Source organism: Rhizobium sp. CCGE531 (genome assembly GCF_003627795.1).
GTDB lineage: Bacteria > Pseudomonadota > Alphaproteobacteria > Rhizobiales > Rhizobiaceae > Rhizobium.
Map to the genome: position 1 here is coordinate 3,390,466 of NZ_CP032684.1, position 56,515 is coordinate 3,446,980.

Below are 56,515 nucleotides of genomic sequence, written 5' to 3' on the forward strand. Positions count from 1 at the left end.
TCAAGCTTATGACGACATGAATTAACAGAATTCCAGACATTCGCCCCTCCTTTTAAGCGCCGCATTTTAGTGAAAATGACAGCGCAATGCCCGAATGCGAACTGTATATCAAACGCGCCGCGCCAGCCAGCGCGACGCGAGAGCTGAAATTGTCGTTTACGCGGCGTGAACTTCCAGAGTGATCGGAACGGAAGCAAGCGCCTTGGAAACCGGGCAACCCGCCTTCGCCTTGTTGGCAAGCTCGGTGAAAGTTGCCTCGTCGGCGCCGGGAACCTTGCCCGTCAGCGTCAGATGGATCGCGGTGATGGCAAAGCCGCCTTCGACGCTTTCAAGCGTGACCTTGGCCGTCGTCTCCATGCTTTCGGCGGTGAAGCCTGCCTCATTCAGGATCAGCGACAGGGCCATGGTGAAGCAGCCGGCATGCGCAGCGCCGATCAACTCTTCCGGATTGGTGCCCGCGACGCCTTCGAAACGGCTGGCAAAGCCGTAAGGGTAATGATCGAGCGCGCCGCTTTGCGTCGAGATCTGACCCTTGCCATCCTTCAAGCCGCCGGACCATTGAGCCGAAGCTGTACGATTGATCTGCATGTCGTCCTCCTTGTCGTTGAATGAATTTGGGGAGCGGAGCCCGCCTTCCCCGCGATGATCGACGGCAAGCGGCTTGGCCACCTGCACCGACACCATAATCCTTCTATCCGCCGAAGACGACGCCGCCGTAACAGAAGCGGCGTCGAACCTGAAAAGGCAATTGCGCAAGCCTTTTAAATCATCATACAAGAGTATTGCCAATGTATGATGATTACCGTATCATGATTTCAACACGGTCACGAAACACGGCCGAGCATCGCCTGCATGAAAGACCCGCCTGCCTCTGGTCGAGGGCGATGTTCGGGAGAGCATGCGAAACGGTGTGGAGGAGATAGGGTGGAATCGCTCGAAAAACAGGGGCATGGCTCCTCGACTCAGCCGGCGCGCCGTCCGCGCGTGCGCAAAAACGTGACCGCCGCGATCGCCGAAGACATCTGCGCCGAACGCTATCCCTCCGGCTCGACCCTGCCGCGCGAAAACGATCTCTGCGAAATGTATGGCGTCAGCCGCACGGTTATTCGCGAATCCCTCAAGGTGCTGGAATCGAAGGGACTCGTGCGCGGCAAGCCGCGCATCGGCACGTCAGTCTGCAACAAGGACGACTGGAACATTCTCGACCAGGATGTCCTGCAATGGATGGGTCCCTTTATCGCCGATTTCGATATTCTCGGCTCCATTCTGGAGGCGCGCCGCACCATCGAACCCGCCGCCGCCGAATATGCGGCCGAGCGCGCCACCGCCCGCGAGATTGCCGATCTGGAGAATGCATGGCAGCAGATGCGCGACAGCGGCGATGATCCGGAAGGCTTTACCGAGGCCGACGTGATCTTCCACAACGTACTTCTGAGCGCCAGCCACAATCAGGTATTCCGGCGCCTGTCCAGCGCCATGCATGCCGGCCTCAAATATGCGCTCCACGCCTCCAACGTCGCCGCCCATAGCCGCGACGAAGCGATCGCGGTTCATGGCGAACTGGTGGAGGCGCTTCGCCTGCGCGACCGCGCCGCCGCGCGCGACTGCGCCCATCGCATGCTAGATCTTGCTGCCCGCGATCTTGCCGTCGAACGGCGGCTGGACGAAGGCCGGAAAACAAATCCCGTAACCCAGAGATCCGCGGCATCGCGCCGCTGACGCAACCCAAAGCCAAACGGAATCATTCCCATGAAAATCACCAAGCTGACGACCTACATCGTTCCCCCGCGCTGGCTGTTCCTGAAGATCGAGACCGACGAAGGCGTTATCGGCTGGGGCGAGCCGGTGGTCGAGGGTCGCGCGCTCACCGTTCAGGCGGCTGTGCACGAGCTGGAAGACTATCTGATCGGCAAGGATCCGTTCCTGATCGAGGATCACTGGAACGTCATGTATCGCGCCGGCTTCTATCGCGGCGGCGCCGTCCACATGTCGGCGCTTGCCGGCATCGACCAGGCGCTGTGGGACATCAAGGGCAAGGCGCTCGGCCAGCCGATCCATTCGCTGCTCGGCGGCCAGGTGCGCGACAAGATCAAGGTCTATTCCTGGATTGGCGGCGACCGCCCCTCCGACGTCGCCAACAATGCCAAGGATGTCGTCGCCCGCGGCTTTAAGGCGATCAAGCTCAACGGCTGCGAGGAAATGCAGATCGTCGATACCTACGACAAGGTGGAGAAGGCTGTCGAAACCATCGCCACCATCCGCGAGGCGATCGGCCCCTATATCGGCATCGGCGTCGATTTCCATGGCCGCGTCCACCGGCCGATGGCCAAGGTGCTCGCCAAGGAGCTGGAACCCTACAAGCTGCTGTTCATCGAGGAGCCGGTGCTGTCGGAAAACCGCGAGGCGCTGAAGGAAATCGCCAACCATTGCTCGACGCCGATCGCACTCGGCGAGCGCCTCTACTCGCGCTGGGACTTCAAGCAGGTCTTGTCGGACGGCTATGTCGACATTCTGCAGCCCGACCTTTCGCATGCCGGCGGCATCACCGAATGCCGCAAGATCGCGGCCATGGCGGAGGCCTATGACGTGGCGCTCGCCCCGCATTGCCCGCTCGGCCCCATCGCGCTTGCCGCCTGCCTGCAGGTCGATGCCGTCAGCTACAATGCCTTCATCCAGGAACAGAGCCTCGGCATCCACTACAACAAGGGCAACGACATCCTCGACTACATCTCCAACAAGGAAGTGTTCCAATATGCCGACGGCTTCGTCTCGATCCCGCAGGGACCCGGCCTCGGCATCGAAGTCGACGAGGCCTATGTCATCGAGCGTGCCAAGGAAGGCCATCGCTGGCGCAACCCCGTATGGCGTCACGAGGACGGCAGCGTCGCCGAGTGGTAAAACCACGGTCCGGTCCTGATGGACGAAGAACCGCATGTCCCTAAAGATCGAGGGCCCGATAGCAGCTGATCCGCGCTATCGGGCCCTTTCTTTAAACCGGTGCTCTCTGAGTTCGGCACCTTCCCCCTTGCCGCGCTGCGGCGAAGATGGCTCTTCCATCGTAAGCCCAGCTTCCCTTCTCCAAAAAAGTTGCGCCTGCAGTATCGGCGCAGATACTGCAGGCGCGTCATGCGTCTCAACAAGCCCCCAGGGAGACGCATTCCCGGAGCATGATCACCGAAGGCGTGGAGTGCCCTTCAGCTCAGACCATGCTCAAGCAGGCAATTTCAGACTATTCCCGCTCGCCGGTGAAGTTCAGCAGCAGCTGGAAGATGTTGACGAAGTTCAGGTAGAGCGACAGGGCGCCGAAGACGGCGAGCTTCTGCTGCGATTCCTGATCGTGGTTCTCGGCATACTGTTCCTTGATGTTCTGCGTATCCCAGGCGGTCAGGCCGACGAAAACGACGATACCGATGACCGAGATGGCGAACTGCAGCACGCTCGAACCCAGGAAGATATTGACGATGCTGGCGATGATCACGCCGAACAGGCCCATCATCAGGAAGGAGCCGATGTTGGAGAGATCACGCTTGGTCGTGTAGCCGTAGAGGCTGGTCGCGCCGAACATGGTGGCGGCAATGAAGAAGGTGCGGGCGATGCTCGTGCCGGTGAAGACCAGGAAGACCGAGGCCAGCGACAGGCCCATGACCGCGCAGAACGCCCAGAACATCATCTGCGCCGTGCTTGCCGACATCGACTGGATGCGGAACGAGAAGAAGAACACGAAGGCGAGCGGCGCCAGCATGACGACCCACTTCAGCGGCGTCTGGAAGATCGGCACGTAGAGCGCCGGTGTCGTGCCGACGACCATCGCGACGATACCGGTCAGCACAAGGCCGATACCCATGTAGTTGTAGACGCGCAGCATATGTTTGCGCAGTCCCTCGTCGAAGAGCGCCTGCGAGCCGGCGGCGGCTCCGTAGCCGTATCGCGGATTGGTCGGGTTCATGGTCGTTCTCCTTTAATCCAAACTAGTAGAGACTGCGGGCGAGCTTCTTGGCATCGCCATCGATTTCATCAGCCTTGCCATTGCCGATCAGCGCATAGGCCACTTCGCCGATCTGCCAATAGGCAGCCTGGACATCGTCACGCTTGATGTGACTGACTTCCTTGACGGCAAAATTGCCCGGACGAACGGCAAACAGCGACAAATGCCCATCCTGACCGGCATCGACCATCATCTCGACGCTCGGACCGAACTCGGACGGATAGATCTGGGCATCGGTGACGCGCCAGCCGCCCGGCAGCTCCGGCAATATGATTGCCGTCGATGCGCGGATTTCTTCCGGATTGTAATTCTCGGTCGCCGATTGCGGCTTGATCTCTTCCCGCACGGCCGTCGTTTTGTAGGCGCGCACGGCATCGTCGACGAAAGACGGCGGCCGCGTGGAGGCGCTGACCTCGCTCGCCGTGAAGGCGCCGAAGGATGTATGCGCGATCCAGCCGGTCGCCACCAGCACGGCAACGGCCGCGACCCGCTGGAACGAGCCCAGCATGCGTCCATAGACCAGCCCGCGCTCCAGCCGCCGGGCGGCTTCGCGCGTTTCGGCCCGGACCACATGGCCTTCTCCAGCCAGCGCCATGCGCAGCTCGCCGCGGATGCTCATGTCGGCCATCACCTTGGCCGCGATCTCGGGATGCTCCGAGAGATAGGATTCCACCTCGACACGGCGCGCGAGCGTCAGCTCGCCATCGACATAGGCATCGAGATCGGTATCGATGATCGGATCAACGATTTTCATTGCCGCCTCCGTCGATAACACGCAGATGGGAAACCTTGGAGGTAGCCTCCTCGAAATGACGCAGCGTCGCGCGAGCCCGCGCGATGCGGGACATCAGCGTGCCGACTGGAATGCCAAGCGCGGATGCCGCCTCCTGATAGGAGAGATCCTCGATCGCCACGAGATGCAGCGCCTCGCGCTGCTCCTCGGGCAGGCTGAAGAAGGCTTCGCGGACCTGGCTCAAACGCACGGTATGATCCTGCGATGCCGGCAATACCGGTTCGAGCTCGGCCGCCGCCTCCTCGTGGCGACGGTTCTGCGATTTCGTCTGGCGGAGGCGGTCGATATGCACATTGTGCAGGATCGACAACAGCCAGGTGCGCAGATTGCCGTCGCGCCGGAAGGACGCCTTGCGCTCGTATGCCTTCACCAGCGCGTCATGCACCAGATCCTCGGCCTCGTCCGCATTGCGCACGAGCGAGCGGGCATAACGTCTCAGCGAACCGAGCTGCCCCAAAACATCGAATGTGCGTCCTTTGCGTTCCATACCCCAATATACGGAAGCACGCCGGATTCTATTCCATGGCGCGACGAATATTTTTGCCGATATTTATATCAGCACGAAATTCTTGAGCTGCGGCAGGATGCGCCGAATGATCGAGCTGCGAACGATGAAGGGAAGCTGGAGGAGATTCGGCTGGTCGCGGACGATCATGACGAAACGCACTCTCGATGAATGTATGGTGAGGCAGCAATACACCAGACGAGGCGGGAGTAACGAGCATTTCTTGCAATGCAGCAATGCAGGCAATCGCATATGAAATGAAGTCGTTGCCGCAAACTCCTTCTCCCCTCGGGGAGAAGGAACTTGCTGCGCCGACGTGCCTCACATGAGATTGCCCTAGGCGGCCGTGAACGGCGGGCATCGCTCGCCGGTCACACATCTCAATCAGTTCGCGCCGGCGCTTGCCGTCACCAGGACCGGCTCGGCGCGATAATCACTCGGGAAAAGATGCTGCAGGTTCTTGATCTTCGGCAGATCGTTGATGACGATGTAGGGATAGGTGGGGTGCGTCGTCAGGAAATCCTGATGATAGTTTTCTGCAGCATAGAATTGCCGCGCCGGCTCGATCTTGGTGACAATGGCCGCGTCGAAGGCCTTGGCGTGGTTGAGCTGATCGATATAGGCCTTGGCAATGTCGGCCTGCGACTGGCTGGTCGGGAAGATCGCCGAGCGATATTGCGTACCGCTGTCCGGCCCCTGATAGTTCAGCTCCGTCGGATCATGGGCGACCGAGAAATAGATCTGCAGCAGGTGCCCGTAGCTGATCTTACGCGGATCGAAGACGATGCGCACGGATTCGGCATGGCCGGTATCGCCCCCACTCACCATTTCATAGTGAGCCGCATCCTTGCTGCCGCCGGTATAGCCAGACGTCGCGCTGATCACGCCGTTGACATGCTGGAAGACGCCTTGGACGCCCCAGAAGCAGCCGCCGGCGAGCACCGCCGTCTCCGTGGCTGATGAACCCGCTTTCTCGTCCATGCCCGGCGCGGGAATTGCGCGCGCATCCTCGGCCGAAGAGAGGCCGGTAAATTGCAGCGCAACGCCGCCAAGCAAGACCGCCACCGCCGTCAGGCCGGCAAAACGAGCAACGCGCGCTGAAAAGCTTCGGATCATGTCCGTCGATAGAGTCTTCATGGTGATTTCCTCTCGACCGCGATTGTAAATGCTCCGGTCACAAGGGAATACGGGAAGACAGGCGCTTTTGTTACACACGCACGCGTGTAACACCGAAACGTGAACGAGGTGGCCGAACGGCCCTCAGTAATGCGGCGGCTTGGTGATGGCCGGCGCGTCGAGCGATTGCTCCTCCAGCGTCAGAAAGCGCTCGGTCAGCCGGTCAAGCTTCTGCCGCGTCTGCTCCACCACCTTCCATTGCTCGGCAATCTGGTCGGACAGCTCCTCGATCGTCTTCGCCTGGTGGGCGACCGTCTCCTCGAGTTTGGTGATGCGGCTCTGTTCGTCTGACATGTCTGATCCCTTTCGTAACGATCTATAACATCGGGGCGGCTGCGTACAGTCCCGGAACCCGGCGTGAAGCGGAAGCCGGCGCCGTTTGACGGCGATATGACAAAACTGAAAAACAGCTGAAAAGAGCCGTTACCTAACTGACATGGGGGCCTTCTAAAGAGAGCGCAGAGACGCGCCGGTTTGAAGGCAATTCCTTCCTCAGGCGCACCCTTTCTAAAAGACTGCGGAGAAGCGCCTTGAAGATCATCCAGATCACCGACACCCATTTGAGCCCCAACAAGCCGCATTTCAACGGCAATTGGGAGCCGCTGGCGAAATGGATCGAGGCAAGCGGCGCTGATCTCGTCGTTCACACCGGCGATCTCAGCGTCGATGGCGCCGACAAGGACGAGGATCTCACCTTCTCCATGGATCTGATGCGGCAGGTCTCCGTGCCGATGCTGATCGTGCCCGGCAACCACGATGTCGGCCACCTGCCCGGCTCCTATCAGCCCGTCAATCCCGAGCGGCTGGAGCGCTGGCGCCGCCTCGTCGGCCCCGATTATTGGGCAAAGGATGTCGACAACTGGCGCCTGATCGGCCTCAACAGCCTACTGATGGGCTTCGAGGATGCCGAAGAGCAGAAGCAGTTCGACTGGCTGAAGGATATGCTCGAAAGCCGCGGCGACCGCCGCATTGCTCTTTTCGCCCACAAGCCGCTCTTCGTCGATGCGCCGGATGAGGGCGATACCGGCTATTGGAGCGTGCGCCCGGCCCAGCGCCGCCGGCTCTATGATCTGATATCAGCCCATGACGTCGCTCTCTTCGGCAGCGGCCACCTGCACTGGACCTGGGAAGGCCGCTTCAACGACACGAACCTCGTCTGGGCACCGCCCGGCGCCTTCATCCTCGACAAGATGGAACGCGAAATGCCGGGCGAACGCCTGATCGGCGCCGCGATCCACGAGCTTGGGGAGACGGTATCGACCGAGCTCGTCGCCGTGCCCGGCATGACCGCCTACTTCCTCGATGATGTCGTCATGGAAGTCTATCCGCAGGCAGCACCCAAGGCACAGAAGGAGCCGACCGAATGAGCGCGCTCTCGCTTCGCGGCATCGCCAAATCCTTCGGCGGCAACGCCATCCTCAAGGGCGTCGATCTCGATGTCCAGCCCGGCGAGTTCATCGCCCTCGTCGGCCCGTCCGGCTGCGGCAAGAGCACGCTGCTGCGCATTCTCGCCGGTCTCGACCATGCCGACAGCGGCGAAATCATCCTGGGCGGCAGTGATGTTTCCGGCGTTGCGGCAGCGGACCGCAACATCGCCATGGTCTTCCAGTCTTATGCGCTCTATCCGCATCTGACGGCCTCGGAAAACATTGCCGTGCCGCTCGCCATGCGCCGCCTGTCGCGCATCCAGCGCCTGCCCTTCATCGGTTCGCTGATCCCCGGCCAGCGCGCAGCCCGCACCGGCATCATCCGCGACGTCCGCGAAATGGCTGTTTCCCTGAAGATCGACCACCTGCTCGACCGCAAGCCCGGCCAGATGTCCGGCGGCCAGCGCCAGCGCGTGGCGCTCGCCCGCGCCATGGTGCGCCGCCCCGCCGTCTTCCTCATGGATGAGCCGCTTTCCAATCTCGACGCCAATCTGCGCGTCCATGCCCGCGGCGAGATCGTCGATCTGCATCGCCGCGCCGGCGTGCCAACAGTCTATGTCACGCATGACCAGGCCGAGGCGCTGTCGATGGCCGATCGCGTCGCCGTCATGATCGGCGGCCAGCTGCTGCAGCTCGCCTCGCCGCAGACGATCTATGACGATCCGGCTCATGTCGAAGTCGCCCGCTTTGTCGGCCAGCCGCGCATCAACCTTTTGCCGGCGCGGGCTGAAAACGGCATCGTCGCCTTCGGCGGCATCCGTATTGCGCTGGAAGACGGCAGCGTTGCCGGCAACAATGTCACACTCGGCATTCGCCCGGAATTCGTGCGCCTCGCCCAAAATCGGCAGGATGCGCTGGCCGCCCATGTCGAGCGCATGGAATTCCTCGGCTCTGAAGTCATCCTCTATGCCAAGCTCGACGCCATCGGCGAAACCATGGTCGTCAAGCTCGCCCCGGCCGAAGCCGCCGGCCTTTCAGCCGGTGCGCCGGTTGCGCTGACACTCACGGCCGAACAGGCGATGGTCTTCGCCGAAGACGGCCGCCGTTTGCGGGCGGCGGCGACGGTCGATGCGACGCGGGAGAAGGCGCATGGCTAGCATTGCCGCCACCTCCCTGCCGATGCGGACGACGGCGGCGCGCGAACGCAGCGAGGCCCGCACGGCATTACTCTTTGCCCTGCCCGCCATCATCCTGATCGTGCTCTTCATCCTCGTGCCGATCGTCGCGGTCGTCGTGCTTGGCTTCACCGACTTCCAGCTCGGCGACAAGAGCCTGCGCTTCGTCGCTTTCGAAAACTACGCGCATCTGCTGCGCGACCGCGCCTTCATGAAATCGCTCTGGAACACGACGGTCTACACGGCGATCGTCGCACCCATCTCGATCGCGCTCGGCCTCGGCGTCGCCCTGTTGATCGAGAGCGAAGGCATCGGCCGCAGCTTCTTCCGCACGGCCTACTTCCTGCCCGTCGCCTCGCTGATCGTCGCGATGGCGACCGTCTGGCAATATCTCTTCCATCCGACGATCGGCCCGATCAACGCCATGCTCGCGCAAATCGGCCTGCCCGGCCCCAACTGGCTCGGCTCGTCGGCGACTGCGCTCTACAGCCTGTCGATCATCGGCGTCTGGCAGTCGGTCGGCTTCAACATGGTGCTGTTCCTGGCCGGCCTCACCGCCATCCCGCGCGAGCTTTATGCCGCAGCGGAAGTGGACGGCGCGAAATCGGCATGGGACCGCTTCTGGCTCGTCACCTGGCCGATGCTCGGGCCGACGACGCTCTTCATCACCACCATCAGCATCATCAACGCTGTGAAGGTGTTCGACACCGTGAAAGCACTGACCGACGGCGGCCCGAACCATGCTTCGGAAGTCCTGCTCTTCAGCATCTACCAGGAAGGCTTCGTCTATCTCCGGGTCGGCTATGCCTCGGCGATGACCACGGTCTTTCTCGCCATCCTCGTGGTGCTGACCTTCCTGCAATATCGTGTCCAAGACCGCCAGGTGCATTACACATGACCTCGACAGGCTTTACTCCCGGCCGCATCCTGCGCCTCTCGGTGCTGATATCAGGCGCACTCGTCTTCCTGGCGCCCTACATCTTCATGATCTCGACGGCCGGCAAGGCGCAGGACGATATCTTCACCTCGGCCTTGAAGCTGATCCCGACGCATTTCTTCTATGTCGAGAATATCGCCAAGGCGCTGAGCAAAGTGTCGATGGGTACGCTGCTCTTCAACGGCGTCCTCGTCTGCGGCCTGATCTTCTTCTTTCAGGTGTTGATCGCCATCCCCTGCGCCTACGCCATGGCGAAGCTGAAATTCCCGGCCGCGCGCATGATGATGGTGCTGGTCATGCTTGGCCTGCTGATCCCGATCCATGCGACGGCGCTGCCGCTCTATGTCGGTTTCAACAGCCTGTCGCTGCTGAACAGCTATACCGCCTTGGTCGCGCCCTTCTCGATCTCGGTCTTCGCGATCTTCATGTTCCTGCAGTTCTTCCGCGCCATGCCGGATGATCTGATCCACGCCGCGCGTCTCGACGGCATGTCGGAACTCGGCATCGTCGCCCGCGTCATCGTGCCGAATGCCTGGCCGGCGGTCACGGCCTTCGCGATCTTCTCGGTCGTTGCGCACTGGAACGACCTCTACTGGCCGCTGATCGTCATTAGCAAGCAGGACTACGCCACGCCGCCGCTGGGCCTCATGTATTTCCGCGCCGCAGAAGCCGGCGACGACTACGGCGCCCTCATGGCGGCAACCCTGATCATCACCCTTCCCCTCGTCGCGGCATTCCTTCTCGCACAGAAGCGTTTCGTCGAGGGCATTACCATGACCGGTCTCAAAGGCTGACTGGTTCGAAATTCGAAAACGGAGAACGAGCGATGAAGCATATCACCCAGATTCTCGCCGCTGCGGCCATTTCTATGGTCGTGACGGTCCCGGCCTATGCCGAAACCACCCTGACGGTTCATTATCCCATGCCGGGTTTCTTCAAGAACGTGATGGACACGATCTCGAAGAAGTTCATGGAAGAAAACCCTGATATCAAGATCCAGTTTGCCGCTCCTTCGGCCACCTATGAGGAAGGCATTCAGACCATCCTGCGCCAGGCCGGCACCAGCGAGATGCCCGATGTCACCTTCATCGGCCTCAACCGCCTGCGCATGATGGACGAGCGCAACGTCGCCGTCGACCTCGGCCCCCTCGTCAAGAAAGAGGGCAACATGGCTGAAAAGGGCTTCTCGGACACCATCCTGAAGCTCGCCCAGGTCAAGGGCAAGCAGGTCGGCCTCGCCTTCGCGACGTCCAACCCGATCATGTACTACAACGCCGATCTGGTGAAGGCTGCCGGCGGCAATCCGGACAATCCGCCGAAGACGTGGGATGAAGTCATCGCGCTTGCCGGCAAGATCAAGGCGCTCGGCAACGGCGTCGACGGCATGGACTTCCGCTGGCAGGGCGACGACTGGATGTTCTCCGCCCTCCTCTTCGGCGCCGGCGGCAAGATGCTGAGCGACGACGAAACCAAGGTTGCCTTCAACGGTCCCGAGGGCCAGAAGGCCGTCGAGATGATCCAGCGCTTCGTCAAGGAAGGCGGCATGCCGGTCTTCACCAAGGCTGCTGGCGAACAGGCCTTCGCGGCCGGCAAGGTCGGCTTCGAATTCCAGACGACCGGCGCTCTCGTCAACACCATCAAGAATGTCGGCACCAAGTTCGATCTGCGCACCGCCAAGCTGCCGCTGATCGACCCGGTCAACGGCCGCCTGCCGACGGGCGGCAACGCCGTCGTCATCCTGACCCATGACCCGGTCAAGGAAGAAGCCGCCTGGAAGTTCGCCAAGTTCGCCGCCGGCCCCTATGGCGCCTCGGTCGTCGTTCCCGGCACCGGCTATGTTCCGAACAACGAACTGGCTGCCAAGTCTACCGAATATCTCGGCGACTTCTACAAGAAGAACCCGCTCTTCCAGGCAGGCCTCAGCCAGATGTCGGTCATGATCCCCTGGTACGCTTTCCCGGGCAGCAACGGCGTCAAGGTCACCCAGACCATCGTCGACAACCTCTCGCGTATCGTCGACGGCTCCGCCGAGCCGAAGGAAGCGCTCGACGACGCCGCTGCCGACGTCGCAGGCATGCTGCCGCGCAGCTGATCTTTCCAACAGATCTGAACAATCCGCGCCGCCTCTGATCAAGAGGCGGCGTTTCCGTTCGCAGACGGACCTCAGGGTTGAACGGTGAGATTGCGCACCGTGCCACCCGCACGCATCCGATAGGGCACGGTCAGATGACGCGGCGGCGCGGCATTTTCCGCCATATCGAGCAGCAATGAAGCCGCTGCCGCCCCCATGGTCCCATCCGGGATTTCCACAGTCGTCAGCGGAACCTCCCCCAGAAAACCGAGGGAAATCCCGTCGAAACCGGCGACCGAAATATCGCGCGGGATCGAAAGACCCTGACGCCGCAGCGTGCCCATGACGCCAAGAGCGAGAAGATCGTTGGAGGCGATGATCGCCGTCGGGCGCAGACGCGAAACCGCATCGGAAAGGTCGAGCTGTTCCAGGCTGTTCACGAAGGAAATTTCCAAGGCATCGAGAGGCTGATGCCCTGCCGCTTCCATGGCCCTGATATAGCCGAGATAGCGCAGCTTCGCCCGATCCGATGCCGAAAAATGGCCTGATATGAACAGGATGCGGCGATGCCCCTTGCATAGGAGGTGGTCGGTCAGATCCCGGCCCGCACCGAAATTGTCGGTGGCGACGGCGGCCATGAAGCGGGTTGTCGGCAGGTTGCCGAGCAATACGGTTGGCGGCAGGGCGGAAGACAGGACCAGGCTGCGTTCGGGATCGCAGAGTGTCAGGATGAGACCGGTCGGCTGCTGCTGCAGGAGCGAGGTGACGGCGTCGACCTCCTGTGCCGGATCATAATTCGATTGTGCGATCAGCACGCTGTGGCCGGCGTGAAGGGCCCTGTTCTGAATACTGGAAAGTGAAGCCGCGAAAACGGGATTGGTAATGCTGGGAATGAGCACCCCGATTGCCGGCCGCCCGTTGCCCGGTCGCCCACCGGCCTTGTAGCCGAGCTCAGCCGCCGCCCGGCGCACACGCCGCACCATCTCGTCGCTGACCGGACCGTTGCGGTTCAGCACCCGGCTGGCGGTCGCGACCGAACAACCGGCTCGAAAAGCGACCTGCTGGAGCGTCGACATGCTATCAAGCACCTCCGGCTTCGGATTTTCAGCCCAGACTGGTAGAGCCCCTAAGAATTACGGGGATTTATATCAGACCGATGACAGTTATTTGACGCCCATTCGCTGCTTCCGCGACATCAGTGCCCTTGACTTTGCTGCAGCGCACCAGATGTTCATCGTGATCGCTGCGGCGAATGATGTTGTCATCAACCGATGCCATGATTGCCGCGCTGTGATCCGCAGATCCGACCCTTTGAAAGGATGCTCTCATGTCTGAAGCAGAAGCACGGACGCCTGCCACTTCCCCGGAAAAAACCGAAAGACTGTTCTTCCTCGATATCAACGACGGACGAATTCTTTCCTCCGCCATCGACGGCACCGACCTCAAGCTCATCATCCAGCGGCCGGGTCGCAGCCCGGACGGCATTCTCGTCGACAGCGAGAACGGCTGGATCTATTGGACGGAAATGGGCACGGACTACAACGCCCATGACGGCTCCATCGAACGCATGGACCTCGACGGCGGTAACCACATCACCCTGATCCCGCCGGGCAGCACGCTTGTCACGCCGAAGCAGATCCAGCTCGATCGCGATAATGGCAAGCTCTATTGGTGCGATCGCGAGGGCATGCGCGTCATGCGCGCCAATATCGACGGCAGCGACATTGAAACCCTGGTGCAGAACGGCGACAGCCCGGAAGATAGCGCCGATATCGAACGCTGGTGCGTCGGCATTGCCCTCGACCTGCCGCTCGGCCAGATCTACTGGACCCAAAAGGGACCACCGGACGCCGGCCTCGGCCGCATCTTCCGCGCCGGCATCAATATGCCGGCGGGAGAAACCGCCACCAGCCGCAGCGACATCGAAACATTGCTCGACAAGCTGCCGGAGCCGATCGACCTCGAACTCGATCTCGCCACCCGCACGGTCTACTGGACCGACCGCGGCAATCTTCCGCTAGGGAATACCGTCAACCGCGCCCAGATGGACGATATCGCCGCAACCTCGAAAGTCGTCCTCGAAGGCCTGGACGAAGGCATCGGCCTCTCGCTCGACCTACCGAACAACCGCATGTTCTTCACCGACATCGGCGGCAACCTCTATTCGGCGAGCCTCGACGGCTCGGGCGAACGCGAGCTGCTGCACCATGCCGGCTCGTTCACCGGGATTGTCTACGCGGAGGTTTGAGGTTTCCAAGACGCCTTACGCGGTGGGATTGTTTGGGTGGGCAGTGTGGCCGACCCTCGTCCTTCGAGGGTCGCTCCTTCGGCAAGCTCAGTCGCTCCCACCTCAGAATGAGGGCGGAAGGAATCCCGCCTCTGAGGCGATGATATAGAAGCCGCTTATGCTCAGCTGGGCTCGGCGGAAAAGGTTAGCCCTCACCCTGAGGAGGGTCCGAAGGACCCCTCGAAGGGCGAGGGCGGATGGATCTCGATTAATTACCCGCGCACACCATCCAGCAGATGCGGCAGGCCCTTGACGCCATCGTCGCGCAATTCCCTAGGCAACAGCCCTTCCGGGAGATCCTGGTAGGAAACCGGGCGCAGGAAGCGGCGGATGGCGAGCGTGCCGACCGAAGTGGTGCGGCTGTCCGATGTTGCCGGAAAAGGTCCGCCATGCACCATGGCATGCGAGACTTCGACGCCGGTCGGCCAGCCATTGGCGAGGATGCGCCCAGCCTTGCGTTCCAGCACCGGCACCAGCTTGGCGGCCGTGGCATGGTCATCCGCTTCGATCTGCAAGGTCGCGGTCAGCTGACCCTCGAGCTTTTCCGCAACGGCGATCATCTGGTCGATGTCCTTGCAGCGAACGAGAAGGCTTGCCGCGCCGAAAACCTCGTGACCGAGGCGCTCGTCCGCCAGGAACTGTTCGACGCCAGTCTCGAAGAAGATGCCGGGGCTGCGATTGACGCCTTCGGCCGGCGCGCCATGAGCGACGGTCTTGACCGCCTCATGCTCCGCCAATGCGGCAACGCCCTTGTCGAAGGCGGCGTGAATGCCCGGCGTCAGCATCGGTGCCGGCGCGCGGCCGGTCAGGACGTTGCTGGCAGCCTGGACAAAACGGTCGAGATCAGGGCTCTCGATCGCAAAAAGCAGGCCCGGATTGGTGCAGAACTGGCCGGCGCCGAGCGTCAGGGACTCGATGAAGCCCGTGCCGATCGCCTCCGCGCGCGCCGCAAGCGCTGCCGGGAAGAGGAAGACGGGGTTGACGCTGCTCATCTCGGCATAGATCGGGATCGGTTCCGGCCGTGCCGCAGCGATTGCGCCGAGCGCCATGCCGCCGCCGCGCGAGCCGGTGAAGCCGACGGCCTTGATGCGGGGATCGCGCACCAGCGCCGCACCGGTCTCGTTGGCGCCGGTCAGTAGCGAGAACGTGCCTTCCGGCAGGCCGCAAGCGGCAACGGCGGCGCGGATGGCGCGACCGACAAGCTCGCCCGTGCCCGGATGGGCCAGATGACCCTTGACGACGACCGGGCAGCCGGCGGCAAGCGCCGAAGCCGTATCGCCGCCGGCAACCGAGAAGGCGAGCGGGAAATTGCTGGCGCCGAAGACGGCGACCGGACCGAGCGGGATCTGGCGTAGGCGCAGGTCCGGCCGCGGCAGCGGCTTGCGCTCCGGCAATGCCGGATCGACGCGCAGATCGAGCCACTCGCCGGAGCGGACCACCTGAGCAAACAGCCGCAGCTGGCCGACGGTGCGGCCGCGCTCGCCCTGCAGACGCGCCGCCGGCAGGCCGGTTTCTTCCGTCGCCCGCTCTATCAGCGCATCGCCGATGCCAATGATGTTGTCGGCAATTTTTTCGAGGAATGCCGCGCGCTGCTCCGGGCTCGTCGCGCGGTAGACGTCGAATGCCTGCGCCGCCAATTCGCAAGCCCTTGCCACCTCGGCCTCGCCGGCAACCGCAAAGGCCGGTTCCAGATTTGCGCCGGTTGCCGGGTTGACGGCGCGCGCGGTTCTGTTGCCGCCGGTGGAATCTGAGCCGATCAGCAGATCGCCGCGAATCTCGAAAGACTGTGTCATGGGTATTCCTTGATGATGTCGGAGCGCGAAGCTCTGCGCTCTCTAAGGCAGATAGCAGGATGGGATGACAGATGTAAGATGATAATCGTCATCTAATTATCAAGGTACAAGCCCTGAGATCAAGGTGTCAGCGCCAAATAGTCATACTTTATCTGCGTATGGCGCTACGGCCTCTTTCGTGCCAATTTAGCGGCCATCCGAAAGATCGAGTGCGGCCAAGTCCCTATGTCCATTGCGCTTCTTGGTGATCCGATCGTCCAGTTCTGTATCCTGGTCGTCATCGGCACTTTTATCAGCCGCATCATGCTGCGCCATCAGCGCGCAGGGCGGCTCATCGGCCAGATCGTCTTCTTCACCTCGCTGACAGTGCTTTTGCTCTATCACGGCATCGTCCCCTATGAGCCGAGCCCGCCGCAGGATTCGGTGACGCTGCGTACCTTCACCGGTTTTGCCAAGATCGTCTGGTGGATCAATGGCGCCTGGGTGCTGATAGCCTGCGTGCGGCTGTTCCTGATCTTCGAGCGCAAGCCCCGCGAGGGCCGGCTGCTGCAGGATCTGATCGTCGGCATTATCTATCTCGGCGCCATTCTCTCCATCGTCGGCGATGTCTTCAGTGTCCCGATCGGCACGTTGATCGCGACATCAGGCGTGTTCGCCATCATTCTTGGTCTCGCCCTACAGAGCACCTTGAGCGACGTCTTTTCCGGCATCGCGCTCAATCTCGGCCGCCCCTATACCGTCGGCGACTGGATCGTCGTCGACAACGATATCCAGGGCCGCGTCGTCGAAACGAACTGGCGGGCGACATATCTCTTGAGCGGCACCAACGATCTTGTCGTCATTCCCAACAGCGTCCTCGCAAAGACACGGCTCACCAACCTTTCGTCGCCCGAAGAGAGCCACGGCGCAACGGTGACGGTACGCATTCAGCCGACTGTTCTGCCGCGCATCATCGCCGACGTGATGCAGAACGTGCTGATCAGCTGCAACTCGATCGAGAAGATGCCGGAGCCCAGCGTCGCCATCAATTCCATCGATGGGCAGGCGATCGAGCTGCAGCTTTCGTTCCGCGTGCGCGACATGTCGCTGACGATGGCGGCGAAGAACGAAATCTACGATCTGCTCTACCGCCATTCGAAGGCGGCCGGCCTGAAATTTGCCGGGCCGCCCGGCACGATCACGATCGAGGCGGAGCATGGCGCAGAGCCATCGGCAGAGCAGCAGCAACACGCGCCGGGCACCCCATGGCGGCTTATCAGCAACATCCCCCTGTTCTCCTCGCTGACGGAGGATGAGAAGGAACATCTGGCTTCGCACATGCAGCGCCGCACCTATCGCAAGGACGCGGTGATCGCCGAACAGGATGCCCAGCTGCGCTCGCTCACCATCGTCCGCTCGGGTGTCGTCAGCATCACCCGCCGCGAAGGACGCCGGCAGATCGAACTGACGCGCCTCGCGCCAGGCGACTATTTCGGTGAAAACGGCCTTTTGATGGGATCGGGCGAAGTCGGAACCGTTCGCGCCCTGACTTTCGTCGTCACCTATGAAATTGGCGAGGATTGCCTGTCGCCCCTATTGCACGACAGACCCGCGCTCGCAGAGGAACTCGGCGCCATCATGGCCAAGCGCATCGACGCGGAGCGCCACCTGTTTGCCAATGCCGATATGCTGGTCAACGGCTCGCCCGTCAGCACGCTGAGCTCACGCATCAAGCATCTGTTCCAGCTGCAGCAGCACGACTAATTCGATTTTGCCGCCGGCGCTGCCTGAACCTGCCGGGCATAAAAGGCCCTTGCATCCATGGTGAACTGCTCGCGTGACGTCGGCCGCGTGTAGAACATGTGACCGCCGCGATAGAGCTTCAGCGCCACGCGACCGGCAAGGGTCTGCGGCAAGTGGTCGAGCACATATTTGTTGACGCCGAAGGGAATGATGAGATCGCTGTAACCCTGCCCTACCAGAACCCGGAAGGATGGCGACAGCGACAGCAGCTCCTTGAGATCGTCGGCGGCACCGGCGGTCACGCGCGAGCCGCCGTTCCGCCCGCCCCATTTCCACTCCCTGTTCACGGTTTCAGACAGCAGCGTGTAGGTCATGTCGGTGTGGAAGCCCAGCTCATCGCGGGCATAGCTCGAAAAGGCGCCGCCATAGGCGCGGACGAAACCGTCGAGAACCGGATCGCCACCGTGCTCCGCCTCCGATTGCGGATAAGGATCCGGTGCCAGGAAGGAGGCGTCATAGGCACTCGCCACATCCGCGCCGTTCCCATCGGAATGCTTGCGGTAGACTTGACTGAGAAAGCCCTGGTTCTTGGCGACGACATCTTCGGGAATGCCGGTCAGCTTCGCCAGACGACCATAGAAGGCCCGGCCGTTATCGCCCGACGGCGGCTGCCCGGCAAGAACAGGCAGATATTCATTCAAGGCGAAGGCCTGGGCATCCTGGACCGCTTTCTCGCTGAAGGCATTTTGCCGTTCCAGCTCGGCGGCCGCCAGGGAAGGCAGCTCCAGGGCAGCGCCGAGCGCATCTCCACTATCGCCGAAGACGAATCGGCCCTCCAGCAGGGGCGAAAGCATGACGATTCCGGAGATCAGAATGCCCTGATCCCCGCGCAGGCTGTTGGCGACCTTGACCGAGCGAAGGCCGCCATAGCTTTCGCCGAGAATATACTTCGGCGACGCGGCTCGACCGTTATGGCTGACGTAAAGAGCAATCGCTTTGGCCAAGCTTTCGGCATCGCTGCTCACGCTATAGAAATCATTCTGGTCATCAGGCTTCACCGTCCGGCTCCAGCCGGTACCGATCGGGTCGATCAATACGAGATCGGTGAATTCGAGCCAGCTTTGCGGATTGTCGACCAGCCTGGCATTGGCGCCATCGCGGCCATCCGGACCAAAATCGACAATGCGCGGGCCGACGAGCCCGAGATTGAGGAAGGCTGAAGCCGCGCCCGGCCCACCGTTGAACACGAAGGTCACGGGCCGGTTCGCATCGCGGTTCTTCGCGGCATAGGCGGTGTAGAAGATTGCCGCACTGCGCTGGCCGTCCTGACCGAAGAGATCGAGCGTCCCGGCCGTTGCCGTATAGGGAATGGTCTTGCCATACGCATTGAGCACGTGGTCGCTTGCGGCATCCGCCGGCAGGAGCGAGAGGACGCTACCGCCACCAGTAGATGCGCCGGCGCCATGACCTTGCTCGGGTGGCGCGGCGGATGCCGTCGCGGATATCAGCGAAAGAGCCAACACCAGGCAAGGAACCATCTGGCGAAAAGACATGAAATCGTATCCTCCAAAGGTTCGTCGCATAGAGCTTGTTGCCGGCGATACTATGTCATGGAACATGCTCACCGAAACTCAAGAGATGTTGATCGACGGATCATCGATCTCTGCTTTTTGAGGGAAGACGCTCTTGAGGGCCTATCGGCCATTTGCCAAGGTGCCTTACAGCACCGGGGTCATAGGCCGCTAAAAATTCGCAAGGAATTCGACGATGAAACAGGATATCGAAATCAAGACAGCCGACGGGACTGCCAAGGCCGCCCTCTTCCGCCCCGGCAACGGCGCTTCCTCCGAACATGGCGTGATCCTTTATATGGATGCCATGGGTCCCCGCGCTTCGCTTGACGGCATGGCGCAGCGGCTGGCGGATGCGGGCCATATCGTGCTGCTTCCCGATCTCTTCTATCGCTTTGGCGCTTACGGCCCCTTCGATGGCAGTGCCTTCGGCAATCCGGCATCCCGCGAGACGATCATGACGATGCTGCGCGGCACGACACAGGAAATGACCAGGAACGACAGCGCCGCCTTCCTCGATGCGCTGTCGGCCGCCGGCGCCAGGGATCCGGCCGGCGTGGTCGGCTATTGCATGGGCGGAGGCCGCGCCCTGACAGCCGCTGCCGCCTATCCCGATCGCATCACGGCAGCCGCGAGCTTCCATGGCGGCAATCTTGCCAGCGAGGCGGACGACAGCCCACATCGTCTTGCCGCCAATCTCAAGGCGCGCGTCTATGTTGGTGTCGCAGGCGTCGACAACAGCTTTCCGCCGGAGCAATCGGCTCGCCTCGCCGAGGCGCTGCGCACCGGCGGGGTGGATCACACCATCGAAAATTATGTCGGCATGGCGCATGGATGGACGGTGCCGGATCATGGCGCCTATGACGAGATCGGCGCCGAAAGGCATTGGAAACGACTGCTGAACCTGTTCGCCGAGGCTTTCGCCTAACAACTCATATCGACATCCCGTTGCCGCGCAGGACAGCGGGATGTTTTCCTTCCGATCGGCCGCAGGGCAAACCGCGCCAGATCAGAACTTGATCCGGTCGATGCTGGTCAGCGTCGTTTTCTGCGAGACACCGGGCGCGTTGACCATGTGCCAGGCCACATATTGCTCGCCGTAGAGCTCGGTGGACGACATGCCGTCGACGGGCAGCACGATATTCATGCCGTTGAGCGCTGCGTCTGTTGCCGTATCGAGCACCGCACCTTCCGAGGCCGTGCCGGTCACGATGATGGTCTTGATGCCCTTGTCGGAGAGAATGCCGCGCAGATTGGTGCCGATGAACTTATCCGCCCCGGATTTGACGACCGGCTCGCTTGCCAAAGGTGCCAGCGCGGTCGCGATATCCTGCGCCTGGCCAGTACCCGCCAGACTGAAAACGACGAGCATCTCCTTGGCGCGGGCCTGATCGAGCAGGGTTTTCACCTTGGGCACGGAGGCGAGGCAGCGCGGTTTGGTATTCTTGTTGCACGGTCCCTTGGTCGGATCCTGCGCGCCGTTGAAATCGAGGATCAACAGCGCCGTCATCTTCGGATCGACCGTAACCTGCTTCAGCTCCGGCGGTGCCGGCGGCTTCACATTCTGCCAGTCGTCGATAATCGTTTGCGCTGCCGCAGCTGACGGAAAAGCGACGCTGAAACCCGCACAAAGAACCGCAAAACCTGCGCACAACGCAAAGCTTGCCCTGCCTATCGCGCTGCCTTCATATCGAAGTCCATTGCTCTTCCGCATCTACGTCCCTATGGGTTTGACGATGGTGCAGGATTGATAGGCCAGAAACTGCGCGAGCGTAACGAAACTCTTCGTGATGGTCTGCCGGGGCAATCCGCCGTTGACAAAAGCCCGACAGCCCATAATCTGCGCCTAAGCCCTTGCGATTGCCTATTTTTCTTTCGGAGATCGGGATCATGCCGGCAAATTGCATGAGACGACTGGTTCTGGCAGGTATTGTCCTCGGGATATCCGTCTGCACGGCCGCCGCCGCACAGACGCTCGACCTCATCGCCCAAAAAGGCACGATCCGTATCGGCTATATCAGCGACGAAGAACCATTCTCCTTCAAGAAGAAGGATGGCAACCCGACGGGCTATGCGATTGATCTCTGCGGCAAGATAGCCGATGCTGTCGGACGCAAGGTCGCCAATTTGAAGCACGATTACGTGCAAACCACGCTCGGGGACGGCTTCGATGCGGTAAAGAGCGGCCAGATCGACCTTCTCTGTGGTGCCCTGACCATCAGTCTTGGCCGGCGCCAAAACGTCGACTTCTCGCAACCGATCTTCATCACCGGCGCCAGCGCCCTGCTGCGCAAGGATTCACCCGATTATCTGATGGCTCTGTTCCTCGACAAGCGGCTGGCGCAGGTCTCCGCCAAGCCGGCGCCTGCGACGAGCACGATCGGCGTTCGCGCCGACACGACAACGGGCGCAACGCTACGCGATGCACTGGGTTCCGACGTGCCGAAGACTCGCATCACCGATTTCGCCACGCATCAGGATGGCTTGAATGCGCTCGAAAACCACAAGATCGACGCCTATTTCGCCGATCGCGCCCTGCTCTTCGATCTGGCATCGCATGCCCGCACCCCTTCCGCGCTTGCCATCGGCAATCGTCTGTTCACGCACGAGCCCTATGGCATCGCGCTCCGGCAAGACGATTCCAGCTTCCGCCTCCTCGTCGATCAGGCGCTGACCGAGACCTACCGATCGGATGATTTCGCCAAATTGCTGACGACCTATTTCGGCGAAGAAGGCCCGATCCTGCGTCGCGAGATCATGATGCAATCCATCCCGCAATAAACCGCACTGGAAGCGATGCCGTCGCCTTTGCGACATGATCACCGGCGATTGTCAACGCGGCTTCTCGGTGGGGGACGGCATTGCGGTGGTCGTGCAAGCATCTTGAATATGTCGTAGACAGGCTCTGGTCGTCGTCGCACACATCATAAAATCCGTCTCCAGTATCAATCAGGGTCGCACGCAATGGCAGTATTTCCTCAAAAGGCGAAGGTCGTCATCATCGGGCTTGGCGGTATCGTCGGTGCATCGATCGCCCACCATCTGATCGAACGCGGCTGGGACGATATTGTCGGCATCGACAAGTCCGGTATCCCAACCGATATCGGCTCGACCGCCCATGCTTCCGACTTCTGCTACACGACCAGCCATGATTTCCTCTCCTGCTGGACAACCCTCTATTCCATCGATTTCTACGATAAGCTCGGCCACTATGCCCGCGTCGGCGGCCTGGAAGTCGCCCGCGTCGGCGATGATGACCGCATGGCGGAAATCAAGCGCAAGGTCACCTCGGGCAAGGCCTTCGGCACGCGCGTGAGCCTGGTCGACCCAGCCGAGATCAAGGAGAAATTCCCGCTGATCGAGGAAAGCATGGTACAGGGCGGCATGTGGGATCCGGATGCCGGCCTCGTCATTCCCCGTTCGCAGACGGTTGCGGGTAAGCTGATCGATCAGGGCGAAAAGAGCGGCAAGCTGCAATCCTTCGCCAATACGCCGGCTCAATCACTCATTGCCAAGGACGGCCGCATCAGCGGCGTCGTCACCCACCGCGGCACGATCGAGGCCGAATATGTCATCGTCTGCGCCGGCCTCTGGGGCCGCCTGATCGCCGAAATGGTCGGCGAAGACCTGCCGGTCATGCCGGTCGACCACCCGCTGACCTTCTTCGGCCCCTATAATGAATTTGCCGGCACGGGCAAGGAAATCGGCTTCCCGCTGATGCGCGACCAGGGCAACTCAGCCTATATGCGCGACACCGGCGATCCGAAAACGGCCGAAGGCGGCCAGATCGAATGGGGTTACTACGAAGAGAAGAACCCGCGTCTCTGCCATCCGCGCGACCTCCTCGAAAAGCACGAGGCACGCCTTTCGCCTTCGCAACGCGACCTCGACATGGAACAGATCATCGAGCCGCTCGAACGCGCCATGGAACTGACGCCGATCCTCGGCGAGCTCGGCTATAACGAAGGCCATTCCTTCAACGGCCTGCTGCAGGTCACCACCGATGGCGGCCCTTCGGTCGGCGAAAGCCAGAAGGTTCGTGGGCTTTGGTATTGCGTCGCCATCTGGGTGAAGGATGGTCCGGGCTTCGGCAAGCTCGTCGCCGACTGGATGACGGACGGCCGCACGTCGATCGACCACAACAAGATCGATTATTCCCGCTTCTATCCGCATATGCTGGAAGAAAGTTTCATCGAAAGCCGCTGCACCGAGGCGGCGCAGAAGATCTACAATCCGGCCGTCCATCCGCGCGAACCTTACGCGACCGGCCGCAGTGTCCGCCGCTCGCCCTTCTGGGAGCGCGAAAAGGAACTCGGCGGCCATTTCATGGAGCTCGGCGGCTGGGAGCGCGCGCATGGCTACGCCGCAAACGAGCACCTGCTGGAAAAATACGGCGATCGCATACCGGTGCGCGAGAACGAATGGGACAACCGCCACTTCTGGCGCGTCTCCAATGCCGAGCATCTGGCCTTGAGCGAAGATTGCGGCATCATCAACCTCTCGCATTTCGCCATGTATGACATCGAAGGGCCTGACCAAGTCGAGCTGCTGGAATGGCTCTGCGCGGCCAAGATCGGCGGCGACGCCAACATCGGCAAGGGCATCTATACCCACTTCCTCGACGACGAGGGCATGGTGCGCGCCGATTTCACCGTGATCCGCATGGCCGATCGTTGCCGTCTCATCGACGGCGCCGATGCCGGTCCGCGTGATTTCCACTACATGCGTCGTGTTGCCGAGGATAAGGGTTTCGACGTCACCATCACCGACGTCACCGAACGTTACGTCACGATCGGCATCTGGGGACCGAATGCCCGCGCCAAGCTGCAGAAAGTGGTCGAAAGCCCGGAAAGTCTGTCGCACGACAACTTCCCCTTCGCCGCGATCAAGCAGATCCGCATCGCCGGCAAGAATGTCACCGCGTTCCGCATTTCTTATGTCGGCGAGCAGGGCTGGGAACTGCACATGACCTATGGCGATGCGCTTCCGGTATGGGATGCGCTGCGCTCGACGGGCGCCATCGCCGTCGGCGTCGAGACCTATGCCAACAGCCGCCGCATGGAAAAGAGCCTTCGCCTGCAGAATGCCGACCTGCTGACGGAATATAATCTGCTCGAAGCCGATCTCGCCCGCCCGAAGGTCAAGGAAGCCGATTTCCGCGGCAAGGCGAAGCACCTCGAATATCGCGCCCGCGAACACCAGCCCGCCATGCTCTGCACGCTCGTCGTTACCGATAATGTGGATTCCAACGGCGTGGCACGCTACCCCGTCGGCATCCTGCCGGTCATGGACCCCGAAACCGGCGAAACCCTCGTCGACGATCTCGGCCGCCGCTCCTTCACCACATCGATCGCCTACGGCCCGACCATCGGCAAGAATATCGCGCTGGCCTACCTCCCCTGGTCCCATGCCCAGGAAGGCCGCAAGCTGAAGGTCGAATATTTCGGCGAGACCTACCCGGTGGAAGTAGCGGGCGTCGGCTACAAGCCGCTCTACGACGCGGAGAACCTGAAGCCGAGGAGCTGATCTCTCACAGACCGGAAGGCGAGGTCATGCCGAGCTTTCCGGTTGTTAGGCCGTGTGATCGATGATGGCCTGCACCATCTCGTCAATGTCGCCTTCATGGATCTCGTGCCCTCCACCATCGAACCGGTGCAGCCGTCCATTTTGCACGACCTTGGTGAAGGCCTCCCCGTACTCTATGGGAAACAGCGGATCCGCTGTGCCGTGGATCGCAAGGACCGGCAGCTTGATATCGGAGGCCTGCAGCCTTGTAGGCCTTTCCTCACTCACGAGCGTGAAATGGTTCGTGGCGCTGACAAATGACGGCGCCCGCGCCATGTCGCGGGCGATCAAGGCACTTGCAGCATCAGGATCATGCGGATGCCTGGTGCCGGCAAGCATGGCCGTCTCGCGACGCAGAAAATCGGCGATATCCTCAAGGTTCGACCAGTCGATTGCTTCGGCCGACCTGGAATGCTCCTGATAGGCTCTTGTCGAGGAGGGCAAACCCTCGACCGCAAGCGGTGATGTGCTGATCAGCGTGACCGTCCGCACACGCCGGGGATGGCGCAACGCTACTTCCTGCGCAACGGCGGCGCCCATCGACATGCCCGCCACATGCGCCGTTTCCAATCCATAGCCGTCGAGAATGGCGATGGCATCGTCGGCCAGATCGCTGAACGAATAACGGGGCTCGCCTTGCGGATCGTGCGTCGAGAGGCCGGTGTCGCGCTGGTCGTATCGGATCACATAGCGCTGGCGGGCGGCGAACGCCTCGCAGAACCTGTCCGGCCACCACAGCATTGAAACCATCATCCCTATGATCAATACTATGGGCGGACCGGAGGGATCACCGAAAGCCTGGGTCTGCAGCTTCGCTCCCCTGACCTCGACTGACATCCCGGTGACGACGAATGGTCCCGTTCGTTCCATGACAAAATCCATCCAATTGCAAATTGCAACTGGAATCCACATTGCATAACTGATCCTATTATGCAATCAGTTTATGAAGAAGGTGCCGCACGAGAAGCGACTTCCATTAGAACAACTCCAGAAAAGTGCACAGCGATTTTCCATCCGGAATTGCGTAAGAACAATGAGTTAGAGCTGTTCTGATATCTCGCGGGAACTGAACACCATGGCGGTTAAGACGAGATGAGGGAGGCTTGTAATGTTGCAATGTGCCGATTTTTACGACGCTGAACTGTCCCGGCATAACCGGCATTTACGGGCCGTCGCCGGCGTCAAGGCGCATGACCGCGTGCTTGATATCGGCTGCGGCGCCGGCCAAACCACCCGGGAAGCAGCCCTTGTCGCAATAGAAGGCGGCGCGGTCGGCGTGGATACCTCCGCCGAGATGCTTGAGATTGCGTGGCAACGTTGCGCGGAAGCGGGACTACGCAACGTCGCCTTCGAACTGGGCGACGCACAAAGCCACAACTTTCCAGCGCCCGGTTTCGATCTCTGCATCAGCCGGTTCGGAGTTATGTTTTTTGCCGATCCGTCGGCGGCATTTGCCAATATCGCCCATGCAATGCGCCCGGGCGGGCGCCTCGCCTGGATGGTATGGCAAAGCCAGGAGCGCAACAAATGGTCTGGCGCCATCAGGCATGCGCTGGCTCCGGGAGGCGCAATTCCAGAAAACGCCGGCAAGCCGTTTTCGCTCGGCGATCCCGCCATAGCCAAAGAGCTACTGAGCGCTGCCGACTTCACCTCGATCGACTTCTTCGAGGTGGAGGAACCGTCTTTTACGGAGCGAATGTCGACGCCTCCCTTAATGCCCTTAGCGGCCTCTATATGGTCAAGGACGCGCTCACGCGCACCGATGAGACACCCGATCAACCACTGCAGCGGCTGCGTAGTTTGCTGGAAGCGCATATGACCCCCGAAGGCGTGCTCTTCGACTCCCATGCATGGATCATCACAGCTGATCGGGCCAGTGCCTGAGGAGGCGCAGCCCACGGAGTTGGGGCGCCGCGATAGCTCGGAGCTTGGCCATTGGTGCATGGGCTGGTGTGTGTGGCTGCTTTCGGATTTCTATGGGGAAGGTTTTGGTTCCGCCGTGAGGCTCTTCCCGGCCCGATGCTTTTCGCGGTCTGGTGACCTATGTGCTCGAGCATTTAGTCACGCGGCTCGGTGTTTGTGGAGCGGCGTGTTGTTTTTTGGGCGGAGGTTGGGCGTTGCTTTGGGGGGCAAGAACGCAAAGAGCCCCTGGGTCGGGGCTTTGTTGATACGTGTCGGGAAGGATTGGTTTTGTGTGCAGGATTTGTGGTTTTTGTGCCGCGGCGTTGGCTCTGGCTGCTTACGGGCTTGTGAGCAGGCGTTAAATCCTCGACCCGTTAGCAAATACACGAACGCCCGCGCGATGGCGGGCTTTGGTGATATTGGTTGCGGGGGCACGCAACCAACGATTCCTGCGATTGGTTGAGCGCGGAATACCGAAGCTGGCAGCATAAACCGTTATCGGTAGTCAGATCACTCCATGCGGAGCCGCAATCGTCGATTGGCGAAATGAGATCGCTGGAATGAGAAGCAGGGCGACGATTGCCAATAGGCCGACGCCAGCAATTGCATTTGCAAGCCCAACGAGTTCGGCAGCGTGACCGATGAGTGCGGGTCCAATCAAAATTCCAGCATAACCAAGCGTTCCCGTCGCGGCGATCGCTTGGGGCGTCGGCATCGATTGCTGTACCGCGGCGAGCGAGAAAAGGATCGGGACAATATTTCCCGCAGCCAGCCCTGCGATAGTGATGGCCGTCAAGGTCATCAAGACCGTCTCGGCGAAGGCTGTGAAGATGATACCCAACGCAGCCACTGAAATGCCGGCGAAGAGCATCCTGGACTGCCCGAGGCGTTCAACCGCTTTGTCGCCTACAAATCTACTAACGGTCATCGCGATCGCGAAGAGAGCATAGCCGCTTCCTGAAAATGAGACGTCCAATTTCTTGGAGGTCAGCAAAATGGCTCCCCAGTCGAGCATCGCGCCTTCCGCCAGGAAGATGACCATCAAGAGCAAGCCGACGAGGAGCACCCCTCCTCTGGGAATCGCAAAAGACGCCTCGTCCGACGCTGGCTTCGTCTTGAGAAATCCTGGGACCGCCCAAACAATGCAGATGATCATAACCAGTGACGCAACCGCGGAAGCGGCAAGGACACCAGGCCCGACCGCAACAAGAAAGGTCATACCTGCCGCCCCCACCAGTCCCCCGATACTGTAGACGCCGTGAAACCCTGACATCAGCGGCACGCCTGCGAGGTCTTGAACTTCAGCTCCATGCATGTTGGTGGCGACATCAATCGCGCCGATTGAGCAACCAAACAGTAGAAGTGCGATTGCGAGGGTTATGGGGTTCGCCAGCACCGCCATGAGAGGCAGCACCGTGGCTAAGCCCACAGCTCCGGCAATCAGGACTGGCCTGCTTCCCATTTTGTTGGACACTATACCTGCAGTCGGCATGCCCACGACCGCGCCAAGACCAAGGCACAGAAGCACCGATCCGAGGGTTGCGGAATCTGCGTCGATGCGGCTTTGCGCATACGGCACCATCGGTGCCCAGCATGCCAGCGCGAAGCCTGAAATGAAGAACGAAAGCCGCGTTGCGCGCTTACTGCCTCGCAACTGCGCATCAGCCTGGGGGTTGGTCGCAAAATCCCTGCGGACCAGTTTCAATTTGGAATCTGTCATGGACCTGTCTTTTGATTTGCTGAGGTCCAGCCATGTAATCCTTAGATTGGAGAACGTGTTTTCGATAGAATGCCGAATTATGTCGCTATTCCGTCAATCACATGATCAAGATCGGTCTAGGCGCGTGTCCGTTCTTATCGGCTTTATGACGATCGCACGATGCCCGACCATCGGGAAGGTTCGCGGGTCCGTCATACCTCTATGCTTGCCGGACGATCGATGCGGCAACCAACGCAGCGTCAGTCAGGATCGCGATGATCCGCCACGCCTTTCTTCCAATACCCGCTCGCATGAACCGCGCAGGCCTGAAGCGACTGTTGTTTTTTCAGCCCGGCCCTGATCGCAGCAACCTGGCCTGATTCTGCTGTTAGCCATACGAGGGAACCCGATGGGATGGACAGATCGTTAGCGGCATCAACCAGTGTCTCGCCGAGCTCGCGGCAGAGCCAGCGCACTGAAACCGCCGCCTCTACGCTTAAGGGCTGCATCTCCTTAGCATTGGCGATCTCAATGAACACGCGCGCTTTCGCTGTTGCAGGAAGCGCCTCCACGATGGCCGCGACAGCCGGCAGACCCGTCTCGTCTGCGAAAAGGAGATAGTTCCTGGTTTCCGGATCAATCGAGATTCCGCTCCGCGTGTTCGGCCTGCTTATTTCCAGGGTATCACCGGCTTTTGCTCGGGACGCCCACCGGGATATGTTGCCCTCGTCGCCGTGCAGCACGAAGTCGAGTTCGAGTTCACTCGTCTTCGGATTGAATCGCCTGACGGTATAAGCACGCCCAGGCTGGCGGATCCCATCGGCGTCGCGAACGAAGACTTTAAGGTATTGACCAGACAAATCCGCTCGCAGCCCCGATACCTCCTGCGCGTCCACGCTTATGCGCTTCAAGAGCGGGGTTATCAGCGTCGCCTTTTTTACCGCCACACTGAAGATATCGTAGGGAGGATTTACATCCGCTTTGTTCATATCCACACGGCCTCGTCGCTATTGTCCAATTCACCAGGCGCTCTCAAAAACGCTTAAAGGACTTGCGCGACCACCGATATTGAGGAACGGACAGCCTTTAGCGATATCCTGACACCGGCAGCCGGTTTATGAATTTCTGGCGCTCATCGAGCGTGTTGCAGCCACGGAACGCCGTACTTCTCGAAGACGTTAGCCGACGAATCCCGTCGGACGTCATCAAGCCGAGCGTTCCATCTTCCAGGTTCGCTCCATTGTTGGATCCGAGACGTTACCGACTATCGCCGTATCCTGATCTGCGTGTTCGACATCAGCGCTTGGTGAAGGACCTGCCCTTTTCGGCATACCGTTTTGGGGGAAGACCCATGACCCGACGGAACATGGTGGTGAAGGCGCCGATATTACGATAACCCGCCTCGAGCGCGACTGATGTCACCGGCTGTCCCGCCGAAAGACGAGGCATGCTTGCAAACACTATTGCCTGTTGGCGCCAATCGAGAAAGCTTACGCCCGTCTCTCGGCGGAAAAACCGCGTGAAGGCTCTGCGGCTCATCCCCAGCCTCCCCGCCCAGTCATCAATATGATCGCCTGGCGTCGGAGCTTCCAAAAAGCCTCGGCATAGTCCTGCCAGCCTTAGATCTGACGGAAACGAGAGCGCAAGATGTTTTTCTTCCAGATTCGTGATCTCTTCGAGCAGGAGTTCCTGCACGAGACAAGACCTTGTGTTCGCGATGGCAGCTTCCTGAAGTTTGACGGCTTCCAGCAAGAGGCTACGAGCGAGATCCGTCACCTCGAAAACAAACGGCTCTTTTCGCCCGGCGCCATCCGTCGGATTCAAGTAAACGGAAACCATCGCAACGTCGCTGACGACGATGTGAGAGTGCGGCAGTCCAGCAGGCACCAGGAGGCCATGGCCGGGCGGCGTCATGAAGCGCCCATCGTCCGTTTCCACAACGACCACGCCGGCAAAGACGCAGACAAGCTGGACACGGGCGTGAAGATGGCGGGAAACAACGTGAGCCGACGGGTAATGATGCCATCGGAAAACGACACGCTGGTCGCCAAGGGCTTCATCGCCATCATCAAGCGTTTCGGGTGTCGCGTTCGACACCGAAATCGTGAGATCATGATCCATCGTGACATTCTCTGATTTGCGCCGTGTGCGAAAGGAATGAACTCTTCAGGATATCTGCTTTCGTCCTCTCCGCGGGTTCTGACTCATGCAAAACCTACCCGAGGCCGCGATTTGGCAGTCCAGTCACCAATCCACGTGCTCGACACGATCCATTGGCTGCGAAACAACCGGCGCGCCGCGCAACACTGCAGCCCTCGCGTTGCGTCTGTCGTACACTCAACTTTTGGGGCAGAATATCAGCCGATTCAGCGCGTAAATATCTGCCGCCGGCCAATGTGTATTGATGACACGACACTCTGAGATCGGAGCCGCGATCTGCGCCTGAAGCCCGCGCCGTCAACGAGGATGGATAGCGCGACGATCTATCGATATAATCGGCGCCGATGTTGCGCGCTCGTCAAAATGACTCCGATCCTGATTTCGCCTCCGCTCCTGTTGTGGGCAGGGTCGAAAGCTGGTCGTCAACAGAGGCATCGTTCCACAATCACCGGCGCCATCAACTCATTTACGCGATAAAGGGCGTGATCCACGTCTCGACACAAGGGGGCCGATGGGTGCTGCCTCCCACACGGGCATTGTGGATATGCGCGAACACGGACCACAAACTGAGTGTGGCGAGAGCAGCCGAAATTCGCGTTCTTTACGTCGATCCGGCAGTTGGTTGCGCACCCACCTCATCGTCTTGCGTTGTTGTGGAGGTGACGCCGCTCGTACGTGAACTGATCTCGTCGTGCGCGGGTCTGCCGTGGGATTACCAGCCGGGATCGAAGGAGGCCCGGCTTTGCGAGGTGTTGCTTGATCAGATCGCGACGCTCGACCGCTCGCCTGTCGATCTTCCTATTCCCACCGATCCACGGGGCTTGCGCATAGTGGACATGCTCAAGCGCGACCCCTCAAGTCGCGAACCTCTCGCCTCATTGGCTGCACGAGTGGGGGCGAGTTCAAGGACCATCGAACGAATCTTCGTACGGGAAACCCATCTTGCGTTCGGGGCCTGGCGTCAACGGTTCCGCCTGTTGGCGGCCCTTGAACTTCTGGCCTATGGAGAAGCCGTGACCAATGTCGCCTTGGATGTCGGTTACGAGTCCGCCTCGAGTTTCGTAGCAGCCTTCCGCGAAACGTTCGGAACGACACCCGCCCGGTTCTTCAAGTGAGTCGTCCGGCTTAAGCGGCACCCGCTTCCAACGTCTCACCCGATCGCCGGCTCGCTATCTTCCTCAGGCTCCGACCACCGGTGCGAAAGGTCATTCTGCTGCAGATGAGATGGCGAGCTGGCGGGCCGGCTCCGTCTCGAGAACGTCGAAATCCTCGGCGCGGATCAGTATTCGCAGGCGGACAATGATGCCTTGGCGTCCTCGCCGATTGCCACGACGATCTGCTTGAAGGGAACGGTGGTGCAGTCGCCGGCGGCGAAAACCCCGGGGAGCGACGTTCGCCCTTGCCGATCGACGACGATCTCTCCAAGCTGCGAGAGTTCGATCGATCCCTTGAGCCATTCGGCATTCGGCAAAAGACAGATCGGGAGAAAACGCCATCAATGGTTCAGACCGCTCGCGCGAGCGAGGTAGTTCAGGCCTGTCACCTTGTCGCCGGCGCCGAGTACGTCCGTCGTCTGTGATGACAGGATTACATCAGCATTCGGCAGGCTCCTCAACTTTCGCTGAAGGACATCGTCGGCTTTGAGCTTGCCGTCGAACTCGATCAGTGTGACACGGGGACGATTCCGGCCAGATCAATCGCCGCCTCGACACCGGAATTGCCGCCTCCGATCACCGCGACGCGTTTGCCCTTGAACAGGGGTCCGTTACAATAGGGGCAATAGGCTAGCCCCCTGTTCCGGTATTCTTCCTCTCCAGGTACTCCCATCTAGCGCCAGCGAGCCCCAGTGGCAAGAATGACCGTCTTGGCGCTAAGGGTCGCGCCACTTGAAAGTCCAAGCCGTGGGCGCGCCCTGTTGAAACGAGCTTCTCGACCCGCTGCGCCTTTACGACCTCGACCGGATATTCCTTTACATGCGCCTCGAGCACGGAGCTGGAGGACGGGCCTTCCCTCTGCGGCACGGAAACGAAGTTCTCGATGAGCATGGTGTCGAGTACCTGGGCGCCAAATCGTTCGGCAACCATGCCGACCGCGAGCCCTTTGCGTGCAGCGTAGATGGCCGACGCCGCGCCGGCAGGCCCGCCGCCGACGACCAAAAGATCGAAAATCTCAAGGCTGCTGATCTTCGCGGCGGCGCGCTGGTCCGCCTTGAACGCGCGCGTCACCGTGCTGCAAAGAGAGCGGGGCTTCCCCCCGTATGCACGAAGATCACATCGCTACCTGCAGGGATTGTCTGCCCGACAGCGGCGATCAGTCCGGCGAAGACCTTTCCCGTATAAGTCGGATCCAGAAAAACCCCTTCGGCTTCTGCCACTTTGCGGATTGCGGCATTGCCTTCTTGGCTAGCGATCCCGTATTCGAGTCCGATATGGTCATAATTCAGCAAAAGATCTTCCGCATCCCAGCGCCGATCGACACCGGCAAGTCGAGCCGTGTCATTTAACAATGAAGCCGCGCATTCGCGCGCAGCAAAGCCCGCCGTCGTAATAACGATACCAAGAACTTGGGTGTTGGGTAGATGACGCGCACATCCTGCGACGAGACCGGCGTACGTGCCACCCGAACCCATTGCGACAACGATGTAGTCGGGATGTCTCTGTCGCCGCGCATCAAACTGCTCGCGCATCTCTTTGGCGCAATCGACGTAACCAAGAGCTCCCAACGGGCTCGACCCGCCGATCGGGATGACATAGGCGCGCTCGCCTGAGGCTTCCAACTCTGCCTTGCGGTCCAGCATCAAGTCGACGACCACGGCGTTGAAGTCGTCACGATCGTGAAATTCCAACTCCGCGCCCAAAAGCTCGTCGAGAAGCAGGTTTCCCGAGGGGCGCGGCGGCAGTTGCCCGCGAAGCAGGGCTAAAGGCCGCATGCCATGTTTTCTGGCAACAGCCGCGGTTTGCCGAACATGGTTTGATTGCGCAGCGCCCGCCGTGATCAGCGTCGTTGCCTTTTCCGCTTTCGCTTCGGCAAGTAGATATTGCAGCTTCCTGATCTTGTTTCCGCCGCCGCCCAGGCCGGAAAGGTCGTCCCGTTTCGCGCTCAGCGAAATGCCGAGTTCACGCCCAAGGTTATCCCACTTGTCGATCGGCGTTGGAAAGAAGCCAAGTGGGACCAAATCCAGGTGATCTGTCATCGTGCTAACCTCTGAGGGTCTGGTTTTCACTACAAGGCCGCCGCCGTGCATGAGCCTTTGCAGCCGTGATCAGCTTCGCCAGGAATGACGGCGACCGCCTCGATCTCGACTTGCGCGCCCATCGGCAGCGCCGACACCTGATAGGTCGCGCGTGCCGGACAGGGCTTCGGAAACGCCGTGGCGTAAATTTCGTTCAACTGCTTGAACTTCGAAAGATCGGTCACGAGCACGGTTGTCTTCAGGACATCGGACATCTTTGCCCCCGCCGCCGTCACGATCGCTTTTATATTTGCGAGCACCTGGCGCATCTGCTCCTCAGCATCGCCAGCCATCGTTCCCGTCACCGGATCGAGTGGCAGCTGTCCAGATACGAAAAGCAGATTGCCGTGACGTCTTGCCTGGCTATACGGACCGACTGCCGCAGGTGCGTTGGGGGTGGAGATTTCCATGTGTCCTCGCAAGAATTGGAGATGCGTCCGGATACGGTGCATCAAAGCTTTCGAAATTGAGTGGAGCGTTGTCGGCGCGATCGCGCCGACAGATAATCGGAGTCAGGGAGGAGATAGACCCGCAATGCCCGGATCATCCTTCCCGGGTGGACAATGCTTGCGCCATACGCTCGAGGCCTTGAGCTAGAATAGAGTTTGGCGTGCCGATGTTCAGACGGATATGCCCTTCACCGCCCGGTCCGTAGTCTTCACCGTAGTTGAGGACGAGGCCATGCCTCGTTTCGAACTGGTCGAGCATTTCCTGGTGCGACATGCCGTAATCCGAGAGGTCAAGCCACATGAAGTAGGTGGACTCTGTCGGGCGTATGCGAATGCGCGGCAGCCTTTCCTTGAAGAAGGCCTCGGCAAAGGCATAGTTGCCGGCAACATATTTCATGAGATCGGCAAGCCACCCATCACAATCCCGATAAGCCACCTCGGTCGCGGCGTGGCCGAACAGAGAACCGCCGTAGCCCGAGGTATCGCGCTTCAACCCCTCAAGATACTCGTGCATGAGCCTGGGATTTGCCGCAATGACCTGGGAGTGCTTCAGCCCGGTCAGGTTGAACATCTTGCTGGCCGAAAGCAGGCTCACCGAATTCATTAGCGCATCGGAAGACACGCTGCCGAAGGGCGTGAAATGAAAGCCTTCATGCAGCAGGCCGCAATAGACCTCGTCGGAAACGACGACGATGTTGTGTTGCTGGCAAAACTCCGCAAGCTGCGCCAACTCGTCACGCGACCAGACACGCCCGACGGGATTATGAGGATTGCAAAGCAGGAGCAGCTTTGTGCGACTGCTGACGCAGCGGGCAAGCTGATCGAAGTCGAACTCATAGCGGCCGTTGCGAAGGATCAGCGGATTTGCAACGGGCACGCGTCCAGCGGCGGCCACGATATTCCTGAATTGGAAGTGGACCGGGGGCTGGTAGATGATTTCGTCTCCCTCGACGCTCAGGCGATCGATCAACGGTCGCATGGAGGGATAGATGCCAACATTGTGGGCGATCCACTCGCGCTTGATCTCCCACCCGAAATGCCTCTTGTAAAAGCCGATCAGGGCTTCGTAGTAGCTGTTCGGCTTGTAGGGATAGCCGAAGTGGCCGAGGCGAGCAGTGCGCTCGAGAGCCTCGGCAATCGGCTTGGGAGAGCGGAAGTCCATGTCCGCGGTACCGAAACCGAGCAGGGACTTGTTGCCGGTCCGGTCAATTTCCATTTCCCACTTGACCGAGCTCAACTGCGAGCGGTCGAGGATTTCGTCAAAGTCAGTGGTTTGCGCGGCGGCATCAGCCGGCGCCCGGTGCAAATCGTGCATTGTTATTCTCCGAATATCTTTTGGTCGGTGCCAGGCGGCTAGAGGACTTTGGCCAGGAACTCACGTGTTCGCGGCGACTGGGGATTGGCGATCATCTCGCGCGGATCGCCCTGTTCCATGACGGTTCCCCCATCCATGAAGATCAACTGGTCGGCGACTTCGCGGGCAAAACCGATTTCGTGCGTCACCACGACCATCGTCATCCCGTCGCGCGCGAGATCCTTCATGACAGACAGGACTTCGCCGACAAGTTCGGGATCGAGCGCCGAGGTTGGTTCATCGAACAGCAAGACCTTCGGGCGCATGGCAAGTGCGCGCGCAATTGCAACTCGCTGCTGCTGGCCGCCAGACAGCTGTCTTGGGAAGGCGGTGGCCTTTTCCGCAAGCCCTACGCGGCTTAGCAACTCCATAGCGTGCAACCGCGCCTCGGCACGAGGTTCGCTACGCACTTTGATCGGGGCTTCGATCAGGTTCTCCAGCACGGTCATGTGGGGGAACAGATTGAAGTGCTGGAAGACCATGCCGATTTCTGCGCGTCGAGCACAAATTTGCGACGCTCTCAGTTCATGGAGTTTGTCGTCTTTCAGGCGATATCCGACGAAATCCCCGTCGACGAGCAGCAGTCCGCTGTTGATCTCCTCGAGATGGTTGATGCATCTGAGAAATGTGCTTTTGCCGGAGCCGGACGGCCCGATAATGCAAGCGACCGAACCGTTCGGCACAGAAATATTCACGCCCTTCAGAACTTCGAGGCTGCCGTAGGACTTCCTGACGTCTGACGCGTGGATCATCACGGAGGGCGAGATAGCGAACCGTTCAAAGTGATTGGCTTTCATTGTGCACCTCTCCATTTTTCACGCATCATGAGGATCGAACCCAGTCGCGAGAAGCCGCCCGGAGCGGGCTTTGGTCCGGCTTCGTCCCTGGAATAATGACGTTCGAGATAGCCCTGACCGATGGTCATGATCGAGACGACGACCAGGTACCAGAAGGTTGCGACGAGCAGGAGCGGGATGGTTTCGAACGTCCGAGCATAAATCGCCTGGGCCGAGTACAACAGGTCGCCGACGGCAATGATACTGACGAGCGAGGTCGTCTTGAGCAGGTTGATGGTCTCGTTACCGGTCGGAGGAATGATGACGCGCATTGCCTGTGGAATGACGATCCGGCGCAGCAGCAGAGAGGGCTTCATTCCCAGACACAGCGCAGCTTCCGTCTGGCCGCGATTGACCGATTTCAAGCCGTTTCGAATGATCTCCGCCATATACCCCGCTTCATGAAGAGACAGGGCAACGACAGCCGCCACCAACGGCGTCATGATGGTATTGGTCGGAATCGAAAAGACGGTCCCGAGCCCCGGCAACCAGAGCGAAATGTCTTTGAAGATAAGGGACAGATTATACCACAGGATAAGCTGGACGAGCGCCGGCGTACCGCGGAACCACCAGATGAAGGCCGCGGCCGGGACCGACAGCATTTTGCTTGGAGAGAGCATCATCAAGGCAACGATCATGCCGATGACACTGGCAAAAAACATGATGGCCAGGGTCAGTCCGACCGTCACCCAAAGACCCTGCACGATGATCGGGTTGAGGATGTAGGAGGCGACCACGGGCCACTGAAGATTGGGATTGCTGACGACTGCCTGCAGCAGCAAGAGCAAAAGAATCGCGACGATCGTAGCGGCAGCCCAACGCCATGGGTGACGGAGAGGCACCACGGTAAACCGGGTGCGCGCGGCTGATACGCTGTCGTCTTTGAGGGGGAGAACGTTCAAGTCCTCGACTCCTTCTTCGGGTGATATGATGACTTTTCGCAAACGCGTTGCAGCTGAAGTACGGGGCCCCGCTCCGCCGAAACCGGCAGAGCGGGGGCATGACATCAGTTCTTGAGCTGAGACACGTCGGTATAGATCACCGGCTTCGCGATTGCGTTCGACGACATGCCGTATTTGTCGAGAATGGTCTTGTAGGTGCCGTCGTCGATCAATTTCTGGATCGCTGCCGCCAGCATCTTCGCAGTTTCGGCGTCACCCTTCTTGATGATGTGGCCAACGGGCTGCTTTGCGAAAACCTCGCCTGCCAGGACCAGCTTTCCTTTGCTTATCGTCGAATAGTATCCAGCGGAGGTTGCGTCATCCAGGTAAGCGTCGGCGCGACCGGTAATCACGGCCTGAACAGTATCCTGCTGAGAGGGATAGATATCCTTCTTGATTTCCTTCAGGCCCGCGGACTTGCACTCCTTGTTCAGCTGATCGGCGGAAAAGTCGGCCGAAGTGCCGGATTGGACGGCGATGGTGCTGCCGCACAGGGCTGTGCGCTTGGCATATTTGTCTTTGTTTGCGGGCAGCGTCGAGGCGATAGTGCCATCTTGCAACCAAGAGACGAAATCGGCCTGTTTCAGACGTTCTTCGGTCACCGTTGCGTCGAGCCAGGCGATCTTGATGCGGTCAGCGCTCAAAGACGGAATGAGCGACGTGAATGGAACCTGGTCGATGATCAGCTCGACACCGAGTTCTTTGGCCGCCGCCTGGGCCAGTTCGATGCTGAGGCCGACCTGCTTGCCGTTCTCGTCGATATAGGAGAAGGGAGCATAAATGGTGGTCGCAATCGGCAGCTTGCCGCTGTCCTTGACGTAGGACGGAAGCGCGATATCGCCAGCCAGCGAAACAGTCGCGCTCGCAACCAGCGCCACTGTCGAAAGAATTGCAGATTTAATGGCAGTCATTTCATGTTCCCTTGTTCGCGTTGTCTTGATCGCTCTGTTTTGCGCGCAGTTCCCCGATCGAAGATGAAGGCATGACCTTGCATCTGCGTTGGAAAGTGGCGCTATAACGGGCTTCTCCGGGTGCTTCCTCTCTGCACCCGCGATAAAAATGATAGCCGCAGGCGACCGGGACTGCGAATGAATATTCATAATGTTAATATGAGCCAGATTCATTATACTGGCATGGGAATGCGAGAAGAGGACCTCCGCATGAGAAGCGATTTTACTCTCAATCAGATCGACCTCAACCTGTTGAGGGTATTCGATCTGCTCATGCAGGAGCGGAGCGTTACGAAGGCTGCGGACCGCGCCGGTCGCACCCAATCAGCGATCAGCCATTCGCTAAACAGGTTGCGCGAGATTTTCGGGGACGAGTTGTTCGTCAAGCATGCCGGGTCGATGAACCCGACAGCACAGGCACGGGAACTGGCGACCGTGATCACGCAGGCACTTTCGGATATCGAAGGAGTGGTGTCCCAGCGCATCAACTTCAAACCCAGTGAGAGCCATCGTCAATTCCGGATCGGCGTGACCGACTACACCAGCGCGCTCTACCTGCCCACGTTGCTGGAAGAATTCAATTCGAAGGCTCCCAATGCGAGGCTGCGCATCGTACCGGTCTACCTCTACGAGGCCGCAGAATTGCTCAGCGATCCCGATCTCGACTGCGTGTTGATCGGAAATCCGATCATTCGGGAAGCCCATATCGTCGAAACGGTTCTGGCACGGCACGAAATGCTCTGTGCGGCCTGGAGCGGGAACCCGGTGATAAAAGATCTCACGATGGAGAAATATCTGGCCATGCCTCACCTGCAGATTTCTCCAGACGGCGACGAGTCCGGCGTAAGCGATAAGGCACTCGCGACCATTGGATTGTCACGGCGCGTTGCCGCTACAATCCCCTATTACATGGTTGCGCCTAAAGTCCTCAGAGGCACACAAATGATTGCCGCGTTCGCGGACGGAATGCTGTCGCTTATCGATGAGAGCAGCGAGATACTCGTCACACGCCCTCCCCTCGCCTTGCCCGATGTACGGGTGTCGCTGATCTATGTCCGAACAAAACAGACCGACGCCGGTCATATCTGGTTGAGAAGCTGTATCCGCTCCGTTGTGACGGCGTGTGAGGAGAGGAAGCGCGCATTCCTCCATCAAATCATCCCTCTTCCTTAAGTTCCCGCCTCGACCGGTACGGGCCTGCGCGTTCCTCGCATGGCTCGGCAATAGCAGCCAGCACCTGAAAAAAAGCGCCCGGCACTTGGGGGTACCGGGCGGAGATAGGCAGCGTTTGCGGCCTTGGGAAACTCGTTACGAACTGTAGACGATCAGCAGGTCCTTGGCGTCGATCTGATCGCCGGTGCGGACCAGGACTTCGGCGATCGTGCCGTCCTTTTCCGCGTGCAGCGCCGTTTCCATCTTCATGGCTTCGATCGAGAGCAGCACGTCACCGGACTTGACCGTCTGGCCGGCGGACACCGCGACCGTGGAGATGACGCCCGGCATCGGCGCACCGAGATGGGCGGCATTGCCACTGTCGGCCTTGCGGCGGATCGCGCTGGAGGCAGCCCGGTTGCGATCGGGAACCTTGATCAGGCGCGGCTGGCCGTTGAGTTCGAAGAACACCTTGACCATGGCCTGTTCGTCCGGCTCGCTCGTCGCCTGATGCAGGATGACGAGGGAGACGCCCTTTTCGAGCGCCGGCGACAGCTCTTCCCCGGCCGAGAGACCGTAGAAATAGGCGGGCGTCGGCAGGACCGAAACGGGGCCATAAGTATCCGCGGCAAGCGCATATTCGATGAACACCTTCGGATACATCAGGTAGGAAGCGAACTCGTTGTCGGAGACCTCGCGGCCGAGCTTTTCCTCGACGGCCTTGCGTTCGGCATCGAGATCGGCCGGCGCCAACAGCGATCCGGGAACCGCGGCATACGGCTTCTCGCCCTTCAGCGCCTTCTTCTGCAGGGCCTTCGGCCAACCACCTGGCGGCTGGCCGAGATCGCCCTTCAGCATCGACACGACCGAATCCGGGAAGGAGACGTCCTTGGCCGGGTTCTCGACATCGGCCACCGTCAGATCCTGGGAGACCATCATCAGCGCCATGTCGCCCACCACCTTGGAGGACGGCGTCACCTTGACGATGTCGCCGAACATCTGGTTGGCGTCGGCATAGGCCTGCGCCACCTGATGCCAGCGGGTCTCGAGACCCAGCGAGCGGGCCTGTTCCTTGAGGTTGGTGAACTGGCCGCCCGGCATTTCGTGCAGATAGACTTCCGAGGCCGGGCCCTTGAGGTCGCTTTCGAAGGCGGCATACTGGTTGCGCACCGCTTCCCAATAGAAGGAGATGCGGCGGATCCATGCGGGATCGAGGCCCGGATCACGCTCGGAGCCGCGCAGCGCCTCGACGATCGAGCCGAGACAGGGCTGCGAGGTGTTGCCGGAGAAGGCGTCCATTGCTGCATCGACGACGTCGACGCCGGCATCGACGGCCGCCAGAACCGTTGCAGCCGCAATGCCCGACGTGTCGTGGGTGTGGAAATGGATCGGCAGGTCGGTCGCCTCGCGCAGCGCCTTGAACAGCACGGTCGCCGCCGCTGGCTTCAACAGGCCGGCCATGTCCTTCAGCGCGATCATGTGCGCGCCGGCTTTCTCCAGCTCGGCGGCCAGCGCAGCATAGTATTTCAGGTCGTATTTCGGCCGGGCGGAGTTGAGGATGTCGCCGGTGTAGCAGATCGCCGCTTCGCAGATCCTGTTTTCTTCCGCAACCGCGTCCATCGACACGCGCATGTTTTCGACCCAGTTGAGGCAATCGAAGACGCGGAAGACGTCGATGCCGCCCCTGGCCGCCTGGCGGACGAAGTATTTGACGACATTGTCCGGGTAGTTCTTGTAGCCGACGCCGTTGGCGCCGCGCAGCAGCATCTGCAGGAGAAGGTTCGGCGCATCCTCGCGGATACGCGCGAGGCGCTCCCACGGATCTTCCGTCAGGAAGCGCATGGAAACGTCGAAAGTCGCGCCACCCCAGCATTCCAGCGAGAACAGGTTCGGCAGCGCCTTGGCATAGGTGCCGGCGACGCGGGAAATGTCATAGGTGCGAACGCGGGTCGCCAGCAACGACTGGTGACCGTCGCGCATGGTCGTGTCCGTCATCAGAACGCGCTTTTCGGCGCGCACCCATTCGGCGAACTTCTTCGGGCCGAGCTCGTCGAGCTTCTGCTTGGTACCGTCTTTGATCGGCGTGTCGATATAGGGAACGATCGGCTTTGCCGCATCGGCATTAGGCTTCGGCCGGCCCTTGGCTTCCGGGTGGCCGTTGACCGTCACGTCGGCGAGATAGGTCAAGAGCTTCGTCGCGCGGTCCTGACGCTTGACCTGCTGGAACAGTTCCGGCGTCGTGTCGATGAAGCGGGTGGTGTAGGAATTGTCCTGGAATTTCGGGTGGCTGATGATCGCTTCGAGGAAGGTGAGGTTGGTCGCGACGCCGCGGATGCGGAATTCGCGCAGCGCCCGGTCCATGCGGGCGATCGCTTCGGCAGGGTTCGGTGCCCAGGCGGTGACCTTGACCAGCAGCGGATCGTAGAAGCGGGTGATGACGGCGCCCGGATAGGCCGTGCCACCATCCAGCCGAATGCCGAAACCGGAGGCGGAGCGGTAGCCGGTGATGCGGCCGTAGTCGGGAATGAAGTTCTGCTCCGGATCTTCCGTGGTGATCCGGCACTGCAGTGCGTGGCCGTGGAGACGGATGTCCTCCTGCTTCGGTACGCCCGATTCCGGCGTGCCGATGGCAAAGCCCTCGAGGATGTGAATCTGCGCCTTGACGATATCGATGCCGGTGACGACTTCGGTGACGGTGTGCTCGACCTGGATGCGCGGATTGACCTCGATGAAGTAGAATTTGCCGGTGTCCATATCCATCAGATATTCGACGGTACCGGCACCGATATAGTTCGTCGCCTGGGCGATCCGGGTCGAATAGCCGGCCAGTTCCTGCCTTTGCGCTTCCGTCAGATAGGGGGCAGGGGCGCGTTCGACGACTTTCTGGTTGCGGCGCTGGACCGAGCAATCGCGCTCGAACAGATGCACGACGTTGCCGTGGGTATCGCCGAGCACCTGGCTTTCGACGTGGCGGGCCCGCTCGACCAATTTTTCCAGATAGACCTCGTCCTTGCCGAACGCGGCCATTGCCTCGCGCTTGGCTTCCGTCACCTCGCGGATCAGATCCTTGGGGTCGCGGATCGCGCGCATGCCGCGCCCGCCACCGCCCCAGGAAGCCTTGAGCATGACGGGATAACCGATTTCGTCGGCAAGCCGGCGGATTTCAGCTTCGTCTTCCGGCAACGGATCGGTGGCGGGAACGACCGGAACGCCGATCTCGATTGCCAGATTGCGGGCGGCAACCTTATTGCCGAGACGGCGCATGGTATCGGCCTTTGGGCCGATGAAGGTAATGCCGGCCTTGTTGCAGGCATCGACGAATTCGGGGCTTTCAGATAGCAGGCCGTAGCCGGGATGGATGGCATCGGCGCCGGAAAGCTCTGCGACGCGGATCACCTCGTCGATCGACAAATAACTCTCGATCGGACCAAGATCCCGCTCAAGGTGCGGCCCGCGGCCGACTTGGTAGCTTTCGTCCGCCTTGAAGCGATGAAGTGCAAGTTTGTCTTCCTCGGCCCAGATCGCGACCGTCTTTATCCCGAGCTCGTTGGCCGCGCGGAACACGCGAATGGCAATTTCAGAGCGATTGGCAACGAGTATCTTGGAAATGGGCATCGCAACTTTTCTTCACAAGCCAAGTGGACGAGAGCAGGCCCTCGCCTGCTTGGCTGAGCCTGCTCTCTTCGATTATCGATGAAGGTATTCGCGCTTAAAGCGCTGCGATCGTCTGGACCTCTACAAGGAAGGGCTCCTTCACCAACCGGTCGACCATCAGCAACGTGTTCGGCGGATATTTCCCGTCCGGGAACATCTTGGGAAACTCACGCAGACGAAATTCCATGAACTTCGGGATGTCCTGCGAGTGGACCAGGTAGGTCGTGAACTGCACGACATTGCTCCAGGACGCCCCCGCAGATTCCAACGCGGCTTCGACGTTCTTGAAAACCTGTGCAGTCTGGGTGTCGAAGTCACCCTCGCCGATGACGTTGCCAGCGGAGTCACCGGACAGCATTCCCGCGATGAACAGGAACTCGTTCGCCTTCACGCGGGTGACATGCGTATACTGACCCATTGGGGGCCCAAGCTTTTCAGGGTTATAAATATTGATGTCGGCCATTCTCTACTCCTAGCTTCGATGTGCGATGATTATCCGACGGGGTTCTCGAGCGTGCCGATTCCGTCGATTTCGACGCGAACGCGATCACCCGGGTTGAGGTATTTCGGCGGGTTGAAGCCGATGCCGACACCGACAGGTGTACCCGTGGCAATGATGTCGCCCGCGACCAGCGTGATCGAGCGACCGATTGCGCGTATCAGCGTCGGAATGTCGAAGATCAGGTCGCCAATTCGCGCGTTTTGACGCTGCTCATCATTCACATGGCAGCGAATGCCCTTGGACGAAATGTCGCCCATTGCTTCCCGCGTGACGATCGCAGGCCCCAAAGGCGCAAACGTGTCGATACCTTTGCCGAGCAGCCACTGCTTGTGGCGCTTCTGCAGTTCACGCGAGGTCACGTCGTTGATGATCGTGTAGCCGAAGACGAAATCCATCGGATCATCGTTTTCGGTGACGCGACCGGAACGACCGATGATGACAGCAAGCTCGGCTTCGTAATCCACCGACTGATAGGGATCATTTGCCCACTCGATCGTTGCGCCGGGGCCGATCACCGATGACGGTGGCTTGCTGAAGATGATCGGATATTCCGGAATTTCGGAGCCGCCGATCGACCCGGCGTCGAAACCACTGCGACCGAACTCTGCAGCATGTTCATGATAGTTCTTGCCCACGCAGAAGATGTTCCGGCGCGGGGTCGGGATTGGCGCCAGAAGCTCCACCTCGGAGAGCTGCAATGCGCTGGCTCTCTCTTCGGCAAGCTTCTCGATCTGGGCAGTGCGCTGATCGTAGTTCTCGATCAGATCCTGCATGTCTGCTGCGAGGCCCGCTGCGGTAAGGTCGACCAGGCGAGAACCGTCGTCGACCAGAACGCCGACGGCGCTACTGCCCCGATTTTGGAATGTAACAAACTTCATCAATTTACTCCTGTCTAAGGGGATGGGTGGGCACTGCACCACCCATGTTGGATGCGAGATCGGGGACTTTATCGGCGAGCCGAGCGTTGCCGGAGCCGGTCGAGGCAGACTGCCAGCAAAATGACGAGGCCGACTGCCAGAGTTTGGAAATAGGCGGACACGCCAATCATGTTGAGGACATTGGAAAGCATCCCGAGCGTGACGACGCCGAACACCACATGGATCATTCCACCGCTGCCGCCCTTGAGAGCCACCCCACCAAGAACGACGGAGGCAAGGGCCTGCAAAGCGAGATTGGGTGCTGCAATCGGTTGGGCAGCGCTTGTCCAGGCGGTCACGACGACCGCACCGATCCCGGCGCAGGTGCCGCTCAAAACATAGACGAGTACCGTATAGAAGCGGACATCAATACCGGAATGCAAAGCCGCAGAGTAGTTGGAACCCATCGCGTAAACGTACCGTCCAAAGACGGTAAAGCGCAGCAGGACCCAACAGCACGCCAAGACCGCCAGGCCAATCAAAACCATCACCGGAATTCCGGCAAGTGAGGTGAAGCCGACGAGATCGGTATATTCGCCGGGAACGTCGTAGATCGGCACGCCATTCGCCAGAATGAGAGCGAACGCCTGTGTGATGGAAAGGGCGGATAGCGTGACGATGAGCGGGCTAGCCCCCGTCGCGGCGACGACGAAGCCCGAGAAAAGCCCGCAAAAAGCGCCAACAACAACCATGACGCAAACGCCGCCGCCAATACCGAGCTGCGGCATCACGAGAACGCCGGCGACCCCGGCCACAGACAAGACGGACGATTGGGAAAGATCCAGCCCGCCGGACATGATGACAATGCCTTGGGCGGCCGCGAAAATCAGCAGTGGCGTCAATTGCCGGAGAAGATTGAGCAGGTTGTTCGTCGAGAGAAACCGCGGCTCGATCATCACTGCGACGAGCGCCAGCAATAGGATAAGCGCCGGTAACATCAAGTCGGCATAGCCGACATGTCCGAACAGATGCCGCACCTTCGGAGGACTGGCCTGGTTGATACTGCTTTGCGAACTCATAGAACTTCCTCCCTGTCTTTTGCATGTGTCGCGCCAACCACGTCCGCCGAGATCGATGACATGTCGCCGGTGGTCGGGGCGCTGTACGTGCGCACGCACTGTCCGTCGAACATCGTGTGAATGCGGTCGCTGAGCGCGATCGCTTCATCGAGATCGCTGGACACAAGAAGGATCCCCCATCCCTTGCCTGTGCATTTGCGCAGTAGATTGTGAACGTCCGCTTTTGCGGCGATATCGATTCCGGCCGTCGGCTCCTCGAGCACAAGCAGACGGAGGTCGGATCCGAGCAGCCGACCGATAAGGACTTTCTGCTGGTTGCCGCCGCTCAAGCTCGTAATCAGATCTTTCGCGTTTCCATACCGGACGCCGATTTCCGACAGTTCCTTGTCAGGATCTCCGCCCGTCGGAGCGAGCGTCACCCGCTGATTGCGGCTGCGAGGACGCAGATAGAGATTTTCGCTTATACTTCTCGTCGGGAGGATCCCGTTTGAGGCGCGGCCGTTTGGAAGATGCCCTATTCCGAGCTTGCGAGCCCGAACAGGCGTATTGACGGCGATCTTTTGCCCCTCAACTTCCAACGCAACCGATGCGGCATCAGATGCTTGGCCCGATACGATTGACGCAATGCGTTCGCTACCGCAGCCGATGACGCCATAGAGCCCGACGACTTCGCCAGGAGCTATGCGAATTGCTTCGGTGCTACCGTCCAGACGCGGCACCACAAACGAGAGCAGATCGGCGGTGGCATTATCGGCATGTTGAACGAGCTGGCGCTGGGGTCGATGCGGCGCGGGCATCCCGCCGCCGCCGAGACGCTCGACGATCTGATCGACGGTTTGGCGCCCTGCAATGCTTTCGACGAGAGCGCCATTGCGCAGCACCGTGACGCGGTCGGCGAGCTCGGCGACTTCCGACACGTGGTGGGTAACGAAGACGATGGCTGTGCCGTTGGCCCTAAGCTCGGCCATGATGCCGTGCAGGTGTTTGCGCTCGGCCAGGCTGAGCATGGCCGAGGGTTCATCGAGCACGAGAATCTTCGGCTTGCGCGCCAGCGCCTTGCTGATTTCGACAAGCTGCTGCTGGCCCGGCGGGAGTTGACCGACGGGCTGCCTGATATCGATCCTGCCGAGCCCCACCGCATCCAGAACGCTCCGGCAATCCAACCGCTCTTTCGAGCGTCTGAGCACCCGAAGCGGGTTGCGGGTCGGTTCGGCGCCCAGGAAGAGATTGTCCTGGATGCTGAGATCCGGCGCCAGCGAAAGCTCCTGGAAAACCATCGCCAAGCCGGCCGCCCGTGCTTCTTCAGGGCTGAAAAACGGGACTTCATTGCCATCGTACCAGAAGCTGCCGGTATCTGGCCGAACAAAGCCGCCACAGATCCTGCCCAACGTGGACTTGCCCGCCCCGTTTTCCCCGATGATGCAGTGGATCTCACCCGGGAAAATATCAATGGAGACCCCCCGGAGCGCCCTTGTCGCTCCGAAGGACTTGCTGACGTCGACTAGTCGCAGGAGTGGTGTCATCAGAGCACCGTCACTGCTTGATGTTCAAGGACCAATCCTTCGGCGGAAGGTCGTAGACATCGTAACCGTAGGTATCGACGTTCTTCTTCGTGATCACCGCATTGTTGGTGAAGATCGTCGGGTAGGCCATGCCCTCAGTCTTGAACTCAGCGCCTTTCGAGAGCTTTTCGTGATCTCGAATGGCGAACTGCACGATGAGGCGCCCCATCAGGATGCCGGGCTCAGAGGTGAGCGCCAGCAGACGGTCATTCTTGATCAAGGGGAGAGCTTCCCGGACAATGGTGGCGGAAACCACCTGGGCCTGGATGCCGCTTTGGCGCGCTGCCTGGGCAGCACCAAGTCCAAGCGGGATTACGGGCGTGAAAATGAACTTGGTGTCCGGATTTTTCTGAAGCATATCCGATGCCTGGGTGAGGCCCTGCTCAAGCTCAAGCCCGCCGGTAACGGCACCCTTGACCAAGGTTACGTTCGGGCAGGCTTTGAGAGCTTGCTCGAAACCATCGAGCCGCAAGCGCGCCCATTCAGCGCCTGCCGGTCCCGGTAGCGCGATGACGCCGGACTTGTCCGATCCTGCGGCTTCGCAGATCTCCTTGGCCAGGCCAACGCCGATCGCGCCGTCATCCTGCGTGACACCGAAGTCGACGTTCTTGCTGTCGACCGGGATGCCAGCCGCGATGACGCCGATGCCCGCATCCTTCAGCCGCTTGAGCTGGGGGTCGTAACCCTTGTAAGCAGCAGCGCCGAGAACGACATAGTCGACGCCAAGGCTTTGCAGCGTTTCGATCTGCGAGAACTGCTGCGTCACGTTTCCGTAGGCGCCGGCGATCGAGATCTGAGCAACCGTGACATTGCTTCGCTTTGCCTCGTCGGCGATCCCGTAGGCAATGCCCTTCCAGAAATCGTCGTTGAGATGGACCAGCGTTACGCCGAGCTTGAGCGGCTTTTTCGCGACGACCGGCTCGACGATACCGGCCAGGCGGTCGGGCTCCTCGGCAAAGGTGGGCGACGCGAAAAGTGATCCAACGACGACAGCACAGGCGATGCGGGCAAAGCCGAGTGTGTATTTCGAAATTCCGGTAACCATGGTAGAACCCCTCTAAGGTGTTGTTATTTATTGTGGTTGCGGGAATAGCGTGTGAGCGGCGGACAACAGCGCGTCCGTTCGTTCAAGCGCCACTGAGTGAGAGCAGTTTGCCAGCAGGACGACGTCCGCTTGCGGTATGTGGTCGGCAAGTTTGAGAGTGGTGGCTGGCGGGAACGGTTCGTCCACTCTCCCGTGCAGCATTGTCACTGGACATTTGATGCGGGCCAGCACCGATGGGTCGATGATGGCTTGATCGGCATAGCGCTGCCGGTCCCCGGCAAACATGCGCGAGAAGTAGTCCTTGTAAGTGGGGTCCTCATGGAGGACCTTCACCCGCGCGTCGAGATAGGCGTCGTCGATAAGCGATTTGTCGTTGATCAGGAACCCGATCGCTTTCTTGAGATCCTCCCGGGTTTCCGGAAACGTCCAGCAAGCGACGGTCCCCTCGTTGACCGTGAATTTCGCACCCATGGCCCCGGTGGTCAGGACTTGACCGACGCGGCTTTCAGAAGCGGCGACCTGCAGGGCGAGCGACGCTGAAATGGAATGGGCGATGATCCCGACCTTTTCACCGGGGATTTTTGCCAGCATCGCCTTGCATTGCCGAATCCAGAGATCGAGATCGAAGAATGGCTCCGATGTCTTGCGGTCCGACTTGCCGAAACCGATCAGATCCATTGCATGGACATGATATCGCTCGGACAGGGGGCCGAGGACCCGGCTCCAGTTCCCCAATGTCGATGCGCCAGGCCCGGACCCGTGGATCATCAGCAGGGGATATCCCTTGCCGCCTTCGATATAGGCGACCCGATGGCCGTCAATCGAGAACTCTCGGTCTTCAAAATGAGGCATGCCAATCTCCAGAAACGCCAGCTGAGGGGTTGCCGAACGGTATGCGAAAGCCCGCACCGCACATGCCTGTGCGGGCTATCGGCGTTCGGCAACTTGGTGGTTGACTGCGGCTATGCTGCTGCGTCGTAGGCGATGTAGCCCATGCCGCAGATCCACTCGACAACCGGCTCATAGCCGATGACGTCGGCCTTCGACCCGCCCATGGCGCCCATCACGGCCATCCAGTTGAGGATCTCGTGACCACCGTGCCCACCACCCTCTTCCACGCTTTCGAAGGTGCAGTTGCGAAGATACTCGGTGTCGCCTCTTCCGAAGGCTTCGATGATTTCGCGGTCCCAGGCCGCGTTGACCAGCGGATGCTGATGGCGCAGCGGCCACTGCATCTTGTCGGCCATCTCGATCTCGTAGGCAGCCAGGTCGGAATAGAGCGTCGGATCTTCCTCCGCGACATGCTTTCCTTCACTTTGATACCGCTTCATGCGCTGAAGGAACTGGTCGTCTTCCGGCGCACCTTCGGTCCAGACGGGAGGCCAATGCGACAGGCCGCCGGTCGCCAGGAACGCAACCCGAAGGCCGGCCGGCAATTCGCGTTCAACGATGTCGCGCACGGCTGCACCCATGTCATATGCACGGGCCATGGTCGGTAGCGGCGGCGAGAACACGTTCGTGTAGATCGGAATGACAGGAATGTCGTATTGCGGCCGGATCAGCTTCCACGGCACGAGAAGATTGTTGCCGTATTCGATCTCGCCCATGCGCGCCGCATCGAAATTGCGCTTGATCAGCCCGCGGAGCAATGCTTCCGCATGTTCGACATTGCTCTCGATCACGACTTTCTCATCGAACTTGAGAGCTTCCATCATATAGTCGGCCGGGCCGCTATGGGATGCCGAGATGCCGACGGCAAAGGCCGGCATCATGTTGCGGAAATGGTTCTCGAAATGGTCGTCCAGGAAGGCGATGATCAAGTCGGGGCGCGCGGCCTCAAGACGCCGAGCGCATTCCTGATGGGCTTCGTGGATGCTTTTCTTAACCGCTTCGGACGGCGCGTCTGCCCATCCAAGGACGCCGGGGGCATGGGACATGCTCAGGGCGCAAACAACTTCAGCCATTAACTTCCTCCTCATTGATGCGTTCGTTCAGCCAGTCAACGGCCCGATGACGCGGTTTGTCGGCAGCGAAGGCGCCAACTTAATCTGCATGTCTTTCGGATACAGAATACGGGATTCAGGATACATACGTGACAAGCGATTGCAAGTGGTTTATGATCGCAGATAACGATTTGGTTAGAGGGCAAGCTGACATGCGAAAAGCTGAGGGAGGGCCGTTGTGCGTGTCACCTTCAGGGTTCGTGGCCTGCAGACCCGAGCGACTTATGTTTTTCAGGAGGCGCAGCCGCGCCTGCCGAAATGAACTTTGAAGGATGAATACGAATGGTTTCAGAGACCGGTCCGAAGCGCCAAATGCAGCGATCCAAGCTCTCTTCCCAGCTCTACTCGATGGTGAAAAACGACATCCTACAGGGACAACTGCTTCCAGGTAGTCCCATCTCGGAAGAGGCACTGGCCGAAACCTACGGTGTCAGCCGGTCTCCGGCTCGCGAGGCGCTGGCGGAACTGGAACGCGCCGGGCTTACCCAACGGTCGGGCATGCGGGATCGCAAGATTACGGTCCCAAGCCTCGAGATGATCCGCGAGAAATTCGAACTCTGGTGGATCGTCGATGTCGGTCGCACCTATCTCGCCTCATTGTCCGCGAGTGAGGACGACGTCGACGAGCTTGAGCGATACGCCGAACAGATGGCGACCGCAGTCGAACAGAACGATGTCAGGACCTACAAGAGCGTCTCCCACAAGTTCCATCTCAAGATCCGGCATTCTTGCCGCAATGAAGCGGTAAACGAAGTCGGGCGCGACTGCGACGTCTACCTGGACTGGTTCGAGAACCTTTACGACCGCTATCCGGAATGTTCGATGGTCATCGTGCAAGAGCACCGCTCCATTCTCGATGCCTTCAAACGCCGCGACCTGGCAGGCTTGTCCGAAACGATCAGAAATCACATCGAGCGGCAGCGCGACCGGATATTGGAGCATTTCCAGGCCGCACAGGAAAAGCCGAAGGCCCGGTCGAAACTGTCGGCTCGACAGCCAGTCTCCTGATCTTCACGGCTTCTGCCATAGCCGGCCAAGACAACTTGCGAGACCCATTTGCCGCTACAACGCTGACCGGCCGGAAGGCCGTAGGGAACAATCGTGCGTCCGATCCGTCGTAGAAACATTTCCGAGACTGCCGCCGACATGCTGCGAGCGCAAGTGAGCGGTGGCAAATGGCCGATCGGGACGCGTCTTCCAAATGAATCCGTTCTTGCCGATACGTTGGCGGTAAGCCGGGGAACGATCCGGGAGGCCGTACGGGTTCTCGTGTCCGAAGGCGTGCTCGAGACGCGCCAGGGATCGGGAACCTTTGTGTGTTCTCCTGCAGCGGCTCCTTTCGAGAAAAACCTCAGACACTACAGCCAGCGCGACAAGCAGGAAGTGCTTGACGCGATCTACAGGCAGGCGATCCGTTTGGCTGCCCGGCGCTCGACGCCGTCCCAGATTGAGGAAATCAGAAGCGCTCTCGTCAAGCAGCATCGATCGGAATCGGATCCCGCAGATCGCGATCACGGCACGGCCGACTTTCACCGTCGACTCGTTTCGAGCTCCGGAAACAAGATGCTCATCGATCTTTACGTGAGCCTCGCAGCAGCGCTTCGAAACGATCACGAGCCCGTCGTCTCGGAAAGCTGGATGTTGATCGATCGCAACGCGAGCCTGTCATCTCTTTTGAATTCGATCGAGGCAAGGGACACCGACAGCGCGTTGGCAGTCGTCGAACAGGTGATCGACAAATAGCCCTGATAGAGATTGGTGGGTTTCGGATTGCGATTTGCATCTCCCACCGCATATTCCCCGAAAAAGTGAGGATTTGATGATCTATACGCTTCCTGAAAACCTCGAATGGATCGAAGTCGCGCCGGGCAACCGCCGAGCCATATTAAGCGAGCGCCCAGAACTCATGCTTGCTGCATTCCGATTCGAGGAAGGCGGGATCAGTCCGCTCCACTCTCACATGCACACCCAGGTCAGCTACGTGGCTGAAGGCACTTTCGATGTGACTGTCGACGGGCAGACCGTCCGCCTCGGTCCGGGCAGCAGTTTTATCGTTGCGCCGCACCTCGTTCATGGGGTGGTTGCCGTAACCCAGGGCCTTCTGATCGATACCTTCAATCCGCGTCGGGACGACTTCCTGCAAAAGCAGTAGCAGCGGCAGGGCAATTCCGCCCCCGTCACGGGAGGAAGGGTCGCTGCTCCCATCGCCATGGCCGGCGGTTTCTGCGCCTCCATCACGACGAGACTAGCGGCGCGGGAGCGAAATTATCCGCCCGCGCCGTTCTGGATCACGTGTTTGGCAGCGCTTCGATCGCGTCGAATACGCGCGCCGTATAGGTGAGCGCCGCGCCCGCATTGAGCGCAATAGCCACCCCAAGCGCCTCGGCGATCTCTTCCTTCGACGCTCCGAGCTCCACCGCCTTTTTCGCATGCACCGCAATGCAGCCATCGCAGCGCGTCGTGACGGCGACGGCGAGCGCGATCAGTTCGTGCATCTTCGGCTCGAGCTTGCCCGTCTTGGCTCCGCTGCCTTCGATCGTGTGAAGACCGCGCAGCACGTCCGGGCTCAGTTTGGCAAAGTCGCCGACGCGGCCGATCAGGGTATCGCGATAGGCGTTCCAGTCCTGCATTTTGTCCATGGTCTCTCTCTTATTGGCGTCCGGCGGTCACACCGCCGTCGACAGGAAGGATCGTGCCGGTGATCCACGAGGCCTGCTCGGACGCAAGGAAGAGGATCGCCTCGGCCACATCGCGGGGCTGACCGTTGCGTCCGAGCGGATGGAAAGCGTTGAAGGTCGGCAGAACTTCCTTGACCTGAGTGTCCGACAGGAAGGTGTTGTAGACCGGCGTTTCGACCACGGCGGGCGCCACGGCATTGATGCGGATGTTGAAGGGCGCGAGTTCGATCGCCAGATTGCGCACCATCGCGTGGACACCGGCGTTTGCTGCCGAATAGGCCGCGGAAGGCGTCGCGCCGATTGCCTGGATCGCCCACATCGAGCCGGTCTGGACAATGGCACCGCCCTTTTCCTTCATCGCCTTGGCAGCGGCCTGGGCCGTGAAGAACTTGCCCTTCAGAATCGTGTCCAGATACCAGTCGTAATCGCCTTCGGTCAGGTCGAGAAACGGCTTGGGATTGAAGACGCCGGCATTGTTGACGAGGACGTCGAGCCTGCCGAAGCGTGAAACGGCGGCTTCGACGAGGGCCGCCCCGGTTTGCGGCTGTGCAATATCGCCAGCGGAAACGACGATGTTCTTCCCGCTGGGGTCGATTTCCCGCGCGGCCGCTTCCAGTTTTTCAAGGTTGCGTCCGTTGATGGCGACATTCGCGCCTTCGGCGATGAAACGTGCTGCTGCTTCCTTGCCGATCCCGGAACCACCGCCGGTGACGGCAACCACTTTACCTTCAAATCGCATTGTCTTGCTCCTGTTTCTCTATCTAACGTTAGATAGATGCGGAGCGACACATAATGCTTGCCAGAGGGAAGCGCAACCCCTATCTAACATTAGATAGAGAGGATATGCGCATGAGTGAAACGGCAAATGCTATTTTGGACGCCGCCGAGGAGAGAATTCGCGACGCGGGCTACAGCGGTTTCAGCTACCGCGATGTCGCGACCGACGTCGGCGTCAAAGCCTCCTCGGTCCACTATCACTTCCCGGCAAAGGAAAAGCTCGCTGCAGCGGTGGCGCGGCGCTACACCGATCGCTTTCTGGACACGGTCGATCGGAAGGCGGCAGCGGGCAGCGATATCGTCCAGGCATGGCGGGACGCTTTCCGTGAAGCGCTCCAGCGGGATGGTCGCATGTGTCTTTGCGGCGCCATGGCGGCGACCTCGCACGATCTCGCAGCGGAAGTCCGCGACGAGGTGAAAAGGTTCTTCCTGCTCGGCATCGAAAAGCTGACGAAAGCGGGCCTTAGCGGCGATGCGGCGATCCAGGCCCTCGTGACACTGGAGGGGGCGATGCTCGCAGCCACTCTTCTGGATGATCCTGCTCTATTCGAGCGAGGAACAGCCGCTATCGTGTAACAGCTGTCGGGGACGCCGGCAGCCTTGGGTTCGACCTGCAGTGGACTATCCCGCACACCTCGAACGACCGTTCCAGGCGGGGCATGCGGTGATCGTGTCCGCCGCGTTTCCCGACGCCGTCGCAAACCGACCGTCGGCCTGCTCAGAAATCAAGAGGCGTAAGTTTTCCAGAGCCAGTCGTGGAAGGCAGCGACCTCGTGGCGCCGCAACGCCTTTGGAGCCGCGACGATAAAATAGCCCCATTTCACCGGCCAGTGGATCTCCGGCAGCAGGTGGACAAGGCGACCGCTTTCGAGCTCCTGGGCAACCAGCGCCTTTCGCACCAGCGCGACACCGCGCGCGGCAATCGCCGCCTGGATCACCGCTGCTGTAGAATTGATCTTCAGTCCGCGGTCGGCCGGCACCTGGTTGGCGCCGGAACGGGAAAGCCAGTCCGCCCATGAAGGGAAGTCGCCGCCTGGATGCGGCGTGCCGTCGTGGATCAGCGTCTGCTCGGCGATCCAGCCGGCGGTAACGTCGCGATCCCCAGGCAGAAGCCGGTTGTGGCAGACGGCAATGATCTCCTCGCCCATCAGGAAGGTGGATTTGACGCCCTTCCAGGTGCCAAGCCCGCAGCGGATACCGATATCGGCTTCGCCCTGGGCGAGGTCGATTACCCTGTCGGAGACGTCGAGCCGAACGTCGATGTTCGGGCAGTTTGTCGAGAAATCGTCCAGCCGTGACAGTAGCCAGTTGGCGACCAGCGCCTGCGAGGCGGTGACCACGACGACGGCGCGCGCCTTGCGGCCGCGCAGCTTGCGCAGGCCCGCCTCCAGTAAATCGAGCCCATGGGCGATTTCTTCGAGAGCCTCCTCGGCCTCGTCGACCGGTGTCAGGCGCTCGGAGCCGGAGCGGCTGCGCTTGAACAGCGGGTAGCCGACCCAATCCTCTAGGGAGCGCACGAGTTGGCCGACGGCCGGCGGCGTTACATCGAGTTCGCTTGCCGCGCCGACGAAGCTGCCATGCCTTGCCGCGGCTTCCAACGCCTGGAGTGATCGCAGTCTGGTCAGGTTTCTCATAGCGCTCACGACAAAGTTTTTCTTTCTATCCGATATGTCCGGTTTTCCTCGTCAAAGCAATCGCTGGCGCTAGAGTCCGTGTCAGACGAGAGGATTTGTGAATGCTGCTTCAAGGAAAGACGGCGTTGATCACCGGCGGTTCCAGTGGGATCGGCCTTGCCGCCGCAAAGGCGCTGCGCGCCAACGGCGCCCGGGTGGCAATCACCGGACGGTCACAGGAAAAGCTCGATCTTGCGGCCGCCGAGATTGGCGGCGGCACATTGGCGATCCGGGCGGACGTGTCCTCGCTCGACGATCTCGGCCGGGTAAAGAGCGTGCTACAGAATGCGTTCGGTTCGCTTGACGTCCTGTTTGCCAATGCGGGCGCTGCACTCGGCACGCCGCTTGCGACGGCGGACGAGGCGACCTATCACAGGATCATGGACGTGAACGTCAAGGGCGTCTTCTTCACCGTGCAGGCCGTCCTGCCGCTGATGCGCGAGGGAGGCTCGATCGTGCTCAACACCTCCTGGCTGAACCAGGTGGGCACGCCCGGCCGGGCGATCCTTTCGGCCTCGAAAGCGGCCGTCCGCTCCTTCGCCAGAACCATGTCGGCCGAGCTCATCGACCGGAAGATCAGGGTGAATGCCGTCAGTCCCGGCTCGATCGAGACGCCGATCCACCGCACCAAGGGTCAAAGCGAAGAACAGTTCCGCGCCTATGCCGAGCGGGTTGGCGCGCAGGTGCCGCTCGGGCGCATGGGCAAGCCGGAAGAGATCGCCGCCGCCGTGCTCTTCCTGGCCAGCGACGCTTCGAGCTATATGCTCGGTGCCGAGATTGTCGTCGACGGCGGCAGATCGGAGCTTTGACATGCTGCTAAACGAAGATCTCTCGAAGCGCACGCTCGTTCACGCCGCCACGCTCGACTGGATGCCGAGCCCGGCCAAGGGCGTCGACCGGCGCATGCTCTTCCGGATCGGAGAGGAAAAGGCGCGCGCCACCTCGATCGTCCGCTACGCCGCCGGCAGCCATTTTTCGCATCACGGTCATCCGGGCGGCGAGGAATTTCTGGTGCTCGACGGCGTCTTCCAGGATGAGAGCGGCGATTTCCCGGCCGGCGCCT

The 56,515-nt window shown here is 60.4% G+C and carries 55 protein-coding genes and 1 pseudogene (2 of these 56 running past the window's edge); 22 read left to right on the forward strand and 34 right to left on the reverse strand.

Annotation, left to right across the window (positions count from 1 at the left end):
• Positions 1-40, reverse strand: partial view of a hypothetical protein gene (locus CCGE531_RS16530; RefSeq protein WP_120665160.1) — the 5' end (the start) only. It extends 440 nt beyond the left edge of the window; only the first 40 of its 480 coding nucleotides appear in the window; the start codon lies at positions 38-40; its stop codon lies beyond the left edge, outside the window.
• A 116-nt stretch (positions 41-156) separates the two neighbouring features.
• A complete protein-coding gene (locus CCGE531_RS16535; RefSeq protein ID WP_120666900.1) occupies positions 157-588 on the reverse strand; it encodes an OsmC family protein in 432 nt (143 codons plus the stop codon).
• Positions 589-924: 336 nt separating this feature from the next.
• On the opposite strand from CCGE531_RS16535, the gene CCGE531_RS16540 reads away from it, so the two are divergent.
• Positions 925-1,719 carry a FadR/GntR family transcriptional regulator gene (locus CCGE531_RS16540; RefSeq protein ID WP_120665162.1) on the forward strand — a complete coding sequence of 265 codons (795 nt, stop codon included), beginning with the start codon at positions 925-927 and terminating at the stop codon, positions 1,717-1,719.
• A 30-nt stretch (positions 1,720-1,749) separates the two neighbouring features.
• Complete coding sequence (gene dgoD, locus CCGE531_RS16545; protein WP_120665164.1) at positions 1,750-2,898, forward strand: galactonate dehydratase; 1,149 nt, start codon at positions 1,750-1,752, stop codon at positions 2,896-2,898.
• A 331-nt stretch (positions 2,899-3,229) separates the two neighbouring features.
• On the opposite strand, the gene CCGE531_RS16550 is transcribed toward dgoD, so the two are convergent.
• The 5 genes from CCGE531_RS16550 to CCGE531_RS16570 form a co-directional block, all read right to left on the reverse strand.
• Positions 3,230-3,946 (reverse strand): Bax inhibitor-1/YccA family protein, encoded by a 717-nt coding sequence (locus CCGE531_RS16550; RefSeq protein ID WP_120665166.1) that lies wholly within the window; start codon positions 3,944-3,946, stop codon positions 3,230-3,232.
• Between the two features lie 22 nt (positions 3,947-3,968).
• On the reverse strand, positions 3,969-4,739 hold the full coding sequence (locus CCGE531_RS16555) for an anti-sigma factor (protein WP_120665168.1): 771 nt from the start codon (positions 4,737-4,739) through the stop codon (positions 3,969-3,971).
• A complete protein-coding gene (locus tag CCGE531_RS16560) occupies positions 4,726-5,265 on the reverse strand; it encodes a sigma-70 family RNA polymerase sigma factor (protein ID WP_120665170.1) in 540 nt (179 codons plus the stop codon). The genes CCGE531_RS16555 and CCGE531_RS16560 overlap by 14 nt, the downstream gene beginning before the upstream one ends.
• A 402-nt stretch (positions 5,266-5,667) precedes the next feature.
• Positions 5,668-6,420: a peptide-methionine (S)-S-oxide reductase MsrA gene (gene msrA / locus CCGE531_RS16565; RefSeq protein WP_120665172.1), complete on the reverse strand. Its 753-nt coding sequence runs from the start codon at positions 6,418-6,420 to the stop codon at positions 5,668-5,670.
• Positions 6,421-6,543: 123 nt separating this feature from the next.
• Positions 6,544-6,753, reverse strand: coding sequence for a SlyX family protein (locus tag CCGE531_RS16570; protein WP_120665174.1), 210 nt, complete (start codon positions 6,751-6,753; stop codon positions 6,544-6,546).
• 236 nt (positions 6,754-6,989) lie between these two features.
• Between CCGE531_RS16570 and CCGE531_RS16575 the strand changes: the two genes are divergently transcribed.
• Genes CCGE531_RS16575 through CCGE531_RS16595 form a run of 5 tightly spaced genes read left to right on the forward strand, consistent with a single transcriptional unit; the run spans position 6,990 to position 12,030 of the window.
• Positions 6,990-7,826, forward strand: a complete 837-nt coding sequence (locus CCGE531_RS16575) for a metallophosphoesterase (protein ID WP_120665176.1) — start codon at positions 6,990-6,992, stop codon at positions 7,824-7,826.
• A complete protein-coding gene (locus tag CCGE531_RS16580; RefSeq protein WP_120665178.1) occupies positions 7,823-8,983 on the forward strand; it encodes an ABC transporter ATP-binding protein in 1,161 nt (386 codons plus the stop codon). The genes CCGE531_RS16575 and CCGE531_RS16580 overlap by 4 nt, the downstream gene beginning before the upstream one ends.
• Entirely contained in the window at positions 8,976-9,899 is a 924-nt protein-coding gene (locus CCGE531_RS16585) for a sugar ABC transporter permease (protein WP_120665180.1), read from the forward strand. Before CCGE531_RS16580 ends, CCGE531_RS16585 begins: the two co-directional genes overlap by 8 nt.
• Positions 9,896-10,732 (forward strand): carbohydrate ABC transporter permease, encoded by an 837-nt coding sequence (locus tag CCGE531_RS16590; protein ID WP_120665182.1) that lies wholly within the window; start codon positions 9,896-9,898, stop codon positions 10,730-10,732. Before CCGE531_RS16585 ends, CCGE531_RS16590 begins: the two co-directional genes overlap by 4 nt.
• A gap of 32 nt (positions 10,733-10,764) precedes the next feature.
• Positions 10,765-12,030, forward strand: coding sequence for an ABC transporter substrate-binding protein (locus CCGE531_RS16595; RefSeq protein ID WP_120665184.1), 1,266 nt, complete (start codon positions 10,765-10,767; stop codon positions 12,028-12,030).
• Positions 12,031-12,101: 71 nt separating this feature from the next.
• Here the strand turns inward: CCGE531_RS16595 and CCGE531_RS16600 are convergent, their stop codons facing one another.
• On the reverse strand, positions 12,102-13,085 hold the full coding sequence (locus CCGE531_RS16600) for a substrate-binding domain-containing protein (RefSeq protein ID WP_120665186.1): 984 nt from the start codon (positions 13,083-13,085) through the stop codon (positions 12,102-12,104).
• Here CCGE531_RS16600 and CCGE531_RS34280 point away from each other — a divergent pair.
• Positions 13,084-13,344, forward strand: a complete 261-nt coding sequence (locus tag CCGE531_RS34280; protein ID WP_162943912.1) for a hypothetical protein — start codon at positions 13,084-13,086, stop codon at positions 13,342-13,344. The two genes, CCGE531_RS16600 and CCGE531_RS34280, sit on opposite strands and share 2 nt — an antisense overlap.
• Positions 13,337-14,257, forward strand: coding sequence for a 3-hydroxyacyl-CoA dehydrogenase (locus CCGE531_RS16610; RefSeq protein WP_120665189.1), 921 nt, complete (start codon positions 13,337-13,339; stop codon positions 14,255-14,257). The genes CCGE531_RS34280 and CCGE531_RS16610 overlap by 8 nt, the downstream gene beginning before the upstream one ends.
• 251 nt (positions 14,258-14,508) lie before the next feature.
• Here CCGE531_RS16610 and CCGE531_RS16615 read toward each other — a convergent pair whose 3' ends face one another.
• Positions 14,509-16,089 (reverse strand): aldehyde dehydrogenase (NADP(+)), encoded by a 1,581-nt coding sequence (locus CCGE531_RS16615; RefSeq protein ID WP_120665191.1) that lies wholly within the window; start codon positions 16,087-16,089, stop codon positions 14,509-14,511.
• A gap of 225 nt (positions 16,090-16,314) precedes the next feature.
• On the opposite strand from CCGE531_RS16615, the gene CCGE531_RS16620 reads away from it, so the two are divergent.
• A complete protein-coding gene (locus tag CCGE531_RS16620) occupies positions 16,315-17,832 on the forward strand; it encodes a mechanosensitive ion channel family protein (protein WP_120665193.1) in 1,518 nt (505 codons plus the stop codon).
• On the opposite strand, the gene CCGE531_RS16625 is transcribed toward CCGE531_RS16620, so the two are convergent.
• Positions 17,829-19,364 (reverse strand): carboxypeptidase, encoded by a 1,536-nt coding sequence (locus CCGE531_RS16625; RefSeq protein WP_120665195.1) that lies wholly within the window; start codon positions 19,362-19,364, stop codon positions 17,829-17,831. The genes CCGE531_RS16620 and CCGE531_RS16625 overlap by 4 nt on opposite strands.
• A 214-nt stretch (positions 19,365-19,578) precedes the next feature.
• Here CCGE531_RS16625 and CCGE531_RS16630 point away from each other — a divergent pair, with 214 nt between their 5' ends.
• On the forward strand, positions 19,579-20,310 hold the full coding sequence (locus CCGE531_RS16630) for a dienelactone hydrolase family protein (RefSeq protein ID WP_120665197.1): 732 nt from the start codon (positions 19,579-19,581) through the stop codon (positions 20,308-20,310).
• Positions 20,311-20,391: 81 nt separating this feature from the next.
• Here CCGE531_RS16630 and CCGE531_RS16635 read toward each other — a convergent pair whose 3' ends face one another.
• Positions 20,392-21,096, reverse strand: coding sequence for an isochorismatase family protein (locus tag CCGE531_RS16635; protein WP_120665198.1), 705 nt, complete (start codon positions 21,094-21,096; stop codon positions 20,392-20,394).
• A gap of 176 nt (positions 21,097-21,272) precedes the next feature.
• Between CCGE531_RS16635 and CCGE531_RS16640 the strand changes: the two genes are divergently transcribed.
• Positions 21,273-22,163, forward strand: coding sequence for an amino acid ABC transporter substrate-binding protein (locus CCGE531_RS16640; protein WP_120665200.1), 891 nt, complete (start codon positions 21,273-21,275; stop codon positions 22,161-22,163).
• Positions 22,164-22,346: 183 nt separating this feature from the next.
• The gene (locus tag CCGE531_RS16645; RefSeq protein ID WP_120665202.1) at positions 22,347-24,908 is read left to right on the forward strand and encodes an FAD-dependent oxidoreductase; all 2,562 of its coding nucleotides are present in this window, start codon (positions 22,347-22,349) and stop codon (positions 24,906-24,908) included.
• A 45-nt stretch (positions 24,909-24,953) separates the two neighbouring features.
• Here CCGE531_RS16645 and CCGE531_RS16650 read toward each other — a convergent pair whose 3' ends face one another.
• Complete coding sequence (locus CCGE531_RS16650) at positions 24,954-25,817, reverse strand: alpha/beta hydrolase (RefSeq protein WP_205586450.1); 864 nt, start codon at positions 25,815-25,817, stop codon at positions 24,954-24,956.
• A gap of 238 nt (positions 25,818-26,055) precedes the next feature.
• Here CCGE531_RS16650 and CCGE531_RS16655 point away from each other — a divergent pair.
• Positions 26,056-26,831: pseudogene (locus CCGE531_RS16655) on the forward strand (class I SAM-dependent methyltransferase).
• Between the two features lie 523 nt (positions 26,832-27,354).
• Here the strand turns inward: CCGE531_RS16655 and CCGE531_RS16660 are convergent.
• The 3 genes from CCGE531_RS16660 to CCGE531_RS35200 form a co-directional block, all read right to left on the reverse strand.
• On the reverse strand, positions 27,355-28,569 hold the full coding sequence (locus tag CCGE531_RS16660; RefSeq protein WP_120665204.1) for an MFS transporter: 1,215 nt from the start codon (positions 28,567-28,569) through the stop codon (positions 27,355-27,357).
• Between the two features lie 239 nt (positions 28,570-28,808).
• Positions 28,809-29,537 carry a siderophore-interacting protein gene (locus tag CCGE531_RS16665; protein WP_120665206.1) on the reverse strand — a complete coding sequence of 243 codons (729 nt, stop codon included), beginning with the start codon at positions 29,535-29,537 and terminating at the stop codon, positions 28,809-28,811.
• Positions 29,538-29,844: 307 nt separating this feature from the next.
• Complete coding sequence (locus tag CCGE531_RS35200) at positions 29,845-30,669, reverse strand: helix-turn-helix transcriptional regulator (RefSeq protein ID WP_120665208.1); 825 nt, start codon at positions 30,667-30,669, stop codon at positions 29,845-29,847.
• Positions 30,670-31,052: 383 nt separating this feature from the next.
• Here CCGE531_RS35200 and CCGE531_RS16675 point away from each other — a divergent pair, with 383 nt between their 5' ends.
• Positions 31,053-31,823, forward strand: a complete 771-nt coding sequence (locus CCGE531_RS16675; RefSeq protein WP_120665209.1) for a helix-turn-helix domain-containing protein — start codon at positions 31,053-31,055, stop codon at positions 31,821-31,823.
• Between the two features lie 164 nt (positions 31,824-31,987).
• Here CCGE531_RS16675 and CCGE531_RS34805 read toward each other — a convergent pair whose 3' ends face one another.
• The 8 genes from CCGE531_RS34805 to CCGE531_RS16710 form a co-directional block, all read right to left on the reverse strand.
• Entirely contained in the window at positions 31,988-32,179 is a 192-nt protein-coding gene (locus CCGE531_RS34805; protein WP_245458876.1) for an FAD-dependent oxidoreductase, read from the reverse strand.
• Positions 32,180-32,492: 313 nt separating this feature from the next.
• Positions 32,493-32,933, reverse strand: a complete 441-nt coding sequence (locus CCGE531_RS34810) for an FAD-dependent oxidoreductase (RefSeq protein ID WP_245458880.1) — start codon at positions 32,931-32,933, stop codon at positions 32,493-32,495.
• Positions 32,930-33,901 carry a D-cysteine desulfhydrase family protein gene (locus CCGE531_RS16685; protein WP_162943913.1) on the reverse strand — a complete coding sequence of 324 codons (972 nt, stop codon included), beginning with the start codon at positions 33,899-33,901 and terminating at the stop codon, positions 32,930-32,932. The genes CCGE531_RS34810 and CCGE531_RS16685 overlap by 4 nt, the downstream gene beginning before the upstream one ends.
• Positions 33,902-33,930: 29 nt before the next feature.
• Positions 33,931-34,350 (reverse strand): Rid family detoxifying hydrolase, encoded by a 420-nt coding sequence (locus CCGE531_RS16690; RefSeq protein ID WP_120665213.1) that lies wholly within the window; start codon positions 34,348-34,350, stop codon positions 33,931-33,933.
• A 133-nt stretch (positions 34,351-34,483) separates the two neighbouring features.
• Positions 34,484-35,704: a PatB family C-S lyase gene (locus CCGE531_RS16695; protein WP_120665215.1), complete on the reverse strand. Its 1,221-nt coding sequence runs from the start codon at positions 35,702-35,704 to the stop codon at positions 34,484-34,486.
• Positions 35,705-35,742: 38 nt separating this feature from the next.
• A complete protein-coding gene (locus CCGE531_RS16700; RefSeq protein WP_120665216.1) occupies positions 35,743-36,540 on the reverse strand; it encodes an amino acid ABC transporter ATP-binding protein in 798 nt (265 codons plus the stop codon).
• Positions 36,537-37,481: an amino acid ABC transporter permease gene (locus CCGE531_RS16705; RefSeq protein ID WP_120665218.1), complete on the reverse strand. Its 945-nt coding sequence runs from the start codon at positions 37,479-37,481 to the stop codon at positions 36,537-36,539. The genes CCGE531_RS16700 and CCGE531_RS16705 overlap by 4 nt, the downstream gene beginning before the upstream one ends.
• A 104-nt stretch (positions 37,482-37,585) precedes the next feature.
• Entirely contained in the window at positions 37,586-38,644 is a 1,059-nt protein-coding gene (locus tag CCGE531_RS16710) for an ABC transporter substrate-binding protein (RefSeq protein ID WP_245458881.1), read from the reverse strand.
• Between the two features lie 36 nt (positions 38,645-38,680).
• Here CCGE531_RS16710 and CCGE531_RS16715 point away from each other — a divergent pair, with 36 nt between their 5' ends.
• Positions 38,681-39,643 (forward strand): LysR family transcriptional regulator, encoded by a 963-nt coding sequence (locus CCGE531_RS16715; RefSeq protein ID WP_162943914.1) that lies wholly within the window; start codon positions 38,681-38,683, stop codon positions 39,641-39,643.
• Between the two features lie 135 nt (positions 39,644-39,778).
• Here CCGE531_RS16715 and pyc read toward each other — a convergent pair whose 3' ends face one another.
• The 8 genes from pyc to CCGE531_RS16755 all read right to left on the reverse strand — a co-directional run bounded on the left by pyc (position 39,779) and on the right by CCGE531_RS16755 (position 50,285).
• Positions 39,779-43,237 carry a pyruvate carboxylase gene (pyc, locus tag CCGE531_RS16720; protein ID WP_120665220.1) on the reverse strand — a complete coding sequence of 1,153 codons (3,459 nt, stop codon included), beginning with the start codon at positions 43,235-43,237 and terminating at the stop codon, positions 39,779-39,781.
• Positions 43,238-43,331: 94 nt separating this feature from the next.
• Entirely contained in the window at positions 43,332-43,739 is a 408-nt protein-coding gene (locus CCGE531_RS16725) for a RidA family protein (RefSeq protein ID WP_120665222.1), read from the reverse strand.
• Between the two features lie 29 nt (positions 43,740-43,768).
• Positions 43,769-44,656 (reverse strand): fumarylacetoacetate hydrolase family protein, encoded by an 888-nt coding sequence (locus tag CCGE531_RS16730; RefSeq protein ID WP_120665224.1) that lies wholly within the window; start codon positions 44,654-44,656, stop codon positions 43,769-43,771.
• 68 nt (positions 44,657-44,724) lie between these two features.
• Positions 44,725-45,714: an ABC transporter permease gene (locus CCGE531_RS16735; protein ID WP_120665226.1), complete on the reverse strand. Its 990-nt coding sequence runs from the start codon at positions 45,712-45,714 to the stop codon at positions 44,725-44,727.
• Positions 45,711-47,237, reverse strand: a complete 1,527-nt coding sequence (locus tag CCGE531_RS16740; RefSeq protein ID WP_120665228.1) for a sugar ABC transporter ATP-binding protein — start codon at positions 47,235-47,237, stop codon at positions 45,711-45,713. The genes CCGE531_RS16735 and CCGE531_RS16740 overlap by 4 nt, the downstream gene beginning before the upstream one ends.
• Positions 47,238-47,247: 10 nt before the next feature.
• Positions 47,248-48,321 carry a substrate-binding domain-containing protein gene (locus CCGE531_RS16745; protein WP_120665229.1) on the reverse strand — a complete coding sequence of 358 codons (1,074 nt, stop codon included), beginning with the start codon at positions 48,319-48,321 and terminating at the stop codon, positions 47,248-47,250.
• A gap of 27 nt (positions 48,322-48,348) precedes the next feature.
• Positions 48,349-49,173, reverse strand: coding sequence for an alpha/beta fold hydrolase (locus CCGE531_RS16750; RefSeq protein WP_120665231.1), 825 nt, complete (start codon positions 49,171-49,173; stop codon positions 48,349-48,351).
• Positions 49,174-49,283: 110 nt separating this feature from the next.
• Complete coding sequence (locus tag CCGE531_RS16755; protein WP_162943915.1) at positions 49,284-50,285, reverse strand: extradiol dioxygenase; 1,002 nt, start codon at positions 50,283-50,285, stop codon at positions 49,284-49,286.
• A gap of 321 nt (positions 50,286-50,606) precedes the next feature.
• Between CCGE531_RS16755 and CCGE531_RS16760 the strand changes: the two genes are divergently transcribed.
• From CCGE531_RS16760 to CCGE531_RS16770, 3 genes are all read left to right on the forward strand, one after another.
• Positions 50,607-51,332: a GntR family transcriptional regulator gene (locus CCGE531_RS16760; protein ID WP_120665233.1), complete on the forward strand. Its 726-nt coding sequence runs from the start codon at positions 50,607-50,609 to the stop codon at positions 51,330-51,332.
• A gap of 93 nt (positions 51,333-51,425) precedes the next feature.
• Complete coding sequence (locus CCGE531_RS16765) at positions 51,426-52,067, forward strand: GntR family transcriptional regulator (RefSeq protein WP_120665235.1); 642 nt, start codon at positions 51,426-51,428, stop codon at positions 52,065-52,067.
• Positions 52,068-52,143: 76 nt separating this feature from the next.
• Complete coding sequence (locus tag CCGE531_RS16770) at positions 52,144-52,476, forward strand: cupin domain-containing protein (RefSeq protein ID WP_120665237.1); 333 nt, start codon at positions 52,144-52,146, stop codon at positions 52,474-52,476.
• Between the two features lie 136 nt (positions 52,477-52,612).
• On the opposite strand, the gene CCGE531_RS16775 is transcribed toward CCGE531_RS16770, so the two are convergent.
• Positions 52,613-52,954, reverse strand: a complete 342-nt coding sequence (locus CCGE531_RS16775; RefSeq protein ID WP_120666909.1) for a carboxymuconolactone decarboxylase family protein — start codon at positions 52,952-52,954, stop codon at positions 52,613-52,615.
• 19 nt (positions 52,955-52,973) lie between these two features.
• The gene (locus CCGE531_RS16780; protein WP_120665239.1) at positions 52,974-53,741 is read right to left on the reverse strand and encodes an SDR family NAD(P)-dependent oxidoreductase; all 768 of its coding nucleotides are present in this window, start codon (positions 53,739-53,741) and stop codon (positions 52,974-52,976) included.
• Positions 53,742-53,851: 110 nt separating this feature from the next.
• On the opposite strand from CCGE531_RS16780, the gene CCGE531_RS16785 reads away from it, so the two are divergent.
• Positions 53,852-54,355, forward strand: coding sequence for a TetR/AcrR family transcriptional regulator (locus tag CCGE531_RS16785; protein ID WP_120665241.1), 504 nt, complete (start codon positions 53,852-53,854; stop codon positions 54,353-54,355).
• Between the two features lie 149 nt (positions 54,356-54,504).
• Here CCGE531_RS16785 and CCGE531_RS16790 read toward each other — a convergent pair whose 3' ends face one another.
• Positions 54,505-55,413 carry a LysR substrate-binding domain-containing protein gene (locus tag CCGE531_RS16790; RefSeq protein ID WP_120665243.1) on the reverse strand — a complete coding sequence of 303 codons (909 nt, stop codon included), beginning with the start codon at positions 55,411-55,413 and terminating at the stop codon, positions 54,505-54,507.
• 101 nt (positions 55,414-55,514) lie between these two features.
• On the opposite strand from CCGE531_RS16790, the gene CCGE531_RS16795 reads away from it, so the two are divergent.
• Both CCGE531_RS16795 and CCGE531_RS16800 read left to right on the forward strand, forming a co-directional pair.
• Positions 55,515-56,261, forward strand: a complete 747-nt coding sequence (locus CCGE531_RS16795; RefSeq protein ID WP_162943916.1) for a glucose 1-dehydrogenase — start codon at positions 55,515-55,517, stop codon at positions 56,259-56,261.
• Between the two features lies 1 nt (position 56,262).
• A protein-coding gene (locus CCGE531_RS16800) for a cupin domain-containing protein (protein ID WP_120665244.1) crosses the window boundary here: on the forward strand, positions 56,263-56,515 show its 5' portion. The gene runs 464 nt beyond the window's last position; 253 of the gene's 717 nt are visible here — the first part of the coding sequence; it begins with the start codon at positions 56,263-56,265; the stop codon falls past the right edge of the window.

Coding starts and splice junctions, on each gene's coding strand:
- CCGE531_RS16535 (WP_120666900.1), bottom strand. CDS start 588: ATGCAGATCAATCGTACAGCTTCGGCTCAATGGTCCGGCGGCTTGAAG.
- dgoD (WP_120665164.1), top strand. CDS start 1,750: ATGAAAATCACCAAGCTGACGACCTACATCGTTCCCCCGCGCTGGCTG.
- CCGE531_RS16550 (WP_120665166.1), bottom strand. CDS start 3,946: ATGAACCCGACCAATCCGCGATACGGCTACGGAGCCGCCGCCGGCTCG.
- CCGE531_RS16555 (WP_120665168.1), bottom strand. CDS start 4,739: ATGAAAATCGTTGATCCGATCATCGATACCGATCTCGATGCCTATGTC.
- CCGE531_RS16560 (WP_120665170.1), bottom strand. CDS start 5,265: ATGGAACGCAAAGGACGCACATTCGATGTTTTGGGGCAGCTCGGTTCG.
- msrA (WP_120665172.1), bottom strand. CDS start 6,420: ATGAAGACTCTATCGACGGACATGATCCGAAGCTTTTCAGCGCGCGTT.
- CCGE531_RS16570 (WP_120665174.1), bottom strand. CDS start 6,753: ATGTCAGACGAACAGAGCCGCATCACCAAACTCGAGGAGACGGTCGCC.
- CCGE531_RS16580 (WP_120665178.1), top strand. CDS start 7,823: ATGAGCGCGCTCTCGCTTCGCGGCATCGCCAAATCCTTCGGCGGCAAC.
- CCGE531_RS16585 (WP_120665180.1), top strand. CDS start 8,976: ATGGCTAGCATTGCCGCCACCTCCCTGCCGATGCGGACGACGGCGGCG.
- CCGE531_RS16590 (WP_120665182.1), top strand. CDS start 9,896: ATGACCTCGACAGGCTTTACTCCCGGCCGCATCCTGCGCCTCTCGGTG.
- CCGE531_RS16595 (WP_120665184.1), top strand. CDS start 10,765: ATGAAGCATATCACCCAGATTCTCGCCGCTGCGGCCATTTCTATGGTC.
- CCGE531_RS34280 (WP_162943912.1), top strand. CDS start 13,084: ATGCTATCAAGCACCTCCGGCTTCGGATTTTCAGCCCAGACTGGTAGA.
- CCGE531_RS16600 (WP_120665186.1), bottom strand. CDS start 13,085: ATGTCGACGCTCCAGCAGGTCGCTTTTCGAGCCGGTTGTTCGGTCGCG.
- CCGE531_RS16610 (WP_120665189.1), top strand. CDS start 13,337: ATGTCTGAAGCAGAAGCACGGACGCCTGCCACTTCCCCGGAAAAAACC.
- CCGE531_RS16615 (WP_120665191.1), bottom strand. CDS start 16,089: ATGACACAGTCTTTCGAGATTCGCGGCGATCTGCTGATCGGCTCAGAT.
- CCGE531_RS16620 (WP_120665193.1), top strand. CDS start 16,315: ATGTCCATTGCGCTTCTTGGTGATCCGATCGTCCAGTTCTGTATCCTG.
- CCGE531_RS16625 (WP_120665195.1), bottom strand. CDS start 19,364: ATGTCTTTTCGCCAGATGGTTCCTTGCCTGGTGTTGGCTCTTTCGCTG.
- CCGE531_RS16630 (WP_120665197.1), top strand. CDS start 19,579: ATGAAACAGGATATCGAAATCAAGACAGCCGACGGGACTGCCAAGGCC.
- CCGE531_RS16635 (WP_120665198.1), bottom strand. CDS start 21,096: ATGCGGAAGAGCAATGGACTTCGATATGAAGGCAGCGCGATAGGCAGG.
- CCGE531_RS16640 (WP_120665200.1), top strand. CDS start 21,273: ATGCCGGCAAATTGCATGAGACGACTGGTTCTGGCAGGTATTGTCCTC.
- CCGE531_RS16645 (WP_120665202.1), top strand. CDS start 22,347: ATGGCAGTATTTCCTCAAAAGGCGAAGGTCGTCATCATCGGGCTTGGC.
- CCGE531_RS16650 (WP_205586450.1), bottom strand. CDS start 25,817: ATGGAACGAACGGGACCATTCGTCGTCACCGGGATGTCAGTCGAGGTC.
- CCGE531_RS16660 (WP_120665204.1), bottom strand. CDS start 28,569: ATGACAGATTCCAAATTGAAACTGGTCCGCAGGGATTTTGCGACCAAC.
- CCGE531_RS16665 (WP_120665206.1), bottom strand. CDS start 29,537: ATGAACAAAGCGGATGTAAATCCTCCCTACGATATCTTCAGTGTGGCG.
- CCGE531_RS35200 (WP_120665208.1), bottom strand. CDS start 30,669: ATGGATCATGATCTCACGATTTCGGTGTCGAACGCGACACCCGAAACG.
- CCGE531_RS16675 (WP_120665209.1), top strand. CDS start 31,053: ATGTTGCGCGCTCGTCAAAATGACTCCGATCCTGATTTCGCCTCCGCT.
- CCGE531_RS16685 (WP_162943913.1), bottom strand. CDS start 33,901: ATGACAGATCACCTGGATTTGGTCCCACTTGGCTTCTTTCCAACGCCG.
- CCGE531_RS16690 (WP_120665213.1), bottom strand. CDS start 34,350: ATGGAAATCTCCACCCCCAACGCACCTGCGGCAGTCGGTCCGTATAGC.
- CCGE531_RS16695 (WP_120665215.1), bottom strand. CDS start 35,704: ATGCACGATTTGCACCGGGCGCCGGCTGATGCCGCCGCGCAAACCACT.
- CCGE531_RS16700 (WP_120665216.1), bottom strand. CDS start 36,540: ATGAAAGCCAATCACTTTGAACGGTTCGCTATCTCGCCCTCCGTGATG.
- CCGE531_RS16710 (WP_245458881.1), bottom strand. CDS start 38,644: ATGAATCTGGCTCATATTAACATTATGAATATTCATTCGCAGTCCCGG.
- CCGE531_RS16715 (WP_162943914.1), top strand. CDS start 38,681: ATGAGAAGCGATTTTACTCTCAATCAGATCGACCTCAACCTGTTGAGG.
- pyc (WP_120665220.1), bottom strand. CDS start 43,237: ATGCCCATTTCCAAGATACTCGTTGCCAATCGCTCTGAAATTGCCATT.
- CCGE531_RS16725 (WP_120665222.1), bottom strand. CDS start 43,739: ATGGCCGACATCAATATTTATAACCCTGAAAAGCTTGGGCCCCCAATG.
- CCGE531_RS16730 (WP_120665224.1), bottom strand. CDS start 44,656: ATGAAGTTTGTTACATTCCAAAATCGGGGCAGTAGCGCCGTCGGCGTT.
- CCGE531_RS16735 (WP_120665226.1), bottom strand. CDS start 45,714: ATGAGTTCGCAAAGCAGTATCAACCAGGCCAGTCCTCCGAAGGTGCGG.
- CCGE531_RS16740 (WP_120665228.1), bottom strand. CDS start 47,237: ATGACACCACTCCTGCGACTAGTCGACGTCAGCAAGTCCTTCGGAGCG.
- CCGE531_RS16745 (WP_120665229.1), bottom strand. CDS start 48,321: ATGGTTACCGGAATTTCGAAATACACACTCGGCTTTGCCCGCATCGCC.
- CCGE531_RS16750 (WP_120665231.1), bottom strand. CDS start 49,173: ATGCCTCATTTTGAAGACCGAGAGTTCTCGATTGACGGCCATCGGGTC.
- CCGE531_RS16755 (WP_162943915.1), bottom strand. CDS start 50,285: ATGGCTGAAGTTGTTTGCGCCCTGAGCATGTCCCATGCCCCCGGCGTC.
- CCGE531_RS16760 (WP_120665233.1), top strand. CDS start 50,607: ATGGTTTCAGAGACCGGTCCGAAGCGCCAAATGCAGCGATCCAAGCTC.
- CCGE531_RS16770 (WP_120665237.1), top strand. CDS start 52,144: ATGATCTATACGCTTCCTGAAAACCTCGAATGGATCGAAGTCGCGCCG.
- CCGE531_RS16775 (WP_120666909.1), bottom strand. CDS start 52,954: ATGCAGGACTGGAACGCCTATCGCGATACCCTGATCGGCCGCGTCGGC.
- CCGE531_RS16780 (WP_120665239.1), bottom strand. CDS start 53,741: ATGCGATTTGAAGGTAAAGTGGTTGCCGTCACCGGCGGTGGTTCCGGG.
- CCGE531_RS16785 (WP_120665241.1), top strand. CDS start 53,852: ATGAGTGAAACGGCAAATGCTATTTTGGACGCCGCCGAGGAGAGAATT.
- CCGE531_RS16790 (WP_120665243.1), bottom strand. CDS start 55,413: ATGAGAAACCTGACCAGACTGCGATCACTCCAGGCGTTGGAAGCCGCG.
- CCGE531_RS16795 (WP_162943916.1), top strand. CDS start 55,515: ATGCTGCTTCAAGGAAAGACGGCGTTGATCACCGGCGGTTCCAGTGGG.